The 57,671-nt window shown below is 55.1% G+C and carries 58 protein-coding genes and 1 tRNA gene (1 of these 59 running past the window's edge); 44 read left to right on the top strand and 15 right to left on the bottom strand.

The window, feature by feature from the left end:
* The 5 genes from M9Q49_RS34395 to M9Q49_RS34375 all read left to right on the top strand — a co-directional run.
* Positions 1-486 carry the end of a hypothetical protein gene (locus M9Q49_RS34395; RefSeq protein WP_254513871.1) on the top strand. It extends 1,332 nt beyond the left edge of the window, so the window shows 486 of its 1,818 coding nt (coding positions 1,333-1,818); its start codon lies beyond the left edge, outside the window; it ends in the stop codon at positions 484-486.
* Between the two features lie 10 nt (positions 487-496).
* Positions 497-1,396, top strand: a complete 900-nt coding sequence (locus tag M9Q49_RS34390; RefSeq protein WP_254513870.1) for a hypothetical protein — start codon at positions 497-499, stop codon at positions 1,394-1,396.
* A complete protein-coding gene (locus M9Q49_RS34385; RefSeq protein ID WP_254513869.1) occupies positions 1,397-2,440 on the top strand; it encodes a hypothetical protein in 1,044 nt (347 codons plus the stop codon).
* Complete coding sequence (locus M9Q49_RS34380) at positions 2,440-3,006, top strand: hypothetical protein (RefSeq protein WP_254513868.1); 567 nt, start codon at positions 2,440-2,442, stop codon at positions 3,004-3,006. Before M9Q49_RS34385 ends, M9Q49_RS34380 begins: the two co-directional genes overlap by 1 nt.
* A 167-nt stretch (positions 3,007-3,173) precedes the next feature.
* Positions 3,174-4,073, top strand: a complete 900-nt coding sequence (locus M9Q49_RS34375; RefSeq protein WP_254513867.1) for a hypothetical protein — start codon at positions 3,174-3,176, stop codon at positions 4,071-4,073.
* On the opposite strand, the gene M9Q49_RS34370 is transcribed toward M9Q49_RS34375, so the two are convergent.
* On the bottom strand, positions 4,070-4,855 hold the full coding sequence (locus M9Q49_RS34370) for a DNA cytosine methyltransferase (protein ID WP_254513866.1): 786 nt from the start codon (positions 4,853-4,855) through the stop codon (positions 4,070-4,072). The genes M9Q49_RS34375 and M9Q49_RS34370 overlap by 4 nt on opposite strands.
* Before the next feature lie 258 nt (positions 4,856-5,113).
* Complete coding sequence (locus M9Q49_RS34365; protein ID WP_254513865.1) at positions 5,114-5,278, bottom strand: hypothetical protein; 165 nt, start codon at positions 5,276-5,278, stop codon at positions 5,114-5,116.
* Positions 5,279-5,478: 200 nt separating this feature from the next.
* Between M9Q49_RS34365 and M9Q49_RS34360 the strand changes: the two genes are divergently transcribed.
* Together M9Q49_RS34360 and M9Q49_RS34355 are read left to right on the top strand one after the other, a co-directional pair.
* Positions 5,479-5,859 (top strand): hypothetical protein, encoded by a 381-nt coding sequence (locus tag M9Q49_RS34360; protein WP_254513864.1) that lies wholly within the window; start codon positions 5,479-5,481, stop codon positions 5,857-5,859.
* A gap of 1 nt (position 5,860) precedes the next feature.
* Complete coding sequence (locus M9Q49_RS34355; RefSeq protein ID WP_254513863.1) at positions 5,861-6,658, top strand: DUF6602 domain-containing protein; 798 nt, start codon at positions 5,861-5,863, stop codon at positions 6,656-6,658.
* A 12-nt stretch (positions 6,659-6,670) separates the two neighbouring features.
* Here the strand turns inward: M9Q49_RS34355 and M9Q49_RS34350 are convergent, their stop codons facing one another.
* The gene (locus tag M9Q49_RS34350; RefSeq protein ID WP_254513862.1) at positions 6,671-7,555 is read right to left on the bottom strand and encodes an STM4504/CBY_0614 family protein; all 885 of its coding nucleotides are present in this window, start codon (positions 7,553-7,555) and stop codon (positions 6,671-6,673) included.
* A gap of 346 nt (positions 7,556-7,901) precedes the next feature.
* Here M9Q49_RS34350 and M9Q49_RS34345 point away from each other — a divergent pair, with 346 nt between their 5' ends.
* Entirely contained in the window at positions 7,902-8,099 is a 198-nt protein-coding gene (locus tag M9Q49_RS34345; protein ID WP_254513861.1) for a hypothetical protein, read from the top strand.
* Positions 8,089-9,390 carry a hypothetical protein gene (locus M9Q49_RS34340; RefSeq protein ID WP_254513860.1) on the top strand — a complete coding sequence of 434 codons (1,302 nt, stop codon included), beginning with the start codon at positions 8,089-8,091 and terminating at the stop codon, positions 9,388-9,390. Before M9Q49_RS34345 ends, M9Q49_RS34340 begins: the two co-directional genes overlap by 11 nt.
* Before the next feature lie 720 nt (positions 9,391-10,110).
* On the opposite strand, the gene M9Q49_RS34335 is transcribed toward M9Q49_RS34340, so the two are convergent.
* The 3 genes from M9Q49_RS34335 to M9Q49_RS34330 are packed head-to-tail and all read right to left on the bottom strand — an operon-like array spanning position 10,111 to position 10,673.
* Positions 10,111-10,332: a hypothetical protein gene (locus tag M9Q49_RS34335; protein ID WP_254513859.1), complete on the bottom strand. Its 222-nt coding sequence runs from the start codon at positions 10,330-10,332 to the stop codon at positions 10,111-10,113.
* The gene (locus tag M9Q49_RS36275) at positions 10,322-10,516 is read right to left on the bottom strand and encodes a helix-turn-helix domain-containing protein (RefSeq protein WP_390845605.1); all 195 of its coding nucleotides are present in this window, start codon (positions 10,514-10,516) and stop codon (positions 10,322-10,324) included. Before M9Q49_RS36275 ends, M9Q49_RS34335 begins: the two co-directional genes overlap by 11 nt.
* A complete protein-coding gene (locus M9Q49_RS34330) occupies positions 10,509-10,673 on the bottom strand; it encodes a hypothetical protein (protein ID WP_254513858.1) in 165 nt (54 codons plus the stop codon). Before M9Q49_RS34330 ends, M9Q49_RS36275 begins: the two co-directional genes overlap by 8 nt.
* 966 nt (positions 10,674-11,639) lie before the next feature.
* On the opposite strand from M9Q49_RS34330, the gene M9Q49_RS34325 reads away from it, so the two are divergent.
* Positions 11,640-12,752 carry a hypothetical protein gene (locus tag M9Q49_RS34325; RefSeq protein WP_254513857.1) on the top strand — a complete coding sequence of 371 codons (1,113 nt, stop codon included), beginning with the start codon at positions 11,640-11,642 and terminating at the stop codon, positions 12,750-12,752.
* Between the two features lie 115 nt (positions 12,753-12,867).
* Entirely contained in the window at positions 12,868-13,143 is a 276-nt protein-coding gene (locus tag M9Q49_RS36270) for an HNH endonuclease signature motif containing protein (protein ID WP_390845650.1), read from the top strand.
* On the opposite strand, the gene M9Q49_RS34320 is transcribed toward M9Q49_RS36270, so the two are convergent.
* On the bottom strand, positions 13,121-13,906 hold the full coding sequence (locus M9Q49_RS34320; protein WP_254513856.1) for a DNA cytosine methyltransferase: 786 nt from the start codon (positions 13,904-13,906) through the stop codon (positions 13,121-13,123). The two genes, M9Q49_RS36270 and M9Q49_RS34320, sit on opposite strands and share 23 nt — an antisense overlap.
* A 184-nt stretch (positions 13,907-14,090) precedes the next feature.
* Here M9Q49_RS34320 and M9Q49_RS34315 point away from each other — a divergent pair, with 184 nt between their 5' ends.
* The 22 genes from M9Q49_RS34315 to M9Q49_RS34210 all read left to right on the top strand — a co-directional run bounded on the left by M9Q49_RS34315 (position 14,091) and on the right by M9Q49_RS34210 (position 31,770).
* Positions 14,091-14,468 (top strand): hypothetical protein, encoded by a 378-nt coding sequence (locus M9Q49_RS34315; RefSeq protein WP_254513855.1) that lies wholly within the window; start codon positions 14,091-14,093, stop codon positions 14,466-14,468.
* Entirely contained in the window at positions 14,458-16,134 is a 1,677-nt protein-coding gene (locus tag M9Q49_RS34310) for a terminase TerL endonuclease subunit (protein ID WP_254513854.1), read from the top strand. The genes M9Q49_RS34315 and M9Q49_RS34310 overlap by 11 nt, the downstream gene beginning before the upstream one ends.
* A gap of 53 nt (positions 16,135-16,187) precedes the next feature.
* Positions 16,188-17,627: a phage portal protein gene (locus tag M9Q49_RS34305; RefSeq protein WP_254513853.1), complete on the top strand. Its 1,440-nt coding sequence runs from the start codon at positions 16,188-16,190 to the stop codon at positions 17,625-17,627.
* Positions 17,588-18,124: an HK97 family phage prohead protease gene (locus tag M9Q49_RS34300; RefSeq protein ID WP_254513852.1), complete on the top strand. Its 537-nt coding sequence runs from the start codon at positions 17,588-17,590 to the stop codon at positions 18,122-18,124. Before M9Q49_RS34305 ends, M9Q49_RS34300 begins: the two co-directional genes overlap by 40 nt.
* 70 nt (positions 18,125-18,194) lie before the next feature.
* A complete protein-coding gene (locus tag M9Q49_RS34295) occupies positions 18,195-19,502 on the top strand; it encodes a phage major capsid protein (protein ID WP_254513851.1) in 1,308 nt (435 codons plus the stop codon).
* Positions 19,503-19,706: 204 nt separating this feature from the next.
* Complete coding sequence (locus tag M9Q49_RS34290) at positions 19,707-20,261, top strand: head-tail connector protein (RefSeq protein WP_254513850.1); 555 nt, start codon at positions 19,707-19,709, stop codon at positions 20,259-20,261.
* The gene (locus M9Q49_RS34285; RefSeq protein ID WP_254513849.1) at positions 20,254-20,577 is read left to right on the top strand and encodes a head-tail adaptor protein; all 324 of its coding nucleotides are present in this window, start codon (positions 20,254-20,256) and stop codon (positions 20,575-20,577) included. The genes M9Q49_RS34290 and M9Q49_RS34285 overlap by 8 nt, the downstream gene beginning before the upstream one ends.
* Positions 20,577-20,990 (top strand): HK97 gp10 family phage protein, encoded by a 414-nt coding sequence (locus M9Q49_RS34280; protein WP_254513848.1) that lies wholly within the window; start codon positions 20,577-20,579, stop codon positions 20,988-20,990. The genes M9Q49_RS34285 and M9Q49_RS34280 overlap by 1 nt, the downstream gene beginning before the upstream one ends.
* Positions 20,987-21,400, top strand: a complete 414-nt coding sequence (locus tag M9Q49_RS34275; protein ID WP_254513847.1) for a hypothetical protein — start codon at positions 20,987-20,989, stop codon at positions 21,398-21,400. Before M9Q49_RS34280 ends, M9Q49_RS34275 begins: the two co-directional genes overlap by 4 nt.
* 19 nt (positions 21,401-21,419) lie before the next feature.
* Positions 21,420-21,905 (top strand): phage tail tube protein, encoded by a 486-nt coding sequence (locus M9Q49_RS34270; RefSeq protein WP_254513846.1) that lies wholly within the window; start codon positions 21,420-21,422, stop codon positions 21,903-21,905.
* Positions 21,905-22,207 (top strand): hypothetical protein, encoded by a 303-nt coding sequence (locus M9Q49_RS34265; protein ID WP_254513845.1) that lies wholly within the window; start codon positions 21,905-21,907, stop codon positions 22,205-22,207. Before M9Q49_RS34270 ends, M9Q49_RS34265 begins: the two co-directional genes overlap by 1 nt.
* Positions 22,208-22,524: 317 nt before the next feature.
* Complete coding sequence (locus M9Q49_RS34260; RefSeq protein ID WP_254513844.1) at positions 22,525-24,273, top strand: hypothetical protein; 1,749 nt, start codon at positions 22,525-22,527, stop codon at positions 24,271-24,273.
* Positions 24,274-24,281: 8 nt separating this feature from the next.
* Positions 24,282-25,235, top strand: a complete 954-nt coding sequence (locus M9Q49_RS34255) for a hypothetical protein (RefSeq protein ID WP_254513843.1) — start codon at positions 24,282-24,284, stop codon at positions 25,233-25,235.
* Positions 25,236-25,249: 14 nt separating this feature from the next.
* Positions 25,250-25,615, top strand: a complete 366-nt coding sequence (locus M9Q49_RS34250; protein ID WP_254513842.1) for a hypothetical protein — start codon at positions 25,250-25,252, stop codon at positions 25,613-25,615.
* An 8-nt stretch (positions 25,616-25,623) separates the two neighbouring features.
* Entirely contained in the window at positions 25,624-26,895 is a 1,272-nt protein-coding gene (locus M9Q49_RS34245) for a hypothetical protein (protein WP_254513841.1), read from the top strand.
* A 182-nt stretch (positions 26,896-27,077) separates the two neighbouring features.
* On the top strand, positions 27,078-27,458 hold the full coding sequence (locus M9Q49_RS34240) for a hypothetical protein (protein WP_254513840.1): 381 nt from the start codon (positions 27,078-27,080) through the stop codon (positions 27,456-27,458).
* Positions 27,459-27,636: 178 nt separating this feature from the next.
* On the top strand, positions 27,637-27,936 hold the full coding sequence (locus M9Q49_RS34235; protein ID WP_254513839.1) for a hypothetical protein: 300 nt from the start codon (positions 27,637-27,639) through the stop codon (positions 27,934-27,936).
* A gap of 28 nt (positions 27,937-27,964) precedes the next feature.
* Positions 27,965-28,366, top strand: coding sequence for a phage tail fiber protein (locus tag M9Q49_RS36310; protein WP_449224122.1), 402 nt, complete (start codon positions 27,965-27,967; stop codon positions 28,364-28,366).
* Positions 28,366-29,007, top strand: a complete 642-nt coding sequence (locus tag M9Q49_RS34225; RefSeq protein WP_254513837.1) for a glycosyltransferase family 25 protein — start codon at positions 28,366-28,368, stop codon at positions 29,005-29,007. The genes M9Q49_RS36310 and M9Q49_RS34225 overlap by 1 nt, the downstream gene beginning before the upstream one ends.
* A gap of 1 nt (position 29,008) precedes the next feature.
* Positions 29,009-30,022: a hypothetical protein gene (locus M9Q49_RS34220; RefSeq protein WP_254513836.1), complete on the top strand. Its 1,014-nt coding sequence runs from the start codon at positions 29,009-29,011 to the stop codon at positions 30,020-30,022.
* A gap of 433 nt (positions 30,023-30,455) precedes the next feature.
* The gene (locus M9Q49_RS34215) at positions 30,456-31,316 is read left to right on the top strand and encodes a hypothetical protein (RefSeq protein WP_254513835.1); all 861 of its coding nucleotides are present in this window, start codon (positions 30,456-30,458) and stop codon (positions 31,314-31,316) included.
* 115 nt (positions 31,317-31,431) lie between these two features.
* Positions 31,432-31,770, top strand: coding sequence for a hypothetical protein (locus M9Q49_RS34210; RefSeq protein ID WP_254513834.1), 339 nt, complete (start codon positions 31,432-31,434; stop codon positions 31,768-31,770).
* A gap of 168 nt (positions 31,771-31,938) precedes the next feature.
* Here the strand turns inward: M9Q49_RS34210 and M9Q49_RS34205 are convergent.
* Positions 31,939-32,012: transfer RNA gene (locus M9Q49_RS34205), tRNA-Val, on the bottom strand.
* Between the two features lie 148 nt (positions 32,013-32,160).
* Between M9Q49_RS34205 and M9Q49_RS34200 the strand changes: the two genes are divergently transcribed.
* From M9Q49_RS34200 to M9Q49_RS34175, 6 genes are all read left to right on the top strand, one after another.
* Positions 32,161-32,607, top strand: a complete 447-nt coding sequence (locus M9Q49_RS34200; protein WP_254513833.1) for a cytidine deaminase — start codon at positions 32,161-32,163, stop codon at positions 32,605-32,607.
* A 511-nt stretch (positions 32,608-33,118) separates the two neighbouring features.
* Positions 33,119-41,401, top strand: coding sequence for an autotransporter-associated beta strand repeat-containing protein (locus M9Q49_RS34195; protein ID WP_254513832.1), 8,283 nt, complete (start codon positions 33,119-33,121; stop codon positions 41,399-41,401).
* A gap of 145 nt (positions 41,402-41,546) precedes the next feature.
* Complete coding sequence (locus M9Q49_RS34190; RefSeq protein ID WP_254513831.1) at positions 41,547-42,050, top strand: type II secretion system protein; 504 nt, start codon at positions 41,547-41,549, stop codon at positions 42,048-42,050.
* Positions 42,051-42,240: 190 nt separating this feature from the next.
* Positions 42,241-43,467 (top strand): peptidylprolyl isomerase, encoded by a 1,227-nt coding sequence (locus M9Q49_RS34185; protein WP_254513830.1) that lies wholly within the window; start codon positions 42,241-42,243, stop codon positions 43,465-43,467.
* Between the two features lie 75 nt (positions 43,468-43,542).
* Positions 43,543-44,793 carry a peptidylprolyl isomerase gene (locus M9Q49_RS34180; protein WP_254513829.1) on the top strand — a complete coding sequence of 417 codons (1,251 nt, stop codon included), beginning with the start codon at positions 43,543-43,545 and terminating at the stop codon, positions 44,791-44,793.
* Positions 44,794-45,383: 590 nt separating this feature from the next.
* Entirely contained in the window at positions 45,384-46,481 is a 1,098-nt protein-coding gene (locus tag M9Q49_RS34175; RefSeq protein WP_254513828.1) for a Hid1 family protein, read from the top strand.
* An 8-nt stretch (positions 46,482-46,489) separates the two neighbouring features.
* Here the strand turns inward: M9Q49_RS34175 and M9Q49_RS34170 are convergent, their stop codons facing one another.
* Positions 46,490-47,011 carry a hypothetical protein gene (locus M9Q49_RS34170; RefSeq protein ID WP_254513827.1) on the bottom strand — a complete coding sequence of 174 codons (522 nt, stop codon included), beginning with the start codon at positions 47,009-47,011 and terminating at the stop codon, positions 46,490-46,492.
* A 204-nt stretch (positions 47,012-47,215) separates the two neighbouring features.
* Here M9Q49_RS34170 and M9Q49_RS34165 point away from each other — a divergent pair, with 204 nt between their 5' ends.
* On the top strand, positions 47,216-48,379 hold the full coding sequence (locus M9Q49_RS34165; protein WP_254513826.1) for a metallophosphoesterase: 1,164 nt from the start codon (positions 47,216-47,218) through the stop codon (positions 48,377-48,379).
* 570 nt (positions 48,380-48,949) lie between these two features.
* Positions 48,950-49,207 (top strand): hypothetical protein, encoded by a 258-nt coding sequence (locus tag M9Q49_RS34160; protein WP_254513825.1) that lies wholly within the window; start codon positions 48,950-48,952, stop codon positions 49,205-49,207.
* A gap of 36 nt (positions 49,208-49,243) precedes the next feature.
* On the opposite strand, the gene M9Q49_RS34155 is transcribed toward M9Q49_RS34160, so the two are convergent.
* From M9Q49_RS34155 to M9Q49_RS34145, 3 genes are all read right to left on the bottom strand, one after another.
* Positions 49,244-50,419: a formylglycine-generating enzyme family protein gene (locus tag M9Q49_RS34155; protein ID WP_254513824.1), complete on the bottom strand. Its 1,176-nt coding sequence runs from the start codon at positions 50,417-50,419 to the stop codon at positions 49,244-49,246.
* Between the two features lie 19 nt (positions 50,420-50,438).
* Entirely contained in the window at positions 50,439-51,053 is a 615-nt protein-coding gene (locus M9Q49_RS34150) for a hypothetical protein (protein ID WP_254513823.1), read from the bottom strand.
* A gap of 315 nt (positions 51,054-51,368) precedes the next feature.
* Positions 51,369-52,160 (bottom strand): YqjF family protein, encoded by a 792-nt coding sequence (locus M9Q49_RS34145; protein WP_254513822.1) that lies wholly within the window; start codon positions 52,158-52,160, stop codon positions 51,369-51,371.
* 209 nt (positions 52,161-52,369) lie between these two features.
* Between M9Q49_RS34145 and M9Q49_RS34140 the strand changes: the two genes are divergently transcribed.
* Complete coding sequence (locus tag M9Q49_RS34140; protein ID WP_254513821.1) at positions 52,370-53,647, top strand: PQQ-binding-like beta-propeller repeat protein; 1,278 nt, start codon at positions 52,370-52,372, stop codon at positions 53,645-53,647.
* A gap of 144 nt (positions 53,648-53,791) precedes the next feature.
* Here the strand turns inward: M9Q49_RS34140 and M9Q49_RS34135 are convergent, their stop codons facing one another.
* Complete coding sequence (locus M9Q49_RS34135; RefSeq protein WP_254513820.1) at positions 53,792-54,073, bottom strand: hypothetical protein; 282 nt, start codon at positions 54,071-54,073, stop codon at positions 53,792-53,794.
* Positions 54,070-54,261, bottom strand: coding sequence for a hypothetical protein (locus tag M9Q49_RS34130; RefSeq protein ID WP_254513819.1), 192 nt, complete (start codon positions 54,259-54,261; stop codon positions 54,070-54,072). Before M9Q49_RS34130 ends, M9Q49_RS34135 begins: the two co-directional genes overlap by 4 nt.
* Before the next feature lie 254 nt (positions 54,262-54,515).
* Between M9Q49_RS34130 and M9Q49_RS34125 the strand changes: the two genes are divergently transcribed.
* Entirely contained in the window at positions 54,516-56,096 is a 1,581-nt protein-coding gene (locus M9Q49_RS34125; protein ID WP_254513818.1) for an MFS transporter, read from the top strand.
* A gap of 12 nt (positions 56,097-56,108) precedes the next feature.
* Positions 56,109-56,540, top strand: a complete 432-nt coding sequence (locus M9Q49_RS34120) for a VOC family protein (protein WP_254513817.1) — start codon at positions 56,109-56,111, stop codon at positions 56,538-56,540.
* 52 nt (positions 56,541-56,592) lie between these two features.
* Here the strand turns inward: M9Q49_RS34120 and M9Q49_RS34115 are convergent.
* The coding region (locus tag M9Q49_RS34115) for a slipin family protein (protein WP_254513816.1) at positions 56,593-57,671 on the bottom strand (1,079 nt) is incomplete at its 5' end.

Below are 57,671 nucleotides of genomic sequence, written 5' to 3'. Positions count from 1 at the left end.
GAAGAGGCAATTGAGAAAGAGAAAGAACTCGCCAAAGCGGGCGAGGACAGCGCCAAGAAGGCCAAGGAAGCAGTTGAGAAGCAAATCGAAGCAATGCGGGACAAGATAAAGGCCGACAAAGAGGCCCGAAAGAATGCCGCTGATGCTGTCCGTGAATCAGTGAAGACTGACAAAGAGAAGCGGGGCGACGAAATCGCACGGCTCACGCAGATGCTATTCGCCGGCGACATCAACGAGGACACGTTCAACAAGGCGTTCAAGAAGGCCAAGAGCGGCGAGCCGCAGGAGAGCCGCTTCGCAGGCCTAGCGCTTGCTGGAAGTGCTGAGGCTCGCTCGTCGATCCTTCGCAACCAGAGCTTGAACAACAACCCGCAGAACAAGATTGCAGACAACACGGCCAAGATGCTGCTTGAAGCCAAGAAACAAACCGAGAACCTTGTGAAGGTTGTGACGGGCGTGCAGAAGTTCCAAGTAGCAAAGTGGTAACAGGAGGACTATGCCGCATCTCAGAAACATTCCCGACCCCGCTGGCTGCTCATTCAGCCGAGACGACAAGGGACATCGCACTCACGTTGTATCTTGGCTTTCCGAATACAGTGACAGAGCGATTGACACGCCCCACATTGTGGGGCGTGAGCAATCGCCTCAGAACCGCTCATCTCATGCCAGCGACGTGAAGGCCCTGTGCGTCTCTTCCAACTGCGCCTTCTCAAGTCTCAGCGGCAGGCGTGGCATCGTCTTCAAGATCACAGCCACTTTCAACACTGACGTTGAGCCATTCGCAAACCCGCTCGATGAACCGCCTGTCGTTCGCTGGGGTTACACGGCTGACACGAAGATTGTCGAACACGACGTAAATAATGTCGCAATTTTGAACAAGGCCGGAGATAAGTTTGAGACTCCCGTTGAAGTCGAGGACGTTATCGAGTCCTTCACTTACACGTTCAACCTGCCGTACAACCCTCGCAATCTCGCCAAGACCTTCCGCAACAAAATCAACGATTCGGACTGGCTGGACTTCTTTGCCCGTACTTGCCGTTGTCGGGGGATTGAAATCTCCGAACGACAGACGGCGATGATTCCGACCGGCGAAGCGGACGACAAGAAGATTTACTATTGGACCGTTACAGGTGAGTTCGCCATTCGTGATGACGAATGGAAAGTCAGAATCCTTGAGCAAGGGTATCGGGAACTCAAGGGCGGCGTGCTTGTTGATATTTTCATGCCAGACGAGGACGGCAACCCAACCGAAGAGCGTGCATCGTTTCCGATTCTGCTCGACAACGCTGGCGCTGCTCAACTCGTTGGACCGAAAGTTCCTGTCTATACGGACTGGGATGTCATCGAGCAAGCAGACTTCGACAGCCTTGGCATTGAAACGCTGGAAGGGTTCTAAATGGCCGGAGAGCAAGTCTATTTCAGCGATGAACAGAACCGTCGTATCCGAGACTGCGTTCGTTCCTACGAACGCAGTCAGCCACGTAATCGCCCCCAAGCCATCAAGCCACGTTTCAGTGGCAGGCCGGGGAAGTCGCTGACTCGTTTTCAACTGCTCGAAGATTTGACGTGGGCCAATGGTCACGCCAAAGCGGCGATTATGACTCTGAACGAGTCCGATGAGTGGGAAGTCGCTGACGGTGCGACTGAGATCGAAGTCTTTGACCCGTACAAGGGCGGCGACAATCTGGAGAATCGTTGGGTTGGCCTCGAAGGCTATCAGGGTTGGTGTCAGAGGCGTGGCAGCGCTTCGTTCGTTGATGAAGGCGAGTCGGAGTCTGAAAGCGATGACGAGACGAGAGCCGTTTACGACATCGTGGAAATGGAGATGCTTGCTCCTTGGGTTATGTGGCACGCTTACGAAGCCATCGACCCAGACGACATGAAGTTCCGAGCCACGCTTGTTAAACATGATTGGGGCATTGCACCGGTCGAAGGTTCTGACACGTTCTTTGTCTACGCTCCCTTCGGCCATGAGCAAGACATTGTGGAGGGCGCTTACGGCCAAGCGAAGTACGACTACAGCCAAGGAAAGTACTACGTTGAGAGTTACCAGCACGTAGCGTTGCGGGCCACTGCGTTGCTCAACGGCGACTGTTGCAGCAGCGGCACTCCCTCAATCGACAATTTCGTAATTGATGTGCAAGGCGATTACTGCTTGCCGCCACCAACGACGCCCACGGTTGCAACAAATCCGAGGGGTCACGCAGGCATCGACAACGCCAAAGTATTGCTAGAGCGTGCTGGCTTGAAGAATGCGCCGGGCGATGCGTTCGAGTGGAATTGGGAAGTTGTCGGAATTGCCAAAGTTGCCCGAACGCCAATCGTTGATTTGCGAGTTAACACCGACGGCGACGTGCAATGCAAAAAGGCAACTATCTACGTCGAAGCGTGCGGCCCAGTCGGAGACTGGGAAAGCCTGATCGAGGGAACGGACTGCTAATGAAGATTGCGACCCGAGACGGGAAGATAATCACCTACGTTGGGCTGTTCGGCACTGGCATCAGAACAACAAGTTCTGATTGCTGTTGCCCGAGTGAATGCCCAGCGTGTAGCGGTTCTGTTCCCTCTGGATGGAGTCTGTACTTTTACAACACGATTGACGAGTGCGGATGTCTCGAAGGAGAGACGATCACAATTGACCGTGGCACGCCGCTTACTGGAAGTGATCCGCTCGACTGCGGCGGCTACATCGTCGGCGCTCCCAATGTTTGCAGCACGGCAACAGGCCGCATTCGTTGGATAGGCATTAACATCGGCGAGAGTGGCCCGCCCACTTACTTGCGGCTCTCGATGCGAATCGACACCGATCAGGAGTTTTTCGGCGTGACGCCACCGATTGGGAGTTATTCATTCTCTGGCAACCTGGGCGCTGACCCAGAAGCCGCAACCGGTGGCCCGTACGATTGCACCGAGGGTGGCACTATCCACGTCGATGGTTGGGTAACTCGCTTCTCTGCCGAATTGATTCACTTTGGTTTCGATTGCGACGTGACACCGATTCCATGAGATGCGATTTCAAGCGAACCGAACCGGGCAAGGTGCAATGCATTAACTGCGGGCGCATCGTGCCGACGAACAACGAGCCACATCGAGTGACAGCAGTTTGCAGAGTGGGGATGGCGAAGGCGGCAGCGAAGCGGAAAGATTGTGGATGCGGCAAGCCTAGATAAGGCATGACATATTACTTCTCAAACAACGCCGTGACTACGCTCGATGGCCCCGTAGCAAACGGCAGCGTAACGACCTTCACCGTAGTCGATGGAACATCGTTTCCCATCGGCCCCATTTTCATCGTCAAGATTGGTGACGAACTGATTGAAGTCATCGGACAATCAGACCCGCAGACGTGGTTTGTTAATCGTGGCGTGGAAGGAACTACGGGTGTTGCCTACAGCGGCGGGGAAACAGTGACCCACGTACTTACCGCTGGGGTAGTCGATGCAATCCAATTCACTGACGTAAAAGCACAAGAGGCTGTCGGCGATATGATCTCTGATACCGACACGATCAACCTGACATACACAGGCACGCCGAACCTTTACGCTGATGTAAAAGTCCAGAAGTCAATTACCTCCGACTCCTCGGGAATCAAGTTGGTTGGAGATGAGTCGTCGCCCGCTGCCGATCAGTACTATGGCACAGACTCTGGCTCATCGCTGGGCTTTCACGACTTGCCTAGCGGCGGGGGTGTTGCCATCAACGATATCGGAGATGCCACTGGTGCGGGCAGTGTGGCGCTAGGTTCAAACTCGTTTGAGATTACAGCAGGTGGCGTGCAAGCATTGAATATCACGTCGTCGATGGGTGCGCCTGATATTACAATTGGCGGCACTGTGTTGATTGGGTCAACTGGTGGCTATACCAGTCTGACCGGTTACGTCAGTGTGGGCAACAGCAGCAGCGCAGTAACGTGTGGTGCGGCTGGCGGCACGCTCGCTTTCAACGGATGTACGCCTGTTGGATTGCAGACGATGCCGCTGAACTCTGACGATAGTGGTGCTGGGTTGCAATCGTCATTCAACACGCTGCTTGCCAAGTTAAACACGCTTGGCCTAGTCGGCATCGACATCTAAATCAGCCCCGCTCGAATCATGCGGCCAAAGATGTCACGAGCGATTACCGGACAGATCGAATTACCCAGCGCCTTGACCCTGGCTAATTCACGCTTGAAAGCCACTCGGTCGGATACCCCATCAGGCCGACCATAAACAAGTGGTTGGCCACGTAATGCCCGCTCGGTCTCGGCTCTCTGCCGTGCAGTCCAAAGGCCCAGCCAATCATTTGTGCCGTTAGATTCGAGCAATCGTCCCAAGTCTCGTAAGATCGTAGGCAGTTCTGTAGTTGCTGGGCGTCCATCGCTCTGGGCGTAGGCAACAATCCAGACTCGTTGCCGGTTGTGCGGAAGGCCATAGTCGCAGGCTCGAAGAGTTCGCCATTCCGCATCATACCCGCAGTTGGCCAAGTCATTGAGGACTCGTTGAAAGCCTCGATTGAACAGGCCTCGAACGTTTTCGATGATGCACGCTTGCGGCTTGAGTTCGGAGATAAGCCGTGCATACTCAGACCAAAGACCGGACCTCTCGGCTGTGATTCCTCGCTTCTTGCCGGCGCTGCTAACGTCCTGGCAGGGGAAGCCCCCCGTGATAATCCACTCTCCGCCATACTTCTCCTTGAGTTCGTTGCCGTTGATCTTCGTGATGTCGCCTAGTTGAATTGCCTCAGGGAAGTGATGGGCATAGACTCGGTTGCAGTATTCGTCGATGTCGCTGTTGAAGTGGTTCTCAAACGTGAGTCCTGCCCAGCGAGCCGCCAGAGCGAAGCCGCCGATGCCACTGAAAAGATCAAGATAGTTCATCTCCTTATTGAGTGGAGATGGCTTCAATTCTTCACGTCACATAGTTTGGAATATGCTCGACGCTAAGTTCCAAGGCGTAATGCCACGTCTCTTGTCCGGTGCCCCACGCAACGGCGTAGGTTACGCCGCCTGCTCCAACGGCAAACCTTGTTACCAACCCGCCAATCCGCTCTTCTCGCATTCGGAGAAAGACAACATCGCCAATCTCAAATGCTACCTCGACAGTAATTTTCATTACCTTATTGAGTCAGCACGGCTTCAATTCCTAACGACGGCATCGACGAAATAAGAATCGCCCAACGGCTCGAAGGGGGCGGCGCTCTCCAATCCATCGGCCTGCTCTGCGGAGCGGGCGAAACGGTCGGCCTTGAACTTGGGCGCAGAAGTCTTGTTGTGGGAATGGCTCTGGGATTCGAGAAGCATCGAATGGAATCTCGTAGGAAGCCTTCACGAAGTGCTCGGCCTTAACAGCCGGTTGGTTTAGAGAGTGCTTGAGCGTTGCCACGCTCAAGCACGTTAGGAAGACGAGAACAGGGCCAAGTAGATTCATGCCGTATCTATGGAGCGGGTGAGCAATTACGCTAGAGTGATCCCCTTAGAAACAACATCAGGAGTCCGCAGCCGTGGCCAAGAAGAAGTCCGCCGGTATCAACAAGTCGCAAGTCATTCGAGACTATATGGCCGCAAATCCTGAGGCGAAGCCGAAGGATGTTGCGGCGGCTCTCACGGCTGAACATGGGGTCAGTTTCACCCCGCAGGCTGTGAGCATGACGAAATCAAACGACAAGAAGGCCGGGAAGAAGAAGCCGGGCAAGCGTGGGCCGAAGCCACTGAAAAAACCGATTCATGTTGGCAATCCTCTTCATGGCGATGCATTCAATAACGGCCTCGTAGCCATTGAAGCCGCAGGAGCACTACTCATGGCCTGCGGATCGGTTGAGACGGCTCATAAGACGCTGGAAGCAATTGCCCGAGTAGCGGGATTCAGGACGGGGAACGGGTAGTATGGCCAAGAAAACTCAGTCCGAGATTGAGGCTGAAGGCTTAATGGCGTTTATCGACGCACAATCGCAAGTGATCGTCACTCAATGCGATAACTTCGCCCGCCTTCTCGGGCGTGACTCAAAGGATCACACACACACTGGCAATCTATGTGAGCATCTTCTTCGGGAATGGTTGCGAGGGTTTTTGCCGAAGCGGTTTTCAATCGACAAGGGATTCATTTTCGGGAGGTCGCAGAAATCCAATCGGCACTGTCCGGAAATAGACTTGCTGATCCACGATGAACAATACCACAGCCCGATCTATCGAATGCAAGACATCGTCATTGTCCAACCAGAAGCAGTTCGAGGGATCATTCAGGTAAAGAAAACGCTTAGCCACCGACGCAGGGCAGCAGAGTCTCCGAGCCACCTCGAAAGAGGATTGGCAAACATTCGCAACGCCACCGAGTTCCTCTACGAGCAAAAGAACGCTGGCGAAATCTTCTGCGCTGTTATCGCAATGAGCGGCGACTTACCTGAAACCGGCAAAGAGACTTTTCCTAATACCTGGAAGGCGTCGGGAATCGATCCGAACTTAGCTCCGCATTTCGTTGGCTCGCTTCAAGGACGCTTCGCAATGCCGTCGCTTACGACGAATAAGGTTGAAGTGTGGCCCTCAACACTGCGCATGCACAATATCGCCATGCCGTTCTTTCTCTCACGAATGCTGGCAAGACTCTTGGCGAACAATGAGCGACCGTTCTATTACCCGACTGACGCAAAGTCGGCTTATTCCTTTCCACTGATCGAAGTCCAGTGAGTCTTTCCAGCATTACTTGTTCGCTGCTTCGTGCAAAAGTAGGATTGCCGAGGCGGTCGCATTGATGGCATAGCGAGCGATAAAATCATCAGGCGACTTCGGCTGCGTACCCTGCCCATGGGATTTGCTAAGCCTGTTCCGCAGCGTTGCAATGAGCGTAAGCGGATCAGCGAAGAATGTCGGCAATCCTGTGTTCGTGATGATCGTGCTAATTAAGGGCTTCGCAGTGTCGTTCTGTTGATATGGCCAGCCCTTCTTGTCGCAAATAATCTTCATCACGCTCTCGAACGCCGAGCAACACTTGGTCAGGCAGTCATCGTAGTCGTGCTTCTTGAAGTCTTCGAGCGCTTCGAGAAACTCCTCATTCGCCGTTTTGTATTCGGTGGCTGCGAGAAGATGCAGCGCAGGTTGTATCGCTTGGGTATGCGTCACAGTATTGTCAATGCGGATCAGGCACTGTGAATCTTTGTTGAACTCGTAGCCTAGGCCATGTTCTCTGAAACGATGATTCAAGGCTGCGACAGCATCTTCCGGGGTTGTTGCTGGCTTCGAGTTTTCATCTTCATCTTCCAGGAAGAACGGATACGCCCTGAACGTGAGTTCGATGATGTCCAGGACCAAAACCAAGTTATCTGAATTGAGCAACGCATCGACTAACTGATTTTCAGCACCGCCCTCGTTGCTGAGTTCCAAGAGGCCATGTTCCTCGCACACGATTTTGTGGATGTAGTTCAGAAGTCTATTCGCCTGACGTTGTGTGCTCGTGTAGTACAGCGAGATTTTGAAAATGGAATCTCTCCAAATCCAAAGCACCTGATTTCTGAACTCAGTGGGAAGGTCGTCGTAGGTGAAAGTATCGGGAAGCGACTTGTTCCTTTTCGAGAAGACATCGAACATCAGAAACCTCGTTCAGCAGGCGGCGAAGGATTCAGAACGAGTTTCATAATATCCGGCATCCGAGCGGGCTAAAACGGACTACCCCGCAGCCGAAAGGGGTAGTCGAGGGGGTAGTTTTCTGGAACTCACGCAGGTTTTACAAACGAAAAAACCCGCTATAAGTCCTTGCCTTACAGCGGGTTTCGGATTTAATGGGCGGTGGGGGACTCGAACCCACGACATCCACTGTGTAAGAGTGTTTTTTTCTGGCGACCATGCGTATTTCGCTGGTTTGGCGCTATGTTCTTGGGTAAACTTCCTTTTGGGCGTCCCGATTTACCCAAGAATTTACCCAAGGGAAGCGAAAGTGATTACTAAAGGTCAAAGAGTTAAGTTCAAACCGGAGTGGTCTGATCCGGGCGATGAGTCAAAGACTTTCGTGGCAGTTGACGACGAATCCAAAGGACGGGTGACAGTCGTCTGCCTTCTCGGTCTGGCGATCAATCCGACGCAGGTCGTGCGGGTTGACATGATTCAGCAGGAGGGTTCAGACAATGCCACGTAAGAACCTAGCAGGAACTTTTGAAGGTTCGCCCGCATTCCGCTGGACTCGCATGGTGCGTGGCGTGCGGTGGCGTTTGCTCTGCCGTCCTCAGATGCGAGACGAGAATAAGCCGCACACCGGATACCTCGGCCTGCCTGAATCGCAGTGGACAAAAGAGGGTTCGCAAGCTGCGGCAAACGACTGGTGGGAAAAACATCAGGTGCCCGTTCAGCCGAACCCGGTCGAGGAACTAAATCAGAAAGTCGCCGTGATCGGTCGAGCGATTGACCGGGCAGGAATCGTCGATCCCTCGCCCGCAACCTTAGATGCCTTTGTCGATGAATTCGTTTCGGGAAAGTTGGTCGAGTCCAAAACAGCGCAAACGGTTGGCAAGTGGCGTGATGAATTCCTCGCCTTGAAAAAAGCTGACGGCGGCAGGAGGTCCGGCAGGTTCGACAATCTCAAGCGTGCCGTTGATCGGTTCGTGGCCAGCCTGCCGGATGGGGCCGGTGTCGATGCCGTGACTGAGGAGAACTACCGCAAGTTTTTCAAAGCGATCACGAGTGCGGATCATTCGGCCTACTACAAACATGACACGCTGCAAGACGTGAAGACTTTTATAAAGTTCCTTTATCAAGAACGGCAGTTGTCCGAACCACTTCGCAACCTCGATTCGCTCAAGGTGAAAATTGTTGACCATGCCGTGCAAAGCTTCACGGTCGAGGAACTGCGTTTGATTCTGCGTGATGCGACCGGACCACTCCGCTTGTTCGTCTGGCTTTTTGCAAACTGCGGAATGAGACAGAAAGATGTTAGCTCGATCACTCACGCCATGTATGCCGGTGGCTACCTCACCCGCAAGCGTGGCAAGACTGCGGACCACGCACGAGCGCCCAAAGTCTCCCACAAACTTTGGCCCGAAACGTTGGCGTTGATCGAGCAGCACCGCACGACGGGCAAAGGTTCCGATTTGCTCTTTCTTCAGGAGAACGGGAAACCGTGGGTGATGGATGACACGTTAAACAAAAATGAACGTCGCTGCCGTGACGATAACTTCGCCGCACTCTGGCGGGATTTTGTCGAGACTCACCCGCAGCGATTGCCAGCAAAGCACCTGCGAGGCTCAGCGGCGAACCTGATTCAGGGGAACAATCAGATCAGCCTGCAAGTGAAGTTCCTTGCCGATGTGCCCTCTGGCGTGATCCTGAAGCATTACATCGACCCGACGCAGGAGCAGCTTGACGAGGCGATAACCGGCTTGCGAACGACTATCGGGAAGATTGGCAAGCCGCAGGCAGCAAAACCCGTTTAAGCTCGATTCTGACACGCTTTTGATAGCCCCTTGCGACCGATGCGAGGGGCTTTTTTTATGCGCCGAACCATCGCCAGAATGATTTGCGAGGCTGCGGCTGCGTGAGTTCGGCAATCCTCGCCTCGGCTGCGGCAAGCCGTTCACGCATCAACTCGCAATCTGCCTTTCGCTTTTTGTCTCGATGAACTTGTGCATCATTGTGGCATTGCTTGCACAAGTTCATCGTGCCGTCTTTGGCGTATATGTGTTTATAAAATTGAGAAAGCGGTTTCTCGTCGCCGCACTTCCGACAGGTTTTGTTTAGCATCTGACTCCATGTGTATAAAAAAACCCTCGCAGCCGAGGAGCCTGCGAGGGAAGCTTAAAAAGAGGATAACCCTATGACGAGAGTATATGCCCACTTTATATATGCCGCATTTTCAAAAACCGGTTTTTGAAAATGTGGAAACAAAAAAACCCTGCGGTGTGGGAATCTGAACTACCACACCGCAGGGCCACTTTCCCATCACAAGATGGGGCCTGCTGGAGAACGCCAAAACTTTACAAAAGACTACTCCGCCTGCTTTGTTCTATAGTGCTCGATCAACTTCAATTCCTTTGGGCTGAACCATTCCGGCAACCCATCGCTGAAGATTGCATATAGGTCTGCCCAGAATGTTCGTTCATCAATCGGCATCCCTCTGATCTTCGTTGCGAAATTTATAAATGGGGACTCACGCTTCATTCGCCCCCTTGCTTCTCAGTCCATGCGTTGTGGGCATCCTGAACAGCATTGAGCATCCCTTGCATTTCGGACAACTCACGAATGCCGATCCGCAGTTTAAGTTTCTTTCCCTCGCTGCTCGTGACGGTCACAATTGAAAACGGGTGACGATTTGCGTTGCCCGTCGTGATAATGTCCAACTTCGCCGGACATGTCCAATAGAATTCTTTAGCTGCCATTCTCTACCTTGCTTCGTTCAGTGACCCACTGTTGTAAAGCGGCGGGGTCAATTCGCCGTGTAATTCTCGCAGTGCCGCTAACCGGGATGGCTGGCAAACCCTGCGTCTCAATCAGTATCAACACCATACGGGTGCTGATATTCAAAATCTTCGCTACGTCCTTTGTGGTGTAATACTCACGCATTGATACCCCGCAACTCGTCGAAGTGCCATTGCAGTTCGTCAAACTGATCGTCGGTCAGTTCATCAAGATCGATGCCGCAGCGGTCACATGTTTCGCCTAGTGACTCGTCATCACTGCTATACTCAGCGGCCAACTCAGCCTTCATTTGCTTCAACATTCCCATTTGCATTCCCTTCAAAAAAGGGCATCGTGCCCGATTGTCATTTCCGTATATCTCAGTATATGCCGTTTCTTCGGAATGTTAAGGGAAGAAAGGAAAGATAATAGATATATCAATTCGGCGACGTTCGGGAATTTTACAAATTGAAAAGCGAGGGGCAGCGGCCTGGCGTGTGGGGATACGGGCGAGGGCGCAGCGAGCACAGAATTGAAAAAACAATTCGGGCCAATTGAAATATCAATCGGGAGGGCGGGGAGCTATGTAATCTGCCGCAGCCGGGAATAGGTAAAATGACTCAGTGGACAACCATACACTGAGGTAAATTACATAGTCGCCTGAGGTAATTTACATAGTGCCCTGAGGTAAATTACATAGTCGCCTGAGGCATTTTACCTATTGCCTGAGGTAAATTACACACTATCAATAGGACCAATAGGGGATTAAGAGAAGAAACAAGAGTCAGTCACCAGTCAGCCGCCGCTACGCTCTGGCTGCCCGGCAGGGACGACTGACTCCCTTCGGTCGCCTGCGGGGGGAGCTTCGCAAATCAAGCTTCTAGCAAGCCTGCCCGCAGTTTATCCACAGTATGCTGCCGCAGCTAAAAACGAAGTCCCTTCCCCGCCCCCGATTTTTCAAAATGTTGTTTTCAGGAAATTCAGCCCCGCAGGGAAAACAGTATATACGGCGGCCCCGCCCCCCCTCGCCCCCGCCCCCGCCCCTCGCCTCAAAAATTCACTAGACCCGTCAAGTATCATTTGCTAGAATGCGATATATCAATAGTCACCATTTTCCGAAGGGGTGAAGCATAGATAGAGTGGTTCCCGAACGGGAAGCCTTTTTGTAAATAAAGATACGCAGGAAGCCATGTTGCATAAACATGGCTTTTTGTGTTTTTGGCCTGGAAGCAATTTGCGCTCAGCGGTATAAATAAAGTATCTTATATTTATTTACAAAAGGAATCTCATGAAGGAGACCAAAAAGCGGTCTATCGTTCTGTCCACAACGACACAGTGCCCGCTGAATTTCGCCGAACTAGTCGTCTATAGCTATTGCTGGTTCAGGCAGCGGAAAGGCTTGCCGATCACTCGCATCGGCATCGAACGTGATACCGGCCTAACTCGCAAAGGGTTAGACGCAGCCGCAATCACCAATCTCTGTAATACCGGCCTGCTGACTGTTACCGGTAACATTATCAAGGCGAACGAACCGCCCGCACACTATTTCCATGTGCCAAAAAAAGAAAAAGCGAAATTCCCGTTTTGCTATTTTTCATATTATGTCCGTTCGACTAACTCTGAACTCTCCGCCCGAATGAACGTGTTGTATTGGCGGATCAGCGACAACCCATATCAATCGATTGCGACGTATGCCGGCTCGCTAGGTCTGACTTGGAAAACGGTCAAGGAGAATCTCAAAGACCTACGGGAGCTAGGTCTAGTGGCCGAAGACAATATCGTTGCCGTGCCGCCCGCAGAAGCCTTACACAGCCTTTGGAAGGACAAGGACATACCAAAGGCCAAGCCGGTTCAACGTGCCGCAGAATCGCACGAGCGTGACGACAGGGAATCATCAGTCGCCACTGCCACCGCAACGATGGTCAAGGCAAAGGCGAAACCGAAACCGGTCACAGCGAAACCTCAGACCGCAGCCGCTGACCGTGACTATTCACAGACAGCCATCGAGGCATTTGAGATTCCCACCGTTTTTGAACTCGAAGAGTATGAGGCGCACAAAGACGGGGAAGCCTTTCGCCGCAAAGTGAATTTGATCGGTAACAGGCTGCGAGAATGTAACTACACAGATGACGATGTTGCCGAAGTGTTGCAGGCGATGGTCACTATCAGCGGCGTGAGGGGATTCTATCGAACCGAGGAGTTTATCGGCCTGAGCCTATCTGACCTAATCACGCAGGCCGAAAGCAAAAGCGCCACTAATCGGGCCGGTGGTAAATTCGGCGGCAGGAACTCGAAAGGCATCTTGATAAGCATGATAAAGGAATGGCTGCCGATCCAAAACCTCGCTCGTGGTCGTGGTGCCCCTTGCTGGCGATATTGCGAAGTCATCCAGATTGAGTAAGTCCAGAAACGAAAACACCCAGCGATGTAACAACCGCTGGGTGTCGTCGTCAAGATTGTTAGAGAAGCTCATTCAAAGACTTCACCTTATCTATGCCGCTCGACTAGATATTTCCATGCCAAACCGAGCACCACGTTTCCAACCCGTCACACGAACCGCACGAAGCCTTAAAAAGTCTGACCCGTTCTATTCATCAAGACGATGGGTAGATGAGACAAGACCGGCGAAACTAGCCCTCAATCCGTGGTGTGAGTGCGGCTGCGGTCGTTTGGCGCAAGAAGTCCACCACATCATCCCTAAGGACGTTTGCCCCGATCCGCACGCCATTTCGAATCTGATGAGCCTTACGAAGTCTTGCCACAGCCGCATCACAGCAACCCAGCGGCGATAACCCGTCTGAAGATGTCGGCGGCGATGATCGGGCAAATCGAATTGCCCAAGGCTTTGACTCTCGCTAATTCACACTTGAAAGCCACTCTGTCGGATACCCCATCAGGCCGCAGAGAAACAAGTGGTTGGCCACGTAATGCCCTTTCGGTCGAGGCTCGTTGCCGTGCAACCCATACTCCCAGCCAATCAGCAGTGCCGTGAGGTTGTGTGCGTTCTCCCATGTTTCCCACGGCCTGAGGTTGTTCTGCATCTGCTGAGCATCGAAAGCCCGTGGGGTAGGCAACAATCCACACACGTTGGCGGTTGTGTGCAAGGCCATAATCGCAGGCTCGAAGAGTTCGCCACTCCGCATCATACCCGCAGTCGGCCAAGTCATTGAGGACTCGTCCAAAGCCTCGATTGAACAACCCTCTGACGTTCTCGATGATGCACACTGTCGGCCTGAGTTCAGAGATAAGCCTTGCATAGTGAGTCCAAAGACCGGACCTTGCACCGTCGATCCCTGCACGTTTCCCGGCGCTCGACACATCTTGGCAGGGGAATCCCCCGGTGATGATCCATTCGCTTCCATATTGCTCCTTGAGTTGATTACCGTCGATGCTCGTGATGTCTCCCAGACACTGCGAGGACGGGTAATGGTGTTGATATACGCTGTTGCAGTAGGCATCGATGTCACTATTGAAATGATTATCACAGGTGATGCCTGCCCACTCTGCCGCCAAGGCAAAGCCGCCGATCCCACTGAATAGGTCTAGGTAGTTCATGCACTTATTGAGTGTGCCAATGAACAAAAACCTGAAGAAAATATAAAATTTACAACTCTTTGATAGTTGTCATTTTTTTTGGCACGGGTGCGAATCTGTTGGCCGCTTGCCCGTGTGTAGATTTTTTTGCCCGATTTTCGGCCTGAACCGGGAAAATTCGCCATCAATGGTGCTTATATAAAGCATGGGAAAGCCTAAGAAAGAATCAGCACCGGATTGGTTGACCGGAAAAATAGCACGAACCTACTTCTATAGTCGCCTCAAAGAGTTGCCACCGCTCGATAGTGGACAGCGTGAATTGCTCGCCAAAGCTGCGGCAGAACACGAATCGTATGTCTTGATGCAGGCGATGATTGAGCAGCAATCACAGACACCCGAAGGAATATTCCTTCCCGGTAGCAACGGCAATCTCGTTCCGCACCCTGCCCTTGGCTTGCAGCAGAAGTATGGTGCAGCGTTGCGAGATTGGGAGAAGCAATTGCGGGCGAGTCTTGAAACCTCAGCACCGCAATCGACAGGTGAGAAGTCTAACCTCGATAGGCTGATGGAGGATGAAGAATGAAAATCGTAACAGGAGCACGATGCAGATAGAGAATGATTTGTTCGTCCTGCCGTATGACGAACTATGCCGACAGCAAGGAATGTATGTCGATCTGAAGTTGCCGAAAAAGATCATTCGCTTTTGTGAAGAGTTCTGCACGCTCACGGATGATTGCTACAACGGGCCAGCCGGTCGCAAGGTGACGTTGCTGCCGTTTCAAAAGGCGCTCATCAACACCATGTATGGGTGGCGCAAAAAAGATGGCCGGTTCCGCACGAGATATTGCCATGTGTATTGCCCGAAACGGTGTGGTAAATCCGTGCTCATGAGTTGTCTGTCAGCGTTCCATTCACTCGCCGATCAACGGGCTGATGTGATTCTTACTGCGTCCTGCGTGCCGCAGGCCATGAACTTGTTCAAGCGTATTCGTGACTTCATCGAATCGAGCGAGGATCTTGCCAAAGACTTCTGGCCACGGGAACACCTGAAGCAAATCGTCAACAAGAAAACCGCCAGCACGATTCACATTCTCAGCAGCAACCCTGAGGGCAAATCATCTTACAGCCCCACGCTGATTGGGTTCGATGAGTTCGCCGAGATACCTAGGACCGCTGCACAAACGGTGTGGGATAGGCTCACCCGATCCGGTCTTGATCGCAGCATGAAGTTTATTCTCACGATCACGACCCCCCAATTTGATTTGAGCCACCTTGCTTTTGAAAAATATAAATTGTGCAAGAGCATCCTTGAGGGGAAGTGCGACGACACCGCAGTGCTGCCTGTCGTATATGAAGCACCGGAGAACTGGCGAGACAATGTTGAGGCGGCACTCGATCAGTGTTTCCCGGCGCTCAACATGACGGTTGACAAACGTGACTTGCTCGACGATTGGCAATCGGCACAGGGGAAACCGGGCGAAGAATATAATTTTGAAACTCTGATGATGGGCCGATGGGTGGGCAGCAGCGAAACGTGGCTGAACCAAACCTATTGGCAATCGTGTTGCGGGATGGTGAATGAGAGCGACTTCTACGGCAGCGTCGTTGACATCGGCCTCGACTATGCAAGCAAATTCGACATCTGCTGCTACACGATCACGACAGAACGCAACGGCATTTACCAAAGCTTCCCCCGATACTTCATCCCACGAGGCGAGAACAATTGCATTGCCGTTGAGCGTGGCGAGACAGACAACATCAACTATCTATCGCTCTCGGCTCACCCGCAATACAAGATGACGCTGACCGATGGGAACGTGGTTGATTCTTCGGCACTCATTCAATCGCTGAAGAGGGACGCAGCACACTTCAATATCCGCAGCATCCGGTTTGACCCGACACGCACTGAGGGATTCCGGCAGTTGATCGAGCAACAACCAGAGTTCAGAGGGAAGCTGATTGAAGTTCCTCAGACGGTTTATCACATGTCGCCAGCGTTCTCGATGATTGAGCGCATTGTTTCGGCAGGTCAGTTCAAGACACCGGATAACCCGATCACCAATTACTGCGTGAGCAACTGCAAGCCGGTGCGGGATAAGCATGATCGTTTAGACGTTGTGAAGTCTGGCCACTACAACAAGATCGATTTTGTCGATGCCCTCGCTTGCAGTCTGACGGCATGGCTTGAACACAAAGTTGATCCAAAGGCATTGCCACCCGGTAATGTTTGGGGCGAAACCGTGGGATAGCAACTACATAGGGTATGCCTAATTTCAATATACAGAGTAAGAACATCCCGTGGATGTTGGCCGATCTGCAAGAGCAGGAGCAAGACGACAACCGTGACACTATCTCAGCGAACCCGCTGACTGTCCCTGCGTTCTTCAATGCGATTCGGGAAGTCAGCAGCGGTATTGCGAGAACTGACTTGTGGGTGCGTAAGGTTTTGCCGAATGGCGCCAAAGAGAATGACAAGCAGCACCCAGCATTTAGCCTGTTAAGTCACAAGGCCAACCCGTTCACAACGTCCTTTGAATTCCTGAGGACGCTGCACAGTTCGGCGATTCGGAAAGGTGACGGGTTTGCGTTTATTGATCGTGATGAAACCGGCACGCCTATCGGCCTATACAACTTGAACGCCGATCAGGTGTATCCGGTTCGTGTCGTGCAGCGAGGCATCGTCATCGAGCATTACTACACGGTCAACACCGGCACCGGATATTTCGATGTGCCGTATGACGACATGATTCACATCATGAACTTGCCAAGCGATGAAGCGGGCGAATCTTTTTCAGCCCTCGACATGCTCAAGCTCGCTACGAAAAAAGCCAATGCGATTCAGCGGTTTCAATATCTGTATTTCCAAAACGGTTCGCACATCTCAAAGGTGGTTCGCATCCCCGGTTTCATGACACCGGAACAACGCAAGGAACTGCTAGATAATCTGAAGTGGATTAACGAAGGGCTGAAGAATTCGCACAAGCTCGCAGTGCTGCACGGTGGTGCGGAACTCTCCACAGTAAATCTCAATGCTCAGGAGATGGAACTATCTGCCCTCAGTGAAGCCACGCTCACGGACATTGCCAATGCTGTCGGCCTGCCTGGCACTCGCATCGGTGCCCGTGGTTCGATCAGCTACGGCAGCCTTGAGCAAGACAACTTGTTGTTCGCTCAAATGCTCGACAACTGGTTCACCAATGATGAGGCAGAGTTCTCGGCGAAGCTGCTGCGGCCACGGGAGATTGACACCCACGTAATCGAATTTGATCGTGGTTCGTTCCTCGCATCCGATCCTAGCTACCAGCAATTGCAGCTTGCGAAGTATGCGGCCAAGGTGATTTCCCTCGATGAAGTGCGCAGCAAGCTCGGCGAATCGGGCACGTTTGAACCCGAACCGGAACCGCAATCGCCGCAGGCCGCAGCCGCTGGAAGTCAACCGGCAGAATCTGGAAGTCAAACGAATGACTTCCACGAGGCGAAGGAATCGGCCGCAGGCGGTCTGACGTTCGCCGCACTCAAGCGACTGAAGAAACGATTAGTCAAGTCAGTGGCGGCAGGGAAGTATTCTCTGACCGATCACGAGCGGGTAATCAGGTCTGCCCTCGATGGGTTGGATGCCACACCTGTTATCGAGCAACTGGAAACAATGCAGGCCGAACTAGATAACGTGCTGCCGGAACAAAGACAAGGAGTGATCGAGAAATGGAACATCAACGATTCTGTAAACTTACTTTTAGCGTAGTTACACCTGCGGTTCAAATCACGCAGCAAGACGACGGCGGCGAATACTTCCGAGGATATGCCGCAGTGTGGTTCAATCGGTCGAACCCTGGAACAACTTGTATCAGGGGCGGAATGCACTATCGAGTCAATCGCCATGCGTTTGACAAAGTAATCACGAGCAAGCTACAGATACCGATTTGGTATAACCACGACGACAACTATATTCTTGATCCCGCAGGTGAAATCACCCCTGATGACTTCGGCATGGCGTATAGCCTGCGGTTCGATGCCGATGATCCCGATCACGCAAAGGTGCGTGCGAAGATTCGCAAGGGCATCGTTCAAGGTTCTTCGTGGCAAGGCGAATGTGCCTACAACGAATATCGAGAGGGGCCATACCTAGTGCGTGAGATTGTGGACATTGACCCAACTGGCAGGGTTGAGTTCTCGATTGTAAACAGCCCTGGATTCAAAGCAGCAAATACCGGCACAAGTTTTTCAGTGGTTGCTGACTAGATACCTGATAACGCCACCCAAGCGTGGCAGCAGTCCCCCAAGTCGGGACACACTTATCAGGTATTATAAAATGAAGAATGTAACCGAACTCGCTAAGTTCCGTGAGGAATTGGAACTGGCTGCAAATGAACAAACACAAATTGCCGATTTGATTCAATCGGAAAGCCGGGCAATGACTGACACCGAGATGGCTCGGTTTGATGAATTGGCCGATAAGAAAGTAGAACTCAAAAAACAGATTGCTACTTTTGAACGTCTCGAAACTGTAAAGAGTGACAAGGCTAGTGACAAGTTCGCTGCCCCTGTTATTCACACGAAGAAAGCAAATGTCGGCGACGCTGGCCGTGCATGGTTGACCAATGGTGTCGATCAATTATTCAAGAGCGAATACGCTGATGCCGCTAACGACATCGGTTTCAAATGGCGCAATGAGTCATTCAGCACGAAGCTATACAGCAACTCCGAAATGCTGCAATTCTCGTCTGATGGTCAAGTCAAGGGCAATGCCGCTCGTGGTGGTTACTCTGTAAACGACTTAGTTATTCAAGGCTTTGAACGTGCGTTGAAATCGTTCTGGGGTTGGCAAGACATTGTGACCGTCGTCAGAACTCCAAAGGGTGATGACTATGGTGTATTGTGCAACAACGATACCGGCAACTTGGCAGGCTACGTTGCGGAAATGGGAACAGTTCCAGCGACTGACACCACGTTCGCCCGCAAGACTTTGAAAGCCTACAAGATCGGTTCGGGTATCTATCCGGTATCTAGCGAACTGATTGAGGACAGCAGCGAAGACATCATGTCCCTCGTGGGCTACAACAACGGCACACGTTGTGCCCGTTTCTTGTCGCAACAAATCACCAATGGTGACGGCAACACCGGTCACATCCGTGGTTTCACCAATGATGTTACCCAAGGTTATGAAACCATCTACGTTGATGCAGTGACTGACGCTGACATGGTCGGCCTATATTTCACGCTCGATGAAGCTTATCGTAACTCGCCTAAGTGTGCGTGGATGATGCACAGCTTGATCGCTGCCGGGTTGGTCTTGAATAACGGCAACCTTACCACGAACGGTTTCACAGGTGCGCCTCAGTTGTCGTATCTCGGCAAGCCGATCTTCATCAATGACAACTTACCATCGACGTTTGAAGCTGGTGAACCATGCGTTTACTTCGGCGACTGGAGCAAGTTGAACGTTCGCATCGTTCGTGACGTTACGTTCGGTGTTGATACTTCTATCTTCTTCAAAGAAGAAGCAGTTGCAACCAAGGCTACCTTGCGTGCTGACTCGTTGTTAATCGACGCAGGCACTCATCCGGTATTGTCGCTGGTTGTGAATGGTGATTCGGGTGCTCCACACTATCACGAATAATTGACACAAGACGATGACTAATCGAGCGATTCCCTAGCGAGTCCAAAGGGCTGTGACACGGCCAGCCACGCAGGGAGCAACCGCAAGATTGGGTGCCGTAAACACCGGGGCTGTGCCACGGCAAGTTGCGGCCTACCGTTTGAAACAAGCCCACGACATTCGGGAGAGTGCCGTGGGTTTTTTCGTTTGCACACTACATAGGGTATGAGACAACGCATCGAAACAATTGCCGCATTGCCGCTCGACTTCAATTGCCTGAAAGAGCATCTGAATATCGAACACGATTTTGATGATAGGCGCATCGCTGCAACTGCGTGGGCAGCCATCGGCCACATCGAGGATGAGACGAACCGAACCTTTGCACCCGCAACCTATACGGAAACCCTCGCAGGCTTCCCGTGCAAGATCACCCTCGACTATCCACCGGTGACAACCCTCGAATCGATCACGTATTACGACAGCGATAACGAACTTGTGACCATCGACACCGATGATCTGTATCAAGTTCACGGCACGCAGAAGTCAGACGTTTACCACAAGACGGCCTGGCCTGCGACATTCAACAGGCCGGACGCAGTGACGATCACTTGGAACGCAGGCGAAACACGATTGCCCGCACAAATTGAACAAGCAGTGAAATTGCTTGTCGCTGCATGGAATGAAAACCGGGAAGCGGAAATCACCGGCACAATCGCAACACAAATGGGACTCGGCCTAGATCGGGTGTTGCTCAAGTGGAGAGTTAGACCTTATGCGTAGCGGACAACTGAGACACAGAATATTTATACAAACGCCACCCGATGGCCCGGCTGATGCTCGTGGTTTCAAGACGGGCGAATGGGAAACATTATATAACCTCGTCCCCTCGTCTGTCGTTGACTTGCAGGGATTGGAATTGATTCGGGCGCAGAAAGTCGTGGCCGAAGCAACCGTGCAAATTGAAATCAGATTCCACGCAGGAATCGACACAACCTGCCGTGCGAAGTTTGGAAATAGATTTTTCCAATTGCTGCATGTGAACAACGTCGATCAGCGAAACATCAAGCAAGTGATCCTTGCCAAGGAGATTCGATAATGGCAGTAGTAATCAGGGGTGCTAGAGAATTTGAAATCAAACTTGGCAAGCTTGGAAAGAATGCAAAGAAGTTCCTGCGGAAAGGAACTCGCAAGGCAGCCAAACTTATACAGACAAAGACAAAGCAGAATCTGGAAGAGCGTGAGCAACCACCTGATGACAGCGGCGATCTTGAACGTGGTGTCAAAGTCAAGGCATTGAAACGCAAGCGAGGGCGAGTGGGCCACCGTGTTACTTCCACGCTGCCAAAGGGTAAGCAATACAACATGGCACAGGAATATGGCTGGACTACAAAGAGCGGACGCAAGATGCCGGGCAAACGTCATATGCGGGATGCCGGTGAGACTGAAGAGCAGGCCGCACTCGATGCCGTGAATGAATCATTAGACGACGCAATAAGGAGTCAATTTTGAGTGACATTGGAATAGGGTTTCGGGCATGGCTGGCGACGTTAGCCGTTGATCTGGGCATCGATCCTGAGAAACCCGGCAGCATACAGCAAGACACCATCGACGAGAACGCACCCGACGATTACGTGTGGTTCCACCGTAGGGGCAGCATCAGAGATTGCAACCTCGATGGAACTAAGCGTGGTTTCACTGATACAAGCTTCGACGTTGAACTAGTCAGCGATGACATCGACGCAGCACAAAGCATGGCGGCAGTTATCAAAGATGAACTGCACGCATACAAGGGGGCGATGGGTGAAAGCCTTTGCCTCGGTGCTTTTGTCGAGGATCACAGCGATGAGTATTTTCCGATCAATGGTGCTGACGAGGGAAAACATGTGTGCAGTTTAGACGTTCAGATACTACATAACTAACAAGGCATAAGGAGTCTTAATGAGTCTATTAGATAGAATTGGTTTGGGTGCGACGTTCGCATTCTCTGCGGCTGATCCAGAGGATGATGACATTGTATTGTCAATCGTCGATCCCGGCATTAGCGGCAGCAGCAGCAAAGCCACGGCAGCCACAAGCAGGTTAGGCGATGCACACGACACGTTCCTCGGTGGTTCGGTCGATCCCGGCGAAGTTACTTTCACAGTTGCATTCCATCCCGGCAGTGCAACTGAACTTGCCCTCGATGCGTGGTATGCAGCGAATGGCCAAGCAAGCGTAAGAACTTGCACCATCACCCTACCGGAACTCGGCGACTTGCCAGAATTCGCAAGCACCGGCGACGGTATCTTGACCAGCAGGAACAACACAATTAACCGCAACGAACTCGTGACTGAAGAACTCACGATCAAACGTTCGGGCGCATGGGTAACTGCTGAAGTTGAGGGCGCATCTGTTCCCGATGAATCACCAGAAGAGGGTGCATAATGGCTGTCCTACGCTGGGGAGATTTGAAAAACTATCGCCGCAAGATTGTCTATACACTAGACAGCGGCGACGAACTACACCTGCACGCTATTGATGCGGGCGATGTAAGGCGGCTGCAAGGCTTGCTGAAGTCGCCAGACGATAGCCTCGATGTTATCAAAGAGATATTGGCCAAGGCAATGTTAGATGACGATGGTCATGTGACGCAGCCTAGCGAACTCGATGTAGTGCCCATCGATCTATTGAACAGCATCGCCGAATACCTCGTGACCGAATCGGCCAAGGTGCAAAAAAAAACTTAACACCCTATGAAGTGTTTCTATTTCGACTTTGCGAAACGCTAGGTTATCCGCACCCTGATTACATGCTGGATGATCTAACGCTTGAGCAAATATCTGACTGGCATTCATACAGCGAGCAATACGGTTTGGGTGTTGCTCGTCTTGATCCCTACTTCGCACAGTTGCTTGCTCAGCAGGCCAACCTCTATAGGCCGAAGGGGCGGGCACCATATCCCCCTGCGAAGTTCTTGTTGTATCTACCTGACGTTATCGAGCAGCCAATGACACCATTGAACTTCCGTCAGCGGTTAATGTCGCAGCTTGTGCATACATAAGGTATGGCAGTAGCACATAACATCGACGTTCTGATTCAGGCGAATACTGAGAAGTTCGACAAGAACTTAGATAAGTCTGAGAAAAAGACAAAAGAGTTCGCCAACAATATGAAGCCTTGGTTAGAGGCATTGTTCGGCAAGACTGGCGGCGGTCTAGCTCAAGACTTCATGAAGGGCGGGGCAATCGCCGCAGGTGCCACCGTAGCAATTGCCGCCATCGGTGCATTGACCGGTGCAATCAAATCTGCGTTTCAATCCCTGCAACAACTCGTCTCAGACGGGTTCGGTTCTCTCGATCAACTCGGCGACGTAGCTAAAAAGATCGGCATCAGTGCTGCAAGTTTGGTTGTCTTGCAGCTTGCTGCCGATCAGAGCGGTTCAAACGTCGAGGACTTGAACGCATCGCTGACAAAGATGGTGCGGAACATTAGCGAGGCTGCACGCCAAGGGGGACCGGCTGCCGCAGCACTCGCTCAGATCGGACTCGATGCGCAGCAGCTCGCCCGCCTGAAGCCTGAGGATCAAGTCAAGGCAATCGCTGACGGCCTGTCAAAGCTGGGCAACGCAGGTGATCGGCTCTCGATCATCAACGACATCTTCGGCAAGACCGGCAGCAGCTTGAATGAACTGCTGCAAGGTGGCGGCAAAGGCATCGACGAGTTCAGAGAGAAAGCCTCTCGCCTCGGCCTGTTGTTCTCTGATGGTGAGATTGCACAGGTTCAGAATGCACAAGATGCCTACTCACTGTTTGGCAAATCACTGCAAGGCTTAGGCCAGCACTTCGCCGTGGCACTCGCTCCCCTCACGCAAGGCTTGTTTGAAATGTTCGCCAATGAAATCGGCGGCATGACTGAGGCGCTGCACCCGGTGTTTGAGCAAATCCGCAACTGGACACCCGCCATCTTGCAAATGACGAACATCACGATTCAAGGGTTCAAGATGATGGGCCAGATCATTTGGGAATTCCGCACGCTCTTTGCCTTTGTCTTCGGCGGTCCAATCACGGCACTGATTGTTTACTTCGGCGAGAACATTCTCAACCTGTCGCAAAGCATCGGCGAGGCATTGGCATTCACTGAATCGGTGCTCACTCGCTGGGAACAAGTTTGGGAAGTTGCCTTGCTCGGTGTCGCCCTCGACTTCGTGAAGTTCGGCAATGACTGCCTCAACATGTTCGGAACCCTCATTCCCAATTTGCTGATGAACTTCGCCTCGGCCTGCGTCGAAACGTTCATGGCACTTAGTCACAACGTCGGCGAGATATTCGCTGCGATGTGGTTAGAGATTACCACGTTTGGCGAGGCTGACACCGACATGATGTTCAAGCCGATGTTCGATGGGTTCAAGCGTGCCGCAGCACAGGCAAGCAAGGACATGAAACGTCCCCTCGGCGAAATGGAAAAAGAACTGAAGAAGTCATTCCTTGCAAAGGACAACAAGCTGGCAATCGATATTGCGGGCGACATGACAAAGCGAATGGCCGAACTGCGGAACCTGATGAAGACACCTGATGTTGACTTCGGCAATGCAGACCTCGGCGGCGAAATGAATGTCACGACCAAGCTTGCACCAGGTGCATTGGAAAAAGGATCTTCGGCAGCCTTTGAGGCAATCGTCAATGCACAAGAGAAGCAAGGCGACCCGTTGCTAACTGAAGCAATCAAGGGGAACCGGCTGCAACAAGACAACAATCGAATCCTCGGCGAGATAAACCAAAAAGGAAATCAACTAGCCGCAGCGAATCTAAGATAAGGAACTCGATGATAACTGAATGGGGCTATGCCCAAGACACACCCGATAGCAAGCAGAACGAAAAAGGTATTTGGAACCGCACGCTCAAGTTCGTGGCCACATGCAGCAGCCTATTTGACGCTGATGTAATCGTGCTGGATTATCCATTGTGCCCGCAGATCGGCGACACGTATAGATTCGATGGGCCAGCACAATATGAATATGACGCAGGCTGCGTTGTCACGGATCGACAAGCAACTCGCAGGGATGCGAACCAGCCAGTCTGGGATGTGACGATCACCTACAAGACACCTGAGGCAGAGAAACCTCAGAACGATGACCCGATCAATGAACCCGTCGAGGCAAAAGGCAGCGGCGAGTCATTCAAGGAAGTAGCCCAAGGAACAATCAGCAGCAGTCAAGACATGGCATTCAACGGCGCAATCTGCAACAGTGCGGGCGAACCGTTTCGCAATCCAACACCGGAAAAAGAATCAGGCTATAACGTCCTCACGCTCGTGAAGAACTACCCAATCACGTTCGACATTCTGGCACTCAACGAGGATTACGCTTACCACGTTTCGACCGATACATTCTTCGGCAGACCTAAGGGGCAATGGATGATGTTCCCTTGCACTTGGGAACTCAAGCGGAAGGAACCGACAAAGCAACTGCCGCTTGGCCGTGACTATATCCGGGTGACATTCACATTCAAGAACAAGAAAAAAGGCTGGAAGCTTGAACTATGTGACATCGGTTCATTCTATCTTGGGGCCGCAGGTTCGCCGGTCGCTGGTAAGAAAATGGCATTCAAAGGGAATGACGGTCAACCATACCTCGGCCTGCTCGATGGTCAGGGCGGAAAGAATCCTGACGGTGCTCCTGCGGTGTTTCTGCCGCCGAAGATGATTCAAGGGGAGAAAGCTTTCTCAGTCTTGAACTTGCCGAATAGCTTAGCTGAGTGCAAGAAGTTCCTCGCCTGATGACTACATAGGGTATGAGTAATGAAATCACAACCTTAGTCCGTTTGAACATCACGAACGGTGTATACACCGATGCGTTCTCCGCATCACCAACGATCACACAAAACACGCTTGGCGCCAATTCCGGTATTCAAACCGTAGGCACATCAGCCGAAGCCTTGGCAGTCGGCGACGTTGCTACCCTCGGCCTAGTCTGCCTGTTGAATACCGATGCCACTAACTTTGTGCAGTTCGGGCCTGACGATTCCGGCACGATGAAAGTTGTCGGCCGTTTGAAACCGGGCGAGGCTGCACAGTTCAGGCTTGAACCCGGCATCACGTTGAAACTGAAAGCCGATACGGCAAGCTGCAAGGTTCGGTTCCTACTCCTCAACGATTAAGGAACCACATGCCTGAACAACTCAAAGGGCTGACGGATAATGATATTGTCAAGCTGCAACGATTGCTTGACGATCACGGCAACGGCACGCTCTTTAGCAGGCCGCAGTTCTCCTTGCCCATCACTCGTGAATCGGGCCACATCTTTGCGACTGCCTACAATACGATTCCTGCGGCTGCGTCCGATCTTGAACCGGGCAAGGGTGAAGTCAAGGTGCTCAAGCATCTTGTCGAGACTGACCCGGCAGGGAAGTTACAGCAGACCGGCGAGATTATAAAAGTCTATAACCCTGCGTCGAAAGCCTACAACGATGGGGACATTGTCATTCTCCAGCGTGAAGCGAGGGACGGGCAATATTGGATTATCCCGCAAGGGGGCGGAACCGATGTTATCCACTTTGAACTGATGGAAGATTTGACAATCGGCAGTTCCGCTAAAGCAATGGTCCTCAAGCTGTCAGAGATAGACGTGTGGATTGACAACGCAGGGGATCGAGTGCAGGTAGCTGACTGGTATCAATCGCCGGGAATGTGGGCAGGCAAGATCGGCTATCGTGGTTTGGCTATACCTCGTGGCAATGACTACACCGATCCGGGTGAAAGCGAATCGGAAAGCGACGACACCACACGGGTTCAATATGATGTGGTGTGGATGGAGCGCATCGCCTCGTGGATTGTGTTTCGAGCATATGAACAAATCGACCCAGACACGAATACATTCCGTGCATATGTTTTTGATTACGATCATCAGGGCATCGACCCACGAGAAGAGGGCGAAGATACCGTTATCATTCGTGCGCCTTTCAGTTCCTTTCAGGATGTTGTTGTCGATGCCTATGGTCACGCACTTTACCACCATGTGGATGGTGAGTATCAGGTTATCAGTGTTGATCGGGTGGCGTTGTTTGCCACTGCCGAACTAAATGGTGCATGTTGTGGCAGCGGCACACCTAGCATTGATCAATTTACAGTTGTTGTTCATGGCCAATATTGGATGCCACCACCTGGGTTTCCAATTACCGTGGCGACTAATCCCCGTGGCCACGCTGGTGCTGATGGTGCAAAAGTATTGCTAATGCGTTCCGGCCTGAAGAATTCACCCGGTGATAACTTTGATTGGAACTGGGAGATAGTTGACATTCAGAAAGTTACACGCACGTGTATCGTCGAACAACGTATCAACACCGATGGTGATTTGGAATGTAAGACGGCAACCATATACGGTGAAGCATGTGCAGGTGTCAGCGATTGGACATTGCAGATTGAAGGAACCAACTGCTAATGAAAATCGCAACCAAAGACGGAAAGATAATTACCTATGTGGGATTGGGCACCACTGGAATCAGAACAACTAGTTCTGCGTGTTGTTGTCCAAGTGAATGCGCAGCGTGTGAAGGTTCGGTTCCTTCCGGGTGGTCATGTTACTTTTATAATTGCGTCGGCGAGTGTGGTTGCTTGGAAGGTGTGACCATCACCATCGACCGAGGGACACCGTTGAGCGGCAGCACGCCATTGACTTGCGGCGGTTATCTCGTTGGTGCTCCCAATGTGTGCAGCACTTCATACGGTGGATTTACTGGCAACATCCGTTGGATTGGAATGAACATCGGGGAGAGTGGCCCACCAACTTACCTTCGCCTCTCGATGAGAATCGAAACGAACTTTGCAGCTTTCGGCGTGCCGCCTGGATACCCTGGCAACTATACCTTTGCAGGCAACATCACCGGCGATGGTCCCTATGATTGCACCGAGGGCGGAACGATTCACGCTGAGGGCTGGGTGCGTTACTTCTCTGCTGAGTTGATCCCGTTCGGCTGGGATTGTGATGTCACCCCTATCCCGTAAGGACAATATGAAGTGGTGTGTCTTTGACCGGTTGAACGATAAGCAAGTCAAGTGTCGAGTGTGCGGCAGGATTGTTCCGTGTGCCGGTGATCCCTCGATGTGCAAGGCAACGTGCAAGGGAGTGAAGATTGCGCCGAAGATGCCCGGTGATTGTGGATGTGGCAAGCGTAGATAGGGTATGCTTGCAATCAAATCAACAAACGTAATCGCATATACATTGCTGGACAAAGACACCGGCAATCCGGTTTCCGGTGCAACTGTCACGGCCAAGATTCGCCAAGGCTTCGCCGGTGAATACCTCAGCGATGAGGAACTAGAATTCACTGAAGACGATGACGAGGGGGTGTATCTCTACACGCTCTCCCCTGCGGAACTAATCAATGTGAAGTATGGGAACGTCTATTACTTTGAGTTTACCAGCGTGGCCGATGGTGTCACATTCTTCGACGTTGAACCGCTGCTCGCTTTGACTGCGTGAAATTTGAATTGCCGTTCATACATACGGTATGGCTATATCAAAATACGCAGGCAATCTATTCCGCAACCACTTACTCCGCACGGATACGTGGTCAAAAACAACTACTCGCTACGTTTGTCTTTGCACAACGTCGCCCACGTCATCGTCAACCGGCAGCACTATTGTTGAAGTAGCTGACGGCAACTATGCACGGCAATCGCTCGGTGCGTCCGATTCTAATTGGGACGGCACGACTGACTTGGCCACGCAGAATCTTTCTGACATCTTGTTCCCTGCCGCTGCCGGTTCCTACACCGCAACGCATTGGGCTATCACTGACGCATCGAGTGCAGGCAACTTGCTTGCTTATGGTTCGATCACTGGTGGTTCGGTTGCAGCGTGCGAACGGTTCAAGCTTGCTATCGGTGCCCTCGACATCACGCTCAGCTAATGAAAACTTACCTAATCAATCTTGCTCGGCGTGAAGATCGGCTGAAGGAATTCGCCGACAACCAGATAGAACACGGCTGGCCATGTTCGCCGGTCACGGTTGTCAAAGCGGTTGATGGAACGAACCTGCCTTTGCCCCGCAATTGGAAAGCAAATGCCGGTGCATGGGGTTGTCGTCAATCCCACATCCGAGTCATCGAGGATGCACTTGCCAACAACGAAGAACAAATCTTTGTCCTTGAGGACGATGTTTGTTGGACCAAGGACATTTGGCCGAAGCTAGAAATCTTTTGCAAGAACGTGCCGCACGATTGGGACATGTTGTTCCTCGGTGGTCAACACATTCTGCCGCCGAAGTTATTGTGGACTGACTTTGAATGGATCTTCAGGGGCCGGTATGTCTGCCGCACTCATGCCTATGTTCTACCTCGCCGGACAATGCCAACCATATTGCGGCTGCTGTATGCAACAACCGATCACATCGACCACGCTATCGGCAAGTGGTGCGCCCTGCACAAAGTCTATTGCCCGGAACAGTGGTTGTTCGGTCAACGGTCAAGCCTCTCTGACATCGGGCCTGATGGTATCTACGATGAGCGAATGTGGAATGAGCTAAAGTCGCTTGAGCGAAACTATATATAGCATGAAAACTGAACTGTTTGTAAATGATCCGATCCGCACAACTCTCTCTAGCGGCATCAACAATTCTGTCACGGCCATTCCGATTACTGATGTCACAGGCTTCCCCCTCACTGGTGATTATCGTGTGATGATCGATGACGAGATTATCCGAATCGAGACAGCACAGACTGGCCAATTGAATGCGGTCGAGCGAGGGGCCGAAGGAACAACTGCGGCAAGTCATTCTTCAGGTGCTGATGTAGTGCCGGTGCTCAGCAAAGGTGCGTTGAACTCGATGATGCACAATAGCGGCGTGAACAACTACGTGTCCGATGCGAGCGACTACGTGTTTGGCTACAACAACACGATTACCGGATATTCCAACAACGTGAACGGCTATGCTAATGCGGTTGAGGGTGATAGCTGCAAAGTGCTGGGCAATTCAAACAGCCTTTTAGGTTCAGTTGCGGGCACGGTTGCAATCGGCGACAGCCACTCTTCAGACGAGGCAGCTTACAGCGTGGCGATTGGCAACGGCTGCACGATGATGACACCCGATGTGATCTATGAAAGCAACCGGCAGAACGGCAGCTTCCACACGCAAACTTATCGTTGTGTCGGTTCAAAGATCAACAGCGATACCTCGCAAGTGTATATGTATTTTAATGAGCTTGGGGGCTTACAATTCTTTCGCCCCAATTGCATGGTGCATTGTTCGTTGCGGGTATTCGGTGTTGACAGCAATTTCGCCGCAGCCGTTTGGCATTACTCGTGGGTTGCCTACGTGGAACCATCCGTCACGCTTTACCCGCTCACTCAGTTGCTTGCCTCTGGCCAATCTAATCGAGACTTCGGCACCGACTACAACGGGAACATGGCAGGCGGCGTGGCGATGAAGTGCAACGTGACCACCGGTTCCAATACATTTAACGTCATCGTGCAAAACACTGAATCGTCCGTTACCACAAACTGGGCAGCGACGTTAGAAGTCATCGAGCAGGAAGTTTACACGGCAGGCAGCGGCAGCGCAAGTTAAGCCGCTTGGCCATACATAGGGTATGGCTTACAACTCAATCTTAGGCAGCGACTGTTTTATTCTCGGTCGCTCACAACTAGCAACGATCAACCCGTGCGAAGATGGTGGCGGCGACTGCGGCGACATCGAGGGCACAGGCTCAGGTTCGATTACCCTTTCGGGTTCGGCTGTCGGTTCCGCTGCCGTGGTTGTGGTCAACGGCACAGCGTCCGGTTCAATATCTCTATCAGGTTCGGCGGTTGGGTCCGCTGCGGTTGTTGTGGTGAACGGCACTGCGAGCGGATCGATAAGCCTCGATGGTTCGGCAGTCGCTTCTATTGTGCCCGTCACTGTCATCAGCGGCACTGCGTCCGGTTCGATTACGCTATCGGGTTCCGCTGTCGGTTCATCTGCCGTGGTTGTGGTCGATGGATCAGGCAGCGGAACCATAGCGTTGTCCGGTTCGGCTGTCGGTAGTTCGGCTATCGTCCTAGTCAATGGCACAGCGTCCGGTTCGATTGCCCTCGATGGTTCGGCGGTTGCCTCGATTGTGCCCGTCACTGTCATCGGCGGCACAGCGTCCGGTGCAATCGCTCTCGATGGTTCGGCGGTTGCCTCGATTGTTTCCGTGACTCAAGTCAGCGGCACAGGTTCGGGAACAATATCGTTGTCCGGTTCGGCGGTTGGTTCCGCTGCCGTGGTTATCGTTGATGGCACTGCGTCCGGTTCGATTGGCCTAAGCGGTTCGGCGGTTGCCTCGATTGTTCCCGTGACTCAAGTCAGCGGCACGGGTTCGGGGAGCGTATCGTTGAGCGGATTGGCCGCAGGTTCGGTTGTGGCTGCGAGCGTGGTCAACGGCACTGCGTCCGGTTCGATAGGTCTATCGGGTTCGGGTGTCGCCTCGATTGTTCCTGCGAACGTGAAGAACGGCACTGCGTCCGGTTCGATTGTTCTTTCCGGTTCGGCGGTTGGTTCAAAGGTGTTTACCTACGTGAACGGCACAGCGTCCGGTTCGGTTGGCGTGAGTGGTTCGGCTATCGGTTCGGTGGTGAACAACTACCGCAGCGGCACAGCGTCCGGTTCGATCACGATGGTAAGTTCGGCGCTCGGTTCGGTTGTGGCTGCGAGCGTGGTTAGTGGCACGGGAGCCGGTTCGATTACGCTTGCCGGTTCGGCTGTCGGTTCGTCGTCGGGTTACTGCAACCTGCGGCTGACGGGTTCACTCGCAGGCCGAACGAATCGAGGCAGGCTGAGTATCAAGCGGAACCGTGGCGAGTTCGTTATAAAGCGGAACCGTGGTCAACTAGACGTTTGATAATCGTCAAGAAGTTGCTTGAAAGAATATAGTCAGTGCGGTGGACTATAGAGAAAGTTCAAAGCAAGATAGCCTCTCGGTTGGTTTTTAGTTCTCTACATCGGGAGTGAATCGAATGGCGAAGAAAGCAGCGGCAAACGACGGCAACAAGTCTGAGATGATTCGGGCCTACTTCACGGATCACAAGACGGCAAAGAGCGCCGAAGTAATCGAGGCTCTTGCAAAAACGGGGACGACAGTTTCCGAACCGCTCGTGGCCACGATCAAAAGCAAAATGGGGCTGACGAAAAAACGCAGCGGCGGCAAGGCAGGAAAGAAACCTGCGGCTAAAGCTGCGGCATCGAACGGATCGGCAGCCGGGTTGATTGCTTCGGCAAGCGAGTTCGTGCGGCAGGCCGGAAGCGTGGCCGCAGCAATCGACGTTCTAAAGTCGCTAGAGAACTTCGGGAAGTAGTTGCCTAAGTCCTCAGAACGTATACAAAGAAAGCCACCGGATTATTTGCCGGTGGCTTTTTTCGTTTCCGTTTCCGTCTGAACGTCCCGATTTACCCAAGGTTTTACCCAAGGCGATTTACCCAAAGTTACCTAAGCTGTAACTCGTTATCTGATAAGGCTTTGCGAATGGGCGGTGGGGGACTCGAACCCACGACATCCACTGTGTAAGAGTGGCGCTCTAACCAACTGAGCTAACCGCCCGGATGCGGCAGGACAGTGCCCTGCCGCGAAGCCCTTGCATCGTAGATTCGGTGGCGATGGGCTGTCAATGCGAGGAGGCCGACGGCAGAATGAGCGAACGTTGTTTGTTGATTGGTTGCTTGTGACTCGCTCGAAGGTGTTGAGCCGTATGTCGTCTCCCTTGCCGATCGTGTTTCGTCAGCTGGCGGAGCTATCTGTCGAAGATCGTGCCCTGGTCGAGGCGGCGCTGGCGGTGCGCGAGCGGGCGTTTGCGCCCTATTCGAAGTTTCTGGTGGGAGCTGCGATCGTTACACCTGCTGGTAAGCAGTTCGTCGGCTGCAATGTCGAAAATGCCTCGTATGGTTTGACGAATTGCGCCGAGCGCACGGCGATCTTTTCGGCAGTAGCCGATGGCGAGCAGCAGTTTGCACGCCTGGCGATTGCTTCGGCTGGTGGTGTCTCTCCGTGTGGCGCGTGTCGACAAGTGCTGGCGGAGTTTGCGCCGCAGTTGTCCATTTTGCTCGTCGATGTGCAGCGGCCCGATCAGGTTGCAGAAGTAAACATGGCCGATTTGCTGCCTGGACGCTTCATTTTTGAGAAAAAAAATTTCTCGTGAATGCTGCAACGTCGGCGTGAGCGGCTCATTCCCCCACGTGGCTGCATTGCGATGCACCGGTGAGAGGGGGTTCATCCTCATGACGGTTTACTGCGCGCGCTGCGGTTGCGACACTCTGTCGCGTTCAAAGTCTTGCAAAGTTACGGCAGAAAAGCGCGGAATTATTCGCAGAACCATTGTCAACATCGCAAGTGGAAATTAAGCTTGGCCTCGACGATGAATCCTCTTCCTGAGTCGTTGGCTTGCGACGTTTTCGAAGCAGCCGAGTGGGACTTCAGCATGTGGTCGGCACTCTCTCGCCTCCCGTGACCCAGCGGTTTGCTCCTCCCTGCCGAAGGTAAATCCTCGCTCTTCCCGAGGTCCTTGGTCTCGTTCGTCGCTCGCCTCCCACCCGTGCCATTGCTGCCGACAGAGCATGGCTTGACTGCGCGCATGTCCTGAAAAACGGAGCCACAACTCCGCGTGGTCGTGCTGCGCGCTAACTGAACCGCCCCCGGGAAGCTCGCCATCCATGCCTCGCCTCGCCGCTAGTCTGCGCACTCGTGAACTTCACTCGCAACGGATTGCTTTCTCGGCTCGCCAGATCAATCGCCGCCGGCGAATGTTCTTCGAACAACTCGAAGTACGTTCGCTGCTGGCGACGTTGACTTGGGTGGGCGATGTCGACGGCAACTGGGGCACGGGGACCGCGGGCGTCAGCACCAACTGGTCCGGCGACGCGCTGCCTGCCGATGGCGATACGCTGATCTTTGATGCGGCCGGGCTGAACCTCACGCAAACAAACAACACGACCGCGCTCAATAGTTACACGTTGCAGTTCACGGCCGGCGGTTATTCGATCAGCGGCAATGCGATCTCGCTCGACAACGCGGGAACCGACATCATTTCTACGACGGGAACGAACACGCTCAACACACCGTTCACGATGGTCGCCGATACGACGATCGACACGCAAGGAACGTCGACCATTGTCACCGGCGCGGCGGCCGTCATGTCGGGCACGGGCGGATTGCGAAAGATCGGCGCCGGCACATTGAATCTCGGCGCGGTGAGCACGTACACCGGCAACAATTTGATCGACGCGGGCATCGCGATCAGCAGCAATACAACTTCCGTCAGCGGGGCGTTCGGTGCTTTCAACACGGCCGTCACGAAGATTCAGGTGGCTAATGGCGCGACAGTCGACATGAATGGCTCTTCGCGGGGTGCGACGGGCGGCATCGACTTTTTCTACGGAATCACGATTGCGGGAACTGGCACCGCTGGCCAAGGCGCGTTTGTGAACAACGGCGGTGACAGTGGCACGGGCAATCGCTCGATATCGTTCATTGCACTGACCGCCAATGCCTCGATCGGCGGCACGGGTAGCATTCGCATGATCAACTCGGGCCACGGCCCGAACTCGATCACGATGAATAACTTTACGCTATCGAAGGTCGGCACGAACACGCTCTTTCTCGACAACACCACGGTGTCGGCGGGCACGATTCAGGTTCAAGGTGGCGGCCTGGCGCAGATGAACGGGAGCAATAATCTCTCGGCAGTTAATCTGATTCTCGACAACACGGCCGGTGTGAATTTCACGCTTGCTTCACAAGCGGCAACGGTGGCTTCGCTGTCGGGTGGTGGAACGACGGGCGGCAACATCGTGCTCGGCGCGTTGGCGTTGACGGTGAATCAAACGGCCACGACCACTTACAGCGGTGTGATCTCAGGAACGGGCACAGTTACGAAAACGGGGAGCGGTTCGCTGACGCTCGGCGGCGTGAATACTTACACCGGCGGCACCACGTTGAGCCAAGGGACGTTGCGAACGACGGCTGCGACGGGCTTTGGTACGCAGACGGTGACGCTGGGCGATGCGAACACGCTGGCCAACAACATTCAGCTCAGTCTGCTCGCTGGAATTGCGAATCCGCTGGTCGTAAGCGCGAGTGGAACGGGCACAGTGACGATCTCGGGCGAAACAGCGACGGCGACGAGCACTGGAACGTTGGCGCTCAACCGAGCCACGATCTTGGACGCGGGAACTGCTGGTGTGACGACTTACAACGGCGTGGTCTCGGGCGCGGGGAGCGTCACCAAGCTGGGAGTGGGAACCTTTGCACTTGGCGGCGCGAATACTTTTACTGGTGGCGCAACGGTCACCGCTGGAACGTTGACGGCCTCGAACACGGCAGCACTCGGCACGGGTGTGTTGACGATGAACGGCGGAACGCTGAATACCTCGGTGAATCTGGCCAACAACATCACGCTCAACAACACGGGCAATACGATTGCGCCGAACAATAACTATCGCCTGTTGAGCGGCGTGATTAGCGGTCCAGGTGGATTTACGGCTGCTGGGGGCGGCGGTACTCCTGGTCTGGAACTCAACAACCCCGGCAATAGTTTTGCTGGCGGCGTAACGATCAACAGCGGCGTGTATTTGCGGCTGTCGGCCAGCGAAGTCATTCCTGATACCGCCACGGTAACGAACAACGGCAACTTTCGGCTCGATACGGTTGGCGGCGGCACGGAGACGATCGCAGGTCTGACGGGCGCGGGGAGTGTGTGGGTGCCGACCAGCAACAGCGCGGTGCAAACTTTGACCGTCGGCGCTGGCGACACAACGAGTACGTTCGCGGGCAGCATTGGACAAGGTGCGCAAAACAATGCCTTTCTCGCCTTGCGCAAAATCGGGGCCGGCACTCTTACCTTAACCGGAGCGGGGCTCTACACGGCGGGCACCACCATCAGCCAAGGAACGCTGCAACTCAACAACGCGACCGCAGCTGGGACGGGTGGCATCACGCTGGGAGATGCGAGCACGCGGGCGAGCAACGTGACGCTCGGACTCGGCGCGAACATCGCGAATCCGATCACGGTGAGTTCCAGCGGTACCGGGACTGCGACCTTGCTCGGGACTTCGCAGTACGCTTCTCACTCGGGCACCATCACGCTGCAACGGCCGGCGATCTTGGAAGTTCCTGCAAACGGCGCTGCTACGGATTGGTGGTACTCCTTCAACGGTGTAATCAGCGGCACTGGGCCGGTCACCATCAAGGGTGGCTCTGGTGGTTTGAGTGCCGCTGACGGCGGCAATCGAGTCATTTTGGGGAACGCGGCGAATACGTACACGGGCAACACGATTGTCGAGTCGGGCAAGTTGCAAGTCGCGGGCGTCAACTCCGCCAGCACAGGTACCATCACACTCGGAACAGCGACAACCGGAACTGCCGTGACGCAGTTGCGTTTGGGAGCGAATATTCCGAACACGATCATCGTTGCAGCGGCGGCGCCGACCTCGCCGTCGGCGATCGGCACTTACAACGCTCAACAGGTGCTGCCAGGCGGGTTACAGATTTTGCATCCTTTGACGATCAACGGCAGCAGTGATCGCGTCACCTGGTCCGGCGCGACAGCGGTCTGGTCGGGAACGGCTGACGTGACGATTTCGGGCGGACGCGTCACACACGACGGCGTGGCGAATACCTGGACGGGCAACCTAACGATCAATGCCGCGTCGACCTTTCAACCGGGGAATGCAGCCACGCTCTCTTCGGCCAGTTCGGTTACGGCGAACGGCACACTGCAATTGAACAACGTGGCGCAGACGATCAATTCGCTGAATGGCTCGGGCACGGTGCAGAATATCGTTGGCGCCAATACGCTCACCATCGGCGGAGGGAACGGTGGCGGCAACTTTAGCGGTACGTTGCAGAACGGCAGTGGTGCGCTGTCGATTATCAAGGCCGGTACGGGCACGCAAACATTGTCGGGCACGGTCGGCACATTCACTGGCAGCGTGGGAGTGAGCAACGGAACGCTGGTGTTGAACCGCACAGGAGCCGCTGTCGATAGCGGTTATTTCCCGTTAGCGACCACGATTACTGTCGGCACTGGAGCCATTTTGAATGTAGCCAGTGAATGGAACCTCGCCAGCACGAACAACGTGGTGGTGAATGGCGGTACGGTGAATTTCACCGCTGGCACTGCGACCGATGCCAGCAACTTTCTGAACAATTTGACGCTCAACGGCGGCACGGTCACGGGCAATCCTTTCCGCGTGGGTGATTCGTCCAACGGAACGTTTTTAATCACAGGTTCGGCGGCATCGACCATCTCGGCGGGGATCTATCTGGTCAACAATGCAACGCCACGGACCCTGAACATCAACGTGGCCGATACCGTGGTCGGCAACGATCTAACCATCACCGGGGTCATTCGCGATTTAGGACAGAACGGTACAAGCCCTTCGCTGCCTGGAACGGCGATCAACAAGTTGGGGGCGGGTACGCTGTCGCTGCCGACGGCGAACACTTACACCGGCACCACGACGTTGACGGCTGGCGTGATTGATATTTCCAACGGTAGCGCACTCGGTACGGGTGCGGTCATCGTCCTGGGTGGTGGCACGCTTGATTTGCGTAATAACATCACCGTCGCGAACGCTGCAACCTACAATCCAACGGGTACGGGAGGCATGATTCGGAACGCGGCCGGTGACAATACGTGGACCGGCACGATCTTGTTCTCGAACACGCTGATCAGTTACCTCACCATTGCGGCTGGCACGCTAACCGTCAGCGGCAACATCACCTCGAACGGTTACGCCTATAAGAACGGCCCTGGCACACTGATTCTCTCGGGCACAAACGGCGGCACTTTTTACATGGATGTCGCCGAAGGCGTGATTAGCCTCCGCAGCAATAATTCGATCGTCGGCAACTATTTTCACGTACTCGGACCGAACGCGGTCGTTGAACTCAACGGCGGAGTGAGCATTCCCGCCGGCAAAACGATTTATCTCTCGGGGGCAGCGACGACGAGCAATCCCACGTTCCGCAGTGTCAATGGCGCGAACTCTTTTGCGAGCACGTTGCGGCTGCACAATGACACCGGCACGCGCAACATCGGCGTGGACGCAGGCGGCTCACTAACCATCACTGGCGTTATCAATGAAACAGCCGCGGGGCGGAACTTCACGAAAGTCGGCGCGGGCACTTTGACGCTGGCAGGAACCAATACTTATTCCGGAACCACGTTCGTTACCGAGGGAATACTGGCCCTGCAGAACGGCAATGCTATTGCCAATGCAGGTGGCCCGGTCAATGTTTCTCTGGGCGCAACATTGCAACTGCTGACCAGCGAAACTATTTCATCGTTTGTCGGCGCTGGTGACATCGGTGCGGGAACGAACGACAGCACGCTGGCTTTGGGCGCGAACACGTTGACGACGACGGGATCCGCCGCAATCGCCAATGTCACGACGACCACGGGCGGCGGCATCGTCGCTGGTGGCGCGATCACCGATGCGGACGATGACAACAACATCACGGGAACAAACATCTTCCTGCAAGCCGCGACGGGGATCGGCACTGCGGTTGATCCCATCGAAACGGCGCTGAGCGTAATTCAATTGAGCAACATCACGAGCGGCGTGGTGAACGTACTCAATAGCAACGCAGCTGCCCTCCTCACGGTTTCTGATCTGCGGACGCTTAGCTTTGGTGCTCGCAACCAAGGGGGCGCATTAACCGTCGGCAATGTCGGTCCGCTGACGCTTGCAGCCAATGTCACCGCGAGTGGCGCGGCCGTCCTGTCTGCAGTCGACACCGCAGCCGTTGGTGACGATTTGACCGTGAATGCCAATGTGATTCTACAATCGACCGGTTCGACGCTGACTTTGAATGCCGGCGATGCGATGACCGCACCGGCTACGGCGCTGCTGGCTGCCAGTGGAACGATCACCATCAATCTCGATGCCGGCAGCGTCGATCCGAGCATCGGCGGTTCGCTGAATCTGCTCGCCGATCTCGATGCGACGTTGGCAGTGATCAACGGCGGGACCGATACAATTGGCGACTCATTCACGATTCGTCCCGATCAAGATACTGCGAACATCCTCACGCCGATTCAAGTATTCGGCGCGGCTCCCACGGGAACACCCATCGGCGATTCGCTTACGCTGGTGCTGACCGGCCTCGGTGTGCCGACGCTCACGCTCACGCCGGGATCCGGCAGCGGCGCGTTCAGCTTCGGCGCGGCGGCGGCCAGCCTGGTGTACGACAACATCGAAAACATCATCACGTCGCCGGTCCTGCCGTATAACCTCGTGGTCGATATGAAGTACTTGGGCTACGAAAACGCGAGCCCGGATGCGATTCTCGCGCAGATCAGCCCGGATGGAGCGAATCTTCAATTGAATGTGAATGCCGCTCCTATCTTCAGCGGCGCGAAGACCGGCATTCAGTCGCTCACGATCATCGGCTCGAACGACAACGAAACGCTGACGATTCAAGAGACTGCCGGTGGACTCCCGATGTTTGCTGGGGGTGCTCCGATCGTGAACAACACCGGCATCGGCGGCGGCGTAAGCGCAGGCTCGCACCTCGGCAGCAGCGCCGATCTGACTTTGGAAACTCTGAGGCCCACCGGCGCACCTTGGGATGCCAGCGATGTGTCGTTCCACTTCGATGCTGGCGGCGGCACGGACTCGCTGCAGTTGAATCTGACCTCAACCAGCAACGCTGCGCTGTTCAGCGACACGACGAGCACCGGCAGCGGCAATTTACTGGTCGCGCCAGGTACGTTCGCTACGCTCGGAGCACCCTCGCTGTTAGTTTCGTTTGAGAAGATCGAACCGGTCAGTCTCAGTGGCAACGGTGGAGCGTTGCTAATCGATGGCACTGCCACGCCGGCGCTGAGCACGCTCACGCTGACCGACATTGGGACGCAGACGCAAGTCGCCGCTGATGTCGGGTTGCCGACGACCAGCAGCAGTGGATTCAGCGGGCTCACCGTCGTCGGCGGCGACGGCGCCGAAAACATTCAAGTGGTTAGCGTCGATGCCGGAGTGCTCACTTCGCTGCAAATCAACGCGGGCAATACGAACAACTGGCTTGGCATCGCCGGCGGCGATACGGCTGCCGATACACTCCGCTTGCAAACACTCCCCGCCACGGTTGCTGCATTACTGGTTGGCGGCGGCGGGAGTGATTTGTTCGAACTTTGCAACGGCTCGAACACGGTCGATCAGATTCTGGGAACCGTCACAATAGACGGCACCGACGGCAACCTGGCCGGCAACACCGACACGCTGACGATCATCGATACCGGTGACACCAGTGGCGACGACGTCGTGATCGGCGCGGTCAATCCGCTGACGTCGGCTGACTACTTTATCGATGGCATTACGACGACGACCAGCAGCGATGTGATCTTCCGCAACATCGACGTGCTGAATTACTCGGCCACCGCTGGCGATGACAAAATCGATGGCCGATTTGTAAACACAGTGCCAGTGCATGATCTGAGCATCGTCAACATTTCGGGCTGGATCGGCAGCGATCAGTTCCTGCTGTTTACTTCCGATCAACTGGGCGGCAGCGGCGCGGGCTTTACTCCCACGGGCGTGACGAGCGGCGTCTCGACGATCAATTTGTATGGCGACGCGCCCGGCAATCCGCACGCGAACGATGGGGTCGATCGCTTTGGCGAAAATCCTCAGAACCTTGTCGGCACCGGCAGCAGCAACGTCGGCCTGGTGGTGCCTGGAACGATTCGCAGCATTCGCCCTAGCGTTTCGACAGCGATCAACATCGACGGTGGTACGCCGATCGGCGTGGCGTCGCCGCTAGGCGACATTGTCGGCGACGTCCTCAATCTCGATATCAGCGGCATCGGCAACACAGCGCCGGTCATCGTTTCTTCGAACTCACCGGGAGCTCTCGCGGTATCCGGCATACAGCCGTTGAACTGGACCGAGATCGAAGACATGAATCTGGTCGATCAAGGCAAATTGACCAACGTGCAAATCGGCGATCTGTTTGGCCGCGGCACGCCCGGGGTCGATATGGTGCAGTTTGTCGTCAACTCGTCGAACGCCAATCCTAACGGCGTGCGAGTGCGCATCAATTCAACAGTCGGTGATTATCGCGCCAGTAACAAGACCGTGATGTATTCCGGCGACTCAAACGATTACATCACGCAGGCCAATCTTCGCATCCCCGCCGAATTCTATGGCGAAGGGGGCGACGACTACATCAGCGGTGCGACTGGCAACGATTGGCTGTCGGGCGGCTTGGGGAGCGACAGCATTAATGGTGGCGGCGGCGACAATGTGATCTGGGGCGACAATGCACCGACACTTCCCACCGATCCCACGCCGCAAGATTCCGCCGTCGGTGGCAACGACATTCTCAGTGGCTTGGGGGGCAACGATGTCTTCTATGGCGGCGGCGGCGACGATCAAGTGTCGGCTGGCGGCGGCAATGACTACGCCTACGGCGGGCAGGGCGATGACCTGCTCGATGGCTCTGATGGCGACGATCGTCTGTACGGTGGCGCCGGCAACGATGTTCTCGGCGGCCAAGTGGGGAACGACCTGCTGAGTGGCGGCGGCAATGACGACAAGCTCTACGGCGGCATCGGCAACGATGTATTGATCGGTGGTACGGGGGCCGACCTGATCGACGGTGGCGATGGAAACGACTTGCTGATCAGTGGCAGCGTGGCCAACGAAACCAGCAGTTGGACGAGCGTTGCGAACACTACCACTTTCAGCCCTGTGACCTATTTCAGCCCGATATCGAACGATGTCGCGTTGCTGACACTCCTCACCCAATGGGCCACTGCGGGGAATCGTTCGTCGCTCGATACGATTACTCACGACGGCGTTCATGACGAAGCCTTCGGTGGTCTGGGAGACGACGACTTCTGCTGGGAAACGGCCGATGTGTCGCCACGCCTCACGCCGCAGGACTACAACGGACCGGCGATGGGGAGCGATGAGCGATTCGGTCCGACCTAATAAGCGGCCGTAGAATCGTTGCAATCCACACCATCAGCGCTGTTGAAACCTTGCTTTGTCGCGGCAATCTCGCACGCGTGAGATAGAGTTACGTAACGGTAAGAAACGCGAAACTCACGCGCGCACCAGGTCGAGGCGGCAGGCGATGGACATTTCAGCACACAAGCGAAAACAACTGCGGCGAGCCTTCACGCTCATCGAAGTGCTGATGGTCATCACGGCGATGTCGATCATCGCTGGAGTTGTCGTGCCGCAGGTGGGTTCGGCAATCGACGAAGCAAAACACTCGTCGATGCTCGCGCAGCAACGGCAACTAAGTCTGGCCCTGGAACATTACCAGATCGAACACAACGGTCGCGCACCCGACGACCTGACAAACCACTCGTTGCCTCAACTACTGAACGCCACCGATGCCGCCGGCACGATCGGTACGACGGCAAGCCATCGGTTCGGCCCCTACATCAAGCCGCGCATGCCGGTGAACCCGCTCAATAGCAGCAGCGACGTCTATCGCAGCAACACCGCTCCACCCACCGACCTGACCAGCCGCATCGGCTGGGTCTATCATCCCGAGTCCGGCCAGATCTGGGCCGGTCTGTATCAAGGGATTGCCCCGAGTGCGCCGGTCAACGGCTCGCCGAGCAATTAATAGCAGTTTCGTAAGCACATTCTTCGCCCGCGCACGTCCAGGCCGGCTGGCATTCTCGGCGGGGTCCCCCAATTATCGGATACGCGCAAATCGTGTATCGTATGCGGTTCGTGGCAAACCATTCTGCCGCGGCTGCCGTAGCTAATTGGTTGAGACTTTGCTTCCTACGACTGCTGAGGATTGTTCCCCCATGCACCTTTCCATCCGCACCGGCCTGGCCCTGGCACTGACCCTGCTCGCTTCCACCACCTGGGCTCAGCCTGCCCCGCCGAAGACCACCACGCCCAAAACAGCCCCCAAGGCTGAAACCAAAACCGAATCCAAGGCCGAACCCAAGGCCGAAGTCAAAACGGAACCAAAGGTCGAAACCAACCAGCCAGCGAAACCGGTGGCCCCGGCCACTCCCAGCGATGAGTACAACGCCCTGCAGGAGCGGATGAAGACGATCATCGACGACCTGCGGAAGCTGAAATTGAAGTACGCAGTCACGCAAGGGGCCGAAAAAGCAGCCCTCGAAAAGCAGTTCGACGCGCTGCTAGGCGAAGGAAACACGCTCTTTCCAAAACTTCGCGATGCAGGCAAAAAAGCCTACGAAGCGGCTCCCAATGCCGATCCGCAATTGACCCGTTTTTTGGTGAAGATGGCGATCGACGATGCGATGAACGATCACTATCGCTCGGCGCTCGACGTCGCCGATCTGCTGATCAAAAACGACTGCGATGAAAAGCAGATTTACGTCGCGGCTGGCGTGGCTGCATTTTCTTTGGATGAGTTCCAGAAGGCGACCGACTACTTTGCCAAAGCCAAGGCGGCGGGCATCACTTTGCCGACCGAAGTCAACTACGCCGACGATGCGAAGAAGTACGAGGAATTTTGGGCCGAAGAACAGAAGATTCGCGAAGCCGAAGCCAAGGCCGACGACCTGCCGCGAGTGAAGCTGGAAACGTCGCAAGGTGACATTGTCATCGAACTCTTCGAGAACGAAGCCCCCGACACGGTCGGCAACTTCATCAGCCTGGTCGAGAAAGGGCACTACGATGGCACGAAGTTCCATCGCGTGCTCCGCGGCTTCATGGCCCAAGGCGGCGACCCCAAAGGCGACGGCACGGGTGGTCCCGGTTATCAAATCTATTGCGAAATCGGCAAGAACTACCGGAAGCATTTCGCGGGAAGCCTGAGCATGGCTCACGCCGGCAAGGACACCGGCGGCTCGCAGTTCTTCCTCACGTTCCGGGCCACACCGCACCTCAACGGTGTGCACACCTGCTTCGGCCGTGTGATTTCGGGAATGGACGTGCTCGAGAAGCTCCACCGCGGCGATCCGATGAACCCGGGCAAGGGTGACTTCGACAAGATCATCAAAGCCACCGTTGTTCGCAAACGAGATCATGCCTACGTGCCGAACAAGGCCTCGTAATTGCGGTAGTAGCGGTTGGAATCGGCAAATCAGGACAATGGCCGCAGGGCCAGGTTTTTCAGGCGGGCTACTTCTATGCAGTTGAAATTCGGTTCTCTCTTCCTGTTCTCGGTACTCAGCACGGGCTGCATCGCTTTCGGTCAACCAGCCGATCCCAAGGCAGCGCCGGCCGAAACGAAAAAGGCCGACGACAAAAAGCCCGAGGAAACGAAGGCTGAAGAGAAAAAGCCTGACGAAAAACCTGCCGAGCCGAAGGCTGAGGAAAAGCCTGAGGCGAAGCCGGAAGCCAAACCAGCCAATACGCCGGCCGAGAAATTCAACGCCGTGCAAACGAAGTGGAACGAGATCGACCAGCGGCTGAATGAGATTGCGGCGAAATACAGCGAAAAGAGTGTGGACGCCGAAGAGAAAAAAGTTCTCAAGGGTGAATACACAAAGCTCATCGCCGACAGCCAGACGGTGTTGGTGGATCTGCGGAAGGCGGCCGAAGCAGCCTTTCAGGCCGAGCCGAACAAGGACCCGAATGTCACCCGTACGCTGATTGGCATGGTGGCGTTTAACGTCCGCCGCGATGAGAACGAACTGGCCCTCGAGCTCGGCAACAAACTGATCGAAGGCAAATGCGACGAGCCGGTGCTCTTGGCCCTCGCCGGCACGGCTGCCTATCGGCTCGATGATTTCGACACTGCGGAAAAGTACCTGACCATCGCCAACAAGGCCGGCCGCCTCGATCCCGAAGGCCAGGCCTATCTAACGAGCATTCCCGCTCAGAAAAAGGCCTGGGCCAAGGAACTTGAGACTCGTGCCAAAGAAGCCAAGGCCGACGACCTGCCGCGAGTTAAGCTCGAAACCAATCGGGGCACGATTGTTATCGAGCTATTCGAAAATGAAGCCCCCGGCGCCGTAGGGAACTTCGTGAGCTTGGTTGAGAAGAAGTTCTACGACAATCTCACTTTCCACCGCGTGCTGCCAAACTTCATGGCTCAGGGTGGCGACCCCAGCGGCAATGGCACGGGCGGGCCGGGCTACAACATTTACTGCGAATGTGAGAAGCCAGAAGCCCGGATGCACTTCCGCGGCAGCCTGAGCATGGCCCACGCGGGCAAGGACACCGGCGGCTCTCAGTTTTTCCTGACATTCTTGCCGACCACCCAACTCAACAGCCGACATACCGTGTTCGGGCGGGTGATCGAAGGTTTCGATGTGCTCGCCAAGATCCAAAGGCGTGATCCGCAAGCACTTAGCCCCCCTCCACCAGACCGGATTGTCAAGGCAGAAGTGATCCGGAAGCGCGATCACGCCTACGCTCCCAATCAGGTGAAGTAATTTGCCGGGTGGCCGCCACTTCCATTTGCGGTGACGCGCAGCTGTCACCCTCTTCCCTAAGATTTCATTCGCCAAATGGCGAGAATGTGCCAACGTTCTTAACACAAACTACTTACAGCAATTCGCTGTCACGGTAGCATCTGCATTAGGGACGATATACGCCGTTAGACCCCTACTTTTGGGTCTTTAAAGAAAGATTTGCGGACTTTTTGGTACCGTTCTGTGCTAGTTTTGCCTTGACCAAGGTCGGACCATGGTTGAGAATTTCAAGGTAGTTAAATCAGTAGTTTTTTTGATTTTAACTACCCACCACCACGCTTGAATTCGTCTTAGGTACAGGGCTTTCCCAATCGTTGCGGGTTTTACGTAACGATTCTGTAAAAAATCCGTAGACCTGGGAAAGGTTTAGCGTCCTACCAGCGAATGTATAGGCGGAACGTGACCGTGACCGAATTTTTCGGTCCAGCCATGAACTCGCCACCCACCAGACACCACTTGTAGATATCGCCGCGCGAGGGGGCGAACGCTGGCAGTGGTCCATACTCGCCCGGAACGAGAGCCGAACAGGGGCACCTGAGGAGATTTGGCAAATGAAAAAAACTCCGTCTGCTGACGATGTGAAGATCCGCGCCGCTCTGGATAACGCCCGCGCCGTGATGGCTGAGCCCGGTTTTGAGGACCGGCTCAACAAGCCATTGGCGTTCTGGACGCTGCCTACCGACCGGCGCCTGCCGCTGGCCTTTTTGCCACGGACGCTGCGCGACATCCTCGCCCAGTCCTACGACAGCCTGGCCGCGACCTCGGGCATCGGCAAGAAGAAGATGCAAACGCTGGTCAAGTTATTGGGCCGGGCCATCAAGAACGATCCACACGATCTGTCGTCGTTCCCCAGCGACCGCAAAACGCCCAAGCAAGAGCCGGTCGCCGAAAACCAATTTGACCCCGATACCGTTTCGGAGCTCCTCTGGTCGCAGTGGCGCGAACTGGTGCAGTCTCGCGGTCTGGCCTATGAACGCGTGGGTCGCCTGTGCCCGGCGCTGCACGGTGTGCCGACCGTGATCTGGAATACGCAGCTCGGCTTTTATCTCAACTACAGCCTGGCCGAGATTCGCGCGCTGAAGACGCACGGCGAGAAGCGGGTTCGCGTGGTGCTGGAAGTCTTCCATGCCATCCACAAAATGCTGACCACGATCGAGCCGCTTGGTGGCTTGGCGATTCGCCTGTCGCCGCGGTTTGCCATTGATGTCGAAAACGCCCTGGCCGCGTTCCGCTCCCAAAATCTGCCGCCAGCCCGCGAACAGATCGAAAAAGCGATCCTCATTCCGATTCTGAACCAACTGGAACTCGACTGCGGCGAGACGGTTCGCGCCCTGTCGACTGAGCGTTTGGGAATCGGACTCGTCACCGGCGAAGAGGTCATCAGCGTTCGGCTGCAAGCTCGCAAACTTGGCGTGACCCGCGCTCGCGTCTATCAGCTGCTGGAAGAATGCAGCCAGGTGATGCATGTCCGTTGGCCCGAAGGCCGCCGTCAGCTCGACGACTTCGCCCAATGGCTGGACGAAGTGTATGCCTCGGCGGAATGTGCCAACCTGCTCGCGGCGCTCCGCGAGCTGCTGTTTCCCCTCAAGTACGATGCTGCCATTGGCGAGCACCTGCTAAAGGAAACGGCCGAACCTGCCGCAGTGTAGCCATCAACTTAGGGCTGCGGCTTCGGCCGCGCGAGGAAGCTGTTCACGCTCTGGTCTTTGTCTTCGACGTGGGGCGAAGCCCAGCCGGGAAACCACGATTTCTTTTCGGCCTGCCCCTTACCGCGGTTGGCTTGTTGATTGAAGACGCTATTCGCGCCCGTCATGCTTTCCTGGCGGGCTGCTGGCTTACCGTCGTTGAACGGATTCAAAAAGTCGGCCGTTTGGCTGGCGGCTTTCTTCGTGCCGTTGGTCATCTTCTGCAGCGTCGACGGTTGCTGACCGAACGACGCCGTCGTCGTCTTGCCGCCCGTGCCAGGGATCAAGCCGAACGGATCGACGACTTTCGAAATCGTCGAACGTCCGCCATTGTTGGCCGGGGCAGCCGTTTTGCTTGCAAAGGGATTCAGATTCGGCATCTTCCAGCCGCTGGTGGGCGCTTGAGCGAACGCGTGAGTGCTGACAGTCACAATCAGGGCGAAGCTCGCCGCGGCGGCAACTCGCCGCAGCCAGATGCAGGACGGGACAGACATCGCAAAATCTCCAAACGAAATGCGCACGGATTGCTCAGTGGCAAAGCGCGCGAAAAGTATTCCGACGAGGGCGGGACCTTCGCAGAACCTCTACAGCGCGTCCAGAGCAATTTCGCCAGATTACAGCATTCAGGCGGAAAATTCGGAAAATCCGGCACGGCGAACCGCTGTGGCTGACTCATAAACATCAGCTAAACTTGCGCCATGTCGCTCATTGTTTGGATGCTGCTTGCGCTTGCCACGGCGGGGCATTTTGCCCTCGCCCTGTGGCTGTTTAATCGCTTGCATGCGCGGGCCTGGCGTTATCGACTGCGACAACTGCTCGAACGCATATTGGTGCTCGCTACCTTCGGCATCGCAGCCGCGTATTTGTTCGCCGTGTGGAAATTGAGCGGCCAAACTTCAGCCCCGCTCTCACTCACTCCCGGTTCTTCGCCCGTCGAAATACTGGGCTATGCGTACGTCTATGTTTGCCTGGCAGTGGTGCTCCTCAGCTTGCCGATCTGGGCTTGGCCGAAGTTGCGTTACCGCTCGCCGACAGATCTGGTGGCGCTGCAAACGCGCGTAGTCGATATGCGCGAAGCGGGCGACATCACCATCAGCGGCGCATTTCCGCAGTTCTGTGCCAAACTGCCCGGGAATGAAATCTGGCAAATGCATGTGCAGCGCAAACATTTTCGTCTGCTGCGTTTGCCCAGCGAGTTGCGCGGGCTGCGCATCGTACACCTGACCGACATGCATCTGACGGGCAAACTAGGCCGCGAGTTCTATGAGCAAGTGGTGACGCTTACGAACGAGCTCGAGCCCGATCTGATCGTCGTGACCGGCGACATCGTCGAACGTGAAAAATGCTTGCCGTGGGTCGAGCCGCTCTTCGGCCGGCTGCGCGCGAAGCACGGAAAGTTTTTCATCCTGGGGAATCACGACTTTCTCTTGCCTCAGCCGCAGCAACTGCGAAACGAACTGCAGCGCGCAGGCTTCTTCGACCTGGCCGGCACGTGGACGCAACTCGAAATTAACGGCGCCCGCTTATTGCTCGCCGGCAATGAGCTTCCCTGGCACGGCCCCGCGCCGCAAGTTCCGCCGGTCGATGAGGCGTTCCGCATATTGCTCGCGCACACGCCCGATCTTTTCACCTGGGCGCAACAAGAATCGTTCGACCTGATGCTCGCCGGGCACAATCACGGCGGCCAAATCTGCCTGCCGCTGATCGGCGCACTCGTCTCGCCGAGCAACTACGGCGTGCGTTACGCGGCCGGCATGTTCCGCCAGGGCCCCACGCTGATGCACGTCAGCCGCGGCATCGCTGGCGAACATCTGCTCCGCTGGAACTGCCCGCCGGAACTAACGCTGCTCATTCTGGAATAAGCAGCCCGCTAACTGGCTCCGGCCTGCCCTTCGTTTTCCTTCGCGACCAAACATACAACAGTTGTGCGCGAAAATTGCGTCTTCCAGAACCCTCTCTCGGCTAACGACTTGCGCCAAAAATAGGCGATTACAACACAGCATCTTCACAACACTTCACAACAACCTCGTTATCACATCTTGCGCCCACTGCACTCGGCGGAACCCACCACTCCGCCACAAGTTGCCGCAACCCGTCGCTTCACAACCGTTATTTTCCACCGCGAAGCTCACAACAACTCGACTTGGTGTTTCACAACACCGCACAAGAGTTCCACACGCGATTCCTGAGTCAGTGAATCAAACGGAGTCGGTCAACCGCGCGCAATCTTCTCACCATCTCTGTAGTCAGCAACCAAATTGGGAAAGAGCACGAGTTGTGCGCGCGGCGCATGCCGGCTAACAATTGTATACAATAGTCCACTTATGTCAAGTTTGAAAAAGCGACCGCAATCGGCGCGAACTTGACTAGGTCGCAGAAATGTTTGCGGTACCGTAGAACTCGACGGATAATTCGACGGGAGAAAAAGGCTTGTGAAAGAAGTACGCGCACTCATTTTTGTCGTCGTAGCGATCCTGCTGCTCCCGACAGTTTACGTGGCCAGCTATCTGGCATTGGCAGCTAAGCCGTCGCGTTCATTCCGCAGATTGCCGACGGGCGAATGCACTGCGCGGATGACGTCTCGCTACCGATACGGCGAACCAATTACGAAAAAAATCTACTGGCCGTTGGAACAAATTGACCGTGCGTTGCGGCCGAAGGTCTGGAATCCAAACGAGTCCACTGGTTAGCGCCCGATAGATCTTTCATCTGCAAGATCTTTGTCGTTACTTGCTCGCAGCGATAACTTTATCGATTCGAGCGTCATACTCCCGATAGATACCCCAGTGCCACAATTGTATCGTCGGCTCTGGAACTTGAACCGGAATAACAACCCTGAACGAGTATTTGCCGATGCCTTCACTCCAAAATGCAGGCGTCGTGGGCCAATTTGAGTTCCCTAGGCGAGCGTTGGAGTCTCGAAACTTTCGCCGGAAATCGCACCGGTAAGCATTCGCCTCATCGTCGGCAAGTGCGCCGCCTCGCAAAATGGGTCCGCCATCTGAGGTCGCCCAATCTTTGCCTGCGGAGTGCTTCAAATAGATCTCGTTTGAAACAAACTTCACAGGGTACTTAATCTCAGTCTCGCACGCGGTGGTTGGCCAGACGATCGGGTCGTTGACAACGTGTTGGTCATTATCGCAATGCTGACTGCGATATCCGTCAGCCACCATCTCTTCCAAATTCCCAATCATGTCGTAGATTCCCCACCGATTCGCCTCCAACATCCGAATCGGCATCGCCGGAACGTGGTTTTTCAGCAACTTGAGCGCAACCAACGACTTGAATTGCTGTTGTGTCCACGCGTACTCAACTGCCACGTCTTCGCGATTTCCCCAAGGGTATGCCGTCGACGAGCCAGCCCTGCACGAATATTCCCATTCTGCTTCGGTAGGCAAACGAATAAACCGCCCGGTCTTAAGACTCAGCCATTGGCAAAACCGCTTCGCGCCCCAGAATGAAAGATTCATGCACGGATAATGCGAATCCGTGTATTGGATGATTGGATAATCGCTGTATACGGGCAACGTCTGATCGAGGACGTCGTCCATGGTAATCTCAGCAGTTGCGCCTAATTTTCTTCGGGCCTCGAACACCGCCGTTCGCCATGGATCAACCGCGTAAAATGGAACTTCGCAATCTGAAATCCAAAACGCAGAAACATTTACTCGCTGAACGGCAGAATCGCTTGAAGTAGCAGACACTTTTCTTAGGAAATGGCCTGCAGGACAATACGCCATATCAAGCTGTTGCCGAGAATCCAGATTCAGCGGAAGTCGCTCCTCGCGAGATTGGCCAAGAACCGTTTGAGGTGAAATACAGACAAGCAGCGATACGCTGATGACAGCGAGAGATTTTGATCGTTGCGACGCGAATTGCTGGCAGGCTTGGGCAAGACTCATGATAAATCGCCTCAATCGCTCACTTTTTGTCGGGCGTGCAGTAGATCGTGCCTAAATCGTTGTCACCGGATTTGATGTCGACGGTAATGCGACCCAATTTCAATGTCTCGATCTTGTCGTCGCGTTCCAGCGTCTTCAGAAAGCCTACGCTCTCATGCCAAAAGACGAAGGTGTGCCGGCCGACCGGAAGGTTGTCTATTTTCATTTTTCCTTGCTTATCTGAAACTGCCACGAATGGATGATCCGTGATGACAATCCAGCCTTCGATCCAGGGAAACATGGGATCGGAAAGTGGCATCGGTCGCGACTCATGCTTACGAAACTCGGTAGAGTCGCCGCCAGCTGCGGGTACCATCACATCGAACTTCCCATTTGCGAACAGGTTACCGCTAAGCACATGGCGTACGGAATCCTGATTTCTGACAATGAGTTGCTGATTCTTTTGAAGCGTCGTAACGCGAGGCTGGAGCGTGAAATCTTTAAACTCAAGTGATACACCGAGTTTTTGCCGAGCCTGATCATCGCTGTGAATCACAGGCGGCGCCTCATCCTTTGCTCGATAAAGCCAAGTCACTACGTTCGCGATTCCCTTTGTTGCGAGATCAACCTCAACGGGTTGTTTGACAATCGGCAATTTGATTCCTGGTGGCGGCGCAGCTGGAATGAACGGCTTCTCTTTCGGTGGTTCGCCGTCGTAGACAAACGCTGCCGAGAGTCGTCCCCATTCTCGAACCTCGGTCTTCGCATCGCGCGAGGCCGCTTCGCCCTCCTGCGCAAAAAGTTCCTGGACAGGAATCGTCGAACAGAGAATTGAAATCAAGAAGCATTGAGTCGCGAATCTCTGCATAGCAATGTCTCCGAAGATCGCCGGAATCTCAGGCTGCTGTAATGATATCAGCTGCAGTACTTAGGCGTAATTTAGCTGTAACTAAAGAACAGTTGCCGCGCTTCACGCAATCCGCGTCGGCTTGAAGACCTTCACCGCCGAGCCGTCGGCCAGAAAGACGCTGCTGGGTGGTTGGGCGAGTGCGCTTGACCAGGGTTCGCCGTAGAAGCCGGGGACGTCGCCTTCCCACGAAGTGAGCGTGGCTTGCCAGGCGTTCCAGCGGGGGTGTTCCACTTCGTACTCCACCGTGCCGCCGTCGCGCTGGCGGCAGTAGCCCCAGTAGTGTTCGGCGATGAACTCGGCGAGCGAACCCGTTTGCAATGGCGCGGGGGAACCTTGCGTGGCGATTTGAAAGCCGTGCCAACCTGCCGATTTCCAGCTGTAGGCGACCGAGTGGGATTGGTCGCTTGGTGGCGCGGCGGTGATTTCGTTGAGGCGAACTTGGTTGCGCATGGGCAGGGCCAGGTAGGGTTCGTTGTAGCTCCAGCGGGCGACGGTTGCGATCGCCCAGCGCGGGACGAGTTCGCGAATGAAGCAGACGCCGCGGCGAACTTCGTTGCCGACCGTGCGGCGGACATAGAACCGCAAGTTCACTTCTTCAAAATCGATGTGCCCCGGCACCGGTAAGCCCAGCAAGCGCGTGTCGCGAAACAGGAAGCCGACGACGCTGACATAGGTCACACCGTCGAAGAAATCGAGTTCCGTACCGCGCGGCACGAGCGACTGCAGCAACTGCGGATCGACGGCGAAGTTGACCATGGCCAGCGCCTGCCAGCGGGCACTGAGGAAGACTTGCCGGCGCGGTTTGACCGGCAGGATGGTGACGTCGGTTTGCGCTCGCCCTTGTGTTTGCATCTGGCACCTCGCAATCGTTCTACCGCAAAACGCCCCCGCTTCGTAACCTGGACCGCCACGGACCCTCGCGTTTTCCGCGGCTAGGGTGCATAATCGGCGGTTGGCAAGCGGCGAATGTACTCTCTCCCACCCCGGTTCAGCGCCGGGCATATTCGGTGTTTGCCACCTGCTTTGGCCCTTCCTTCCTCGTTGTTTGTGCAGGTCTTTGTATGAATCGGATTGTCCGCGTTTCGTCGCTGGTTTGCGGCGTGTTTGTCTCGACGGCAGCTCTCTTCGCCGCCAGCCCGAGTTGGCCCACGTTTCGTGGCGCCGATCGGATGGCCGTTTCGCAGGAGAAGGGCTTGCTGCAAGAATGGCCCGCCGAAGGGCCGAAGTTGCTGTGGGAAGCGCCCGGCGCCGGCCGCGGTTACTCGAGCCTGGCCATTGCCGACGGCAAGATCTTTACGCTCGGCGATGCACCCAGCACGGCAGAGGATAAAGACGAATACCTGCTCTGCTTTGATGAAGCCAGCGGCAAGCCTCTGTGGAAGACCAAGACCGGCAAGCCCTGGACCAGCGGTCAGGAGAGTTGGCAAAGCTCGCGCAGCACGCCGACCGTCGACGGCAATCGGGTGTATGTGCTGACGGCCCACGGCGATCTGGTTTGCTGCAGCACGACCGACGGCACGGAGCTGTGGAAGAAGAATCTCAAGAGCGAATTTGCCGGCAACAAAGCCGACAGCTGGGGCTATAGCGAATCGGTGCTGATCGATGGCGACCGACTGATTTGCACGCCCGGCGGCAGCAAAGCCACGATCGTGGCTCTCAACAAAACGACCGGCGAAACCATCTGGCAGTGTGCGAGCCCCGACGACCGCGGCGCCGGCCATGCTTCGATCGTCATCGCCACCATCGGCGGCAACCGTGTGTATGTGACGACGACCGGCAGCGGCGCGATTGGCGTGCGGGCCGAAGACGGCGAACGGCTGTGGCAGTATGCCATCGACAAGACGACGGCCGTGATTCCCACGCCGATCGTGCGCGGCGACCTGGTTTTCTTCGCGGCTGGCTACAAGCGAGGTGGTGCGCTGCTGAAACAAAAAGCCGATGGCAAGAAGGTGGAGATCGAGGAGATCTATCCCGTGACGCCAGCCCTCGCCAACAAGCATGGCGGCATCGTACTCGTCGGCGATTATCTCTACGGCGATTCGGACGACGCGGGCATTCCCTTCTGTGCCGAGCTGATGACCGGCGACATCAAGTGGAAGGAACGTGGCAGCGGCAAGCGGAGCGCATCGTTCGCCGCCGCCGACGGCCGGCTGTATATCCGCTTTAGCGATGGCATGATGGTGCTCGCCAAAGCCGACCCGGAGAAGTACGTGGAAGTCGGCAAGTTCCAAATTCCCGATGGCGGCGTGCGGCCGAGTTGGTCGCACCCGGTCATTACTGGCGGCAAGCTCTACCTGCGCGAGCAGGACAAGATCTTGTGCTACGACGTGAAGAAGTAGTCCGCGCTCGCAGTTCCAGTTCGCTATTAAGAACGACCACAGGCCGTTCGCTTCGCCAGTGTTGTCCCCCGGTCGTGAGACCAGGAAATCAACACCAGCCGAGCGAACGGCCTGTTGCTTTGAACGGTTGTCGCGCGAGTCAGCTCACCAGTGCGAGTGATAGTTGCGATTGAAGCACGGCGGCCGATTGTAGGTCGGCGAATAGTAAACCGATGGCCGGTAAAAGGTCGGGGCATAACACGGCGGCGTGTAGCACGGCGGGCGGTAGCAGCTTTGAACCTGACCACAGTAACCACCGCCGTATCCGCCACCGTAGCCACCTCCGTAACCACCGTGTCCGCCGCCATGAGCGGAAGCCGTGGAGTTGAACAAACCACCAAGCGAGAGAGCAGCAACCGCGACGAGAGTGAGAAGGAGCGATTTCATAGCATGAGTCCCTTGCAATGAATTTCGTTGAGGCCCGCTTCAGCGACAGTACCGAAGCAACGTTTTGAGTAAAAAGCAGCGATTGTGCCAGCCTTGCCGGCGAAGTGACTTAACCACAGACACAGCAACGAGTTAAAAATATCGGCGAGAATGGCGCGATCAGCCGCCAGCGATGAAAGCGTTGTCATGCTGACGACAGCTGTGTATCAGAGTGATGAAAGGTGTCTGCGTAGGACGGACCATTGGTCCGTCCAGGAGCTGCGAGTTCGGTGGCTGGGCTCGGTACCCGATTCTTGGCCGGACCAATGGTCCGGCCTACGAGGACGAAGCGTCCATCTCACGCGTTACGAATCGCCCTCGGCAACTCGCAGCGCGACGGCTCGTCATGCTATGATTTGCCCTTCCCGCCACCTCTGCCCTCCCGCGATTTCTGGAGCCCGTAATGTCCGTGTCGAAAGCTTCGGAGCCCCTCGGTTCTGGCCGATTGAGCTCGGTGCAATGGCTGATCTGCATCATCGCCGCGATCGGCTTTGCGTTTGACATCTACGAACTCCTGATGCTGCCACTCATCCTGCGGCCGGCGCTGCTCGAGTTGACGGGCGCTCAGCCGGGCTCCGACACGTTCAAGTTTTGGTTTGCGATGCTCTTTTATCTGCCGGCCGTGGCTGGCGGTGTGTTTGGGCTGTTGGGCGGTTATCTCACCGATCGCTTGGGTCGGCGGCGAGTGTTGACGTGGAGCATTTTGCTGTACGCGTTCAGCGCGTTCTTTGCCGGTTTCTCGACCAACATCTACATGCTGCTGTTCTTTCGCTGCACGTGCTTCATCGGCGTGTGTGTCGAGTTTGTGGCTGCGGTCGCGTGGCTCGCCGAGCTGTTTCCCAATCCGGTGCAGCGCGAAAAGGTGCTCGGCTATACGCAGGCCTTTTCGTCGATCGGCGGCATGATGGTGGCGATCGCGAATGGCATTGCCATCAAGTACGGCGCTAACTTTTTCACCATCGATATTCCGGACTTCTTGGTCGGCATCACCGGCGGAGATATCGCTGTCGAGAATCAGCACGCGGCCTGGCGGTACACGCTGATGTCGGGTTTGATTCCGGCGATTCCGCTGATGGTTCTGCGTCCGTTTCTGCCAGAGTCGCCGGTGTGGCAAAAGAAGCGGGAAGCTGGCACGCTCAAGCGACCGAGCATCGCGGCGCTGTTTGCACCCGACTTGCGCAAGGCAACCATCGTCTCGGCGATTGGCTTTGCTTGCAGCCTGGGCATTGCCTTCGGTGCGATTCAACAAATGCCGCAGATCGTCCCCGGCTTGAAGGAAGTGCAAGCGCACGCCGCCGAAGCCAGCACCAAGGCCGTTGCCGCTGCAAAGAAAAAGGCCGCCGAAGAAGGGAAAGAAATTCCCGCCGAAAAACTGAAAGCCATCGGCGGTGCAGCGCGTGGCCGAACCAGTCAGCAGTACGCCTCGGAATACACCAAGATGCAGGAAGTGGGCGGGCTCGTCGGCCGCTTTGCGATGGCGATGGTGCTGGTGATGGGCGTGAGCTGGGGCTGGCGACTGCGCATGTTCCAGATTCCGTCGCTGTTCCTGATTCCGCTCCTCTTCTATTACTTCGTGCGGGCCGAGAACAAAACCTACTTCGAAATCCCGCTCGACAGCGTGTTCCTGGGAACGATTCCAGTCACGACCATGTCGATCGGCATGTTCCTGATGGGCTTCTTCGTGGTCTCGCAGTTGAGCTTCTGGGGCAACTACTTGCCGAGCGCTTATCCGATCCACTTGCGCGGTACGGGCGAAAGCTTTTCGGCGAACATCGGTGGCCGTTTGATCGGCACGATGGCAGCGGCGGTGACCAGCTTCCTGGCCGGCAAGTTTGCCTTTCCCGCGGCTGGTGAAAATCAAGCGGTGCTCGCTGCTCTGCAGTTTTCAACGGCAGCTGCCATTGTCGGAACGGTAATCGCGATGATCGGTTTCATCAACAGCTTTTGGCTGCCGGAACCCAAGAACGACGCCTCGCACGAGTAGGAGCTTTCGAACATGTCTCTCGCCAAAGCCACGCGCGCGACGATCATTCCTTGCCTGCGCTACCAAGATGCGCAGGCGGCGCTCAAGTTTTTGTGCGAGGCGTTTGGTTTCGAGAAGCACGCCGTCTACGAAGCGCCCGACGGCAGCGTGATGCACGCCGAGCTGATCTTCGGCAACGGCATGATCATGCTCGGCTCGAAGAGCGATACGCCGTTTGCGCAGCTGCAAAAACTGCCGGCCGAAGTGGGCGGCATCGGCACACAAAGTCCGTATGTGATTGTGAGCGACGCCGATGTTCACCATGCGCAAGCCGTTGCCGCCGGCGCTAAAGTGGTGCTACCGCTTAAGACCGAAGACTACGGCGGGCGCGGCTACTCTTGCCTTGATCCCGAAGGGAATCTTTGGAACTTCGGCACGTACGATCCGTGGCCGGCGGCGAAATAAATCTGCCGCGAAACAAAAGTAGGGGCCGCAAAAGCGGCCCCTACGAGAAAGACTAAATCAAGTTCACCACCCGGCTCGCGAGGCCCTGCTGGCCGTCGCCGCCGAGGACGATCTTCAGCTCGCCGCGAGCTGCGATCTTCTCGAGCACCTCGAGTTCACGCAGACGCATGAGCGTCGGCTGCTCGGCCAGCAACTTCGCCGTGTTGGCCTGGCTGCGCATGGCAGCCGTTTCTTCACGACGCGCGATGAGGTTCGCTTCCGCGGCCTTCTTGGCTTCGGTAACACGATTCATCAGGTCCTTCATTTCGCCCGGCAAGATCACGTCGCGAATGCCGACCGAGATCACTTCCAAGCCGAGTTCGGCTGCGCGCGCCTTGACGGCAGCGTGCAGTTCGCTGGCGACCGCGTCCTTGTTGCCAAGGAACGCGTCGAGCTCACGGCCACCGATCACGGCGCGGAGCGCGAGCTGGGCCTCGCGATAGAGCGCCTGTCGCGCGTCATCCGACGAGCTGATGCTCCGCCGCGCATCGACCACGCGGTGCGTCACCAGAGCATTCACGCGCAGCGTTACCTTGTCGGCCGTCATGATCTCCTGGCCGCCGACGTCGAGCACCGTTTCGCGAAGGTCGACTTCGACGACGCGCGTTTCCGCGGCGTTCTTCCAGAAGGCATACTGGCCCGGCGACAACGTCTCGACGAAGCGGCCATCGATAAACAGCACACCCACGTGGTCGCGCTGCACGTCGACGATTTCGAGCGACTGCCGAGCCGACACCGAGCGCGTGATGACCTTGGCATCTTTGTGCTCGAACCGCGGATTGCGAATGTCAACGATCTCGACCGTCACCGGCTTCTGACCGAGCCAATACACGTATCGGCCCGGAATCAAAACGTGGCTGAAGCGGCCTTCGATCCAGACGAGAGCGCGCTGATGGTCCTGCACCTCGAGCACTTCGGCCTGACCGGCCAGCGCGCCCGAGCGCACGATGAGGTCGAGCTTCTCGTGCATGAACCACGGCTCGCGGCGTGACGCGATCGTCACGCTCGTGCGGTTCCACGGATCCCAGCGCCAATGCGATCCCGGACCGAGCAAGCCCTGGAACTCGCCCTCGCGGAACAAGAGGCCCATTT

The organism is Anatilimnocola floriformis (genome assembly GCF_024256385.1).
In the GTDB taxonomy this organism is placed as follows: Bacteria; Planctomycetota; Planctomycetia; order Pirellulales; family Pirellulaceae; genus Anatilimnocola; species Anatilimnocola floriformis.
The sequence above is the reverse complement of the archived record's forward strand: the minus strand, read 5'-3'. Positions and strand labels throughout refer to the sequence as shown.

Coding starts and splice junctions, on each gene's coding strand:
- M9Q49_RS34390 (WP_254513870.1), top strand. CDS start 497: ATGCCGCATCTCAGAAACATTCCCGACCCCGCTGGCTGCTCATTCAGC.
- M9Q49_RS34385 (WP_254513869.1), top strand. CDS start 1,397: ATGGCCGGAGAGCAAGTCTATTTCAGCGATGAACAGAACCGTCGTATC.
- M9Q49_RS34380 (WP_254513868.1), top strand. CDS start 2,440: ATGAAGATTGCGACCCGAGACGGGAAGATAATCACCTACGTTGGGCTG.
- M9Q49_RS34375 (WP_254513867.1), top strand. CDS start 3,174: ATGACATATTACTTCTCAAACAACGCCGTGACTACGCTCGATGGCCCC.
- M9Q49_RS34370 (WP_254513866.1), bottom strand. CDS start 4,855: ATGAACTATCTTGATCTTTTCAGTGGCATCGGCGGCTTCGCTCTGGCG.
- M9Q49_RS34365 (WP_254513865.1), bottom strand. CDS start 5,278: ATGCTTCTCGAATCCCAGAGCCATTCCCACAACAAGACTTCTGCGCCC.
- M9Q49_RS34355 (WP_254513863.1), top strand. CDS start 5,861: ATGGCCAAGAAAACTCAGTCCGAGATTGAGGCTGAAGGCTTAATGGCG.
- M9Q49_RS34350 (WP_254513862.1), bottom strand. CDS start 7,555: ATGTTCGATGTCTTCTCGAAAAGGAACAAGTCGCTTCCCGATACTTTC.
- M9Q49_RS34340 (WP_254513860.1), top strand. CDS start 8,089: ATGCCACGTAAGAACCTAGCAGGAACTTTTGAAGGTTCGCCCGCATTC.
- M9Q49_RS34335 (WP_254513859.1), bottom strand. CDS start 10,332: ATGGCAGCTAAAGAATTCTATTGGACATGTCCGGCGAAGTTGGACATT.
- M9Q49_RS36275 (WP_390845605.1), bottom strand. CDS start 10,516: ATGCGTGAGTATTACACCACAAAGGACGTAGCGAAGATTTTGAATATC.
- M9Q49_RS34330 (WP_254513858.1), bottom strand. CDS start 10,673: ATGTTGAAGCAAATGAAGGCTGAGTTGGCCGCTGAGTATAGCAGTGAT.
- M9Q49_RS34325 (WP_254513857.1), top strand. CDS start 11,640: ATGAAGGAGACCAAAAAGCGGTCTATCGTTCTGTCCACAACGACACAG.
- M9Q49_RS36270 (WP_390845650.1), top strand. CDS start 12,868: ATGCCAAACCGAGCACCACGTTTCCAACCCGTCACACGAACCGCACGA.
- M9Q49_RS34320 (WP_254513856.1), bottom strand. CDS start 13,906: ATGAACTACCTAGACCTATTCAGTGGGATCGGCGGCTTTGCCTTGGCG.
- M9Q49_RS34315 (WP_254513855.1), top strand. CDS start 14,091: ATGGGAAAGCCTAAGAAAGAATCAGCACCGGATTGGTTGACCGGAAAA.
- M9Q49_RS34310 (WP_254513854.1), top strand. CDS start 14,458: ATGAAGAATGAAAATCGTAACAGGAGCACGATGCAGATAGAGAATGAT.
- M9Q49_RS34305 (WP_254513853.1), top strand. CDS start 16,188: ATGTTGGCCGATCTGCAAGAGCAGGAGCAAGACGACAACCGTGACACT.
- M9Q49_RS34300 (WP_254513852.1), top strand. CDS start 17,588: ATGGAACATCAACGATTCTGTAAACTTACTTTTAGCGTAGTTACACCT.
- M9Q49_RS34295 (WP_254513851.1), top strand. CDS start 18,195: ATGAAGAATGTAACCGAACTCGCTAAGTTCCGTGAGGAATTGGAACTG.
- M9Q49_RS34290 (WP_254513850.1), top strand. CDS start 19,707: ATGAGACAACGCATCGAAACAATTGCCGCATTGCCGCTCGACTTCAAT.
- M9Q49_RS34285 (WP_254513849.1), top strand. CDS start 20,254: ATGCGTAGCGGACAACTGAGACACAGAATATTTATACAAACGCCACCC.
- M9Q49_RS34280 (WP_254513848.1), top strand. CDS start 20,577: ATGGCAGTAGTAATCAGGGGTGCTAGAGAATTTGAAATCAAACTTGGC.
- M9Q49_RS34270 (WP_254513846.1), top strand. CDS start 21,420: ATGAGTCTATTAGATAGAATTGGTTTGGGTGCGACGTTCGCATTCTCT.
- M9Q49_RS34265 (WP_254513845.1), top strand. CDS start 21,905: ATGGCTGTCCTACGCTGGGGAGATTTGAAAAACTATCGCCGCAAGATT.
- M9Q49_RS34260 (WP_254513844.1), top strand. CDS start 22,525: ATGGCAGTAGCACATAACATCGACGTTCTGATTCAGGCGAATACTGAG.
- M9Q49_RS34255 (WP_254513843.1), top strand. CDS start 24,282: ATGATAACTGAATGGGGCTATGCCCAAGACACACCCGATAGCAAGCAG.
- M9Q49_RS34250 (WP_254513842.1), top strand. CDS start 25,250: ATGAGTAATGAAATCACAACCTTAGTCCGTTTGAACATCACGAACGGT.
- M9Q49_RS34245 (WP_254513841.1), top strand. CDS start 25,624: ATGCCTGAACAACTCAAAGGGCTGACGGATAATGATATTGTCAAGCTG.
- M9Q49_RS34235 (WP_254513839.1), top strand. CDS start 27,637: ATGCTTGCAATCAAATCAACAAACGTAATCGCATATACATTGCTGGAC.
- M9Q49_RS36310 (WP_449224122.1), top strand. CDS start 27,965: ATGGCTATATCAAAATACGCAGGCAATCTATTCCGCAACCACTTACTC.
- M9Q49_RS34225 (WP_254513837.1), top strand. CDS start 28,366: ATGAAAACTTACCTAATCAATCTTGCTCGGCGTGAAGATCGGCTGAAG.
- M9Q49_RS34220 (WP_254513836.1), top strand. CDS start 29,009: ATGAAAACTGAACTGTTTGTAAATGATCCGATCCGCACAACTCTCTCT.
- M9Q49_RS34210 (WP_254513834.1), top strand. CDS start 31,432: ATGGCGAAGAAAGCAGCGGCAAACGACGGCAACAAGTCTGAGATGATT.
- M9Q49_RS34200 (WP_254513833.1), top strand. CDS start 32,161: ATGTCGTCTCCCTTGCCGATCGTGTTTCGTCAGCTGGCGGAGCTATCT.
- M9Q49_RS34195 (WP_254513832.1), top strand. CDS start 33,119: ATGCCTCGCCTCGCCGCTAGTCTGCGCACTCGTGAACTTCACTCGCAA.
- M9Q49_RS34190 (WP_254513831.1), top strand. CDS start 41,547: ATGGACATTTCAGCACACAAGCGAAAACAACTGCGGCGAGCCTTCACG.
- M9Q49_RS34185 (WP_254513830.1), top strand. CDS start 42,241: ATGCACCTTTCCATCCGCACCGGCCTGGCCCTGGCACTGACCCTGCTC.
- M9Q49_RS34180 (WP_254513829.1), top strand. CDS start 43,543: ATGCAGTTGAAATTCGGTTCTCTCTTCCTGTTCTCGGTACTCAGCACG.
- M9Q49_RS34175 (WP_254513828.1), top strand. CDS start 45,384: ATGAAAAAAACTCCGTCTGCTGACGATGTGAAGATCCGCGCCGCTCTG.
- M9Q49_RS34170 (WP_254513827.1), bottom strand. CDS start 47,011: ATGTCTGTCCCGTCCTGCATCTGGCTGCGGCGAGTTGCCGCCGCGGCG.
- M9Q49_RS34165 (WP_254513826.1), top strand. CDS start 47,216: ATGTCGCTCATTGTTTGGATGCTGCTTGCGCTTGCCACGGCGGGGCAT.
- M9Q49_RS34155 (WP_254513824.1), bottom strand. CDS start 50,419: ATGAGTCTTGCCCAAGCCTGCCAGCAATTCGCGTCGCAACGATCAAAA.
- M9Q49_RS34145 (WP_254513822.1), bottom strand. CDS start 52,160: ATGCAAACACAAGGGCGAGCGCAAACCGACGTCACCATCCTGCCGGTC.
- M9Q49_RS34140 (WP_254513821.1), top strand. CDS start 52,370: ATGAATCGGATTGTCCGCGTTTCGTCGCTGGTTTGCGGCGTGTTTGTC.
- M9Q49_RS34135 (WP_254513820.1), bottom strand. CDS start 54,073: ATGAAATCGCTCCTTCTCACTCTCGTCGCGGTTGCTGCTCTCTCGCTT.
- M9Q49_RS34130 (WP_254513819.1), bottom strand. CDS start 54,261: ATGACAACGCTTTCATCGCTGGCGGCTGATCGCGCCATTCTCGCCGAT.
- M9Q49_RS34125 (WP_254513818.1), top strand. CDS start 54,516: ATGTCCGTGTCGAAAGCTTCGGAGCCCCTCGGTTCTGGCCGATTGAGC.
- M9Q49_RS34120 (WP_254513817.1), top strand. CDS start 56,109: ATGTCTCTCGCCAAAGCCACGCGCGCGACGATCATTCCTTGCCTGCGC.